The 57,671-nt window shown below is 67.3% G+C and carries 45 protein-coding genes (2 of these 45 cut by a window edge); 16 read left to right on the top strand and 29 right to left on the bottom strand.

Going from position 1 to position 57,671, the window contains the following annotated elements; translation table 11 throughout:
- Positions 1–163 carry the start of a glycosyltransferase family 2 protein gene (locus AC1DNG_RS11760; RefSeq protein ID WP_476887397.1) on the bottom strand. 593 nt of this gene lie to the left of the window's left edge, so 163 of the gene's 756 nt are visible here — the first part of the coding sequence; its start codon is at positions 161–163; the stop codon falls past the left edge of the window.
- Between the two features lie 95 nt (positions 164–258).
- Here AC1DNG_RS11760 and AC1DNG_RS11755 point away from each other — a divergent pair, with 95 nt between their 5' ends.
- The 7 genes from AC1DNG_RS11755 to AC1DNG_RS11725 all read left to right on the top strand — a co-directional run bounded on the left by AC1DNG_RS11755 (position 259) and on the right by AC1DNG_RS11725 (position 7,536).
- The gene (locus AC1DNG_RS11755; RefSeq protein WP_476887396.1) at positions 259–1,509 is read left to right on the top strand and encodes a polysaccharide biosynthesis protein; all 1,251 of its coding nucleotides are present in this window, start codon (positions 259–261) and stop codon (positions 1,507–1,509) included.
- Between the two features lie 123 nt (positions 1,510–1,632).
- On the top strand, positions 1,633–2,385 hold the full coding sequence (locus AC1DNG_RS11750; RefSeq protein WP_476887395.1) for a glycosyltransferase family 2 protein: 753 nt from the start codon (positions 1,633–1,635) through the stop codon (positions 2,383–2,385).
- Complete coding sequence (locus AC1DNG_RS11745; protein ID WP_476887394.1) at positions 2,385–2,759, top strand: DUF2304 domain-containing protein; 375 nt, start codon at positions 2,385–2,387, stop codon at positions 2,757–2,759. The genes AC1DNG_RS11750 and AC1DNG_RS11745 overlap by 1 nt, the downstream gene beginning before the upstream one ends.
- 9 nt (positions 2,760–2,768) lie before the next feature.
- Positions 2,769–3,656, top strand: a complete 888-nt coding sequence (locus tag AC1DNG_RS11740) for a glycosyltransferase (protein WP_476887393.1) — start codon at positions 2,769–2,771, stop codon at positions 3,654–3,656.
- Positions 3,653–4,597, top strand: a complete 945-nt coding sequence (locus tag AC1DNG_RS11735; protein WP_476887392.1) for a glycosyltransferase — start codon at positions 3,653–3,655, stop codon at positions 4,595–4,597. Before AC1DNG_RS11740 ends, AC1DNG_RS11735 begins: the two co-directional genes overlap by 4 nt.
- A gap of 74 nt (positions 4,598–4,671) precedes the next feature.
- Positions 4,672–5,535, top strand: coding sequence for a glucose-1-phosphate thymidylyltransferase RfbA (gene rfbA / locus AC1DNG_RS11730; RefSeq protein ID WP_476887391.1), 864 nt, complete (start codon positions 4,672–4,674; stop codon positions 5,533–5,535).
- A 12-nt stretch (positions 5,536–5,547) separates the two neighbouring features.
- Positions 5,548–7,536: a DUF6541 family protein gene (locus tag AC1DNG_RS11725; protein WP_476887390.1), complete on the top strand. Its 1,989-nt coding sequence runs from the start codon at positions 5,548–5,550 to the stop codon at positions 7,534–7,536.
- A 73-nt stretch (positions 7,537–7,609) separates the two neighbouring features.
- On the opposite strand, the gene AC1DNG_RS11720 is transcribed toward AC1DNG_RS11725, so the two are convergent.
- The 5 genes from AC1DNG_RS11720 to glf form a co-directional block, all read right to left on the bottom strand.
- Positions 7,610–9,814 (bottom strand): acyltransferase family protein, encoded by a 2,205-nt coding sequence (locus AC1DNG_RS11720; protein ID WP_476887389.1) that lies wholly within the window; start codon positions 9,812–9,814, stop codon positions 7,610–7,612.
- 100 nt (positions 9,815–9,914) lie between these two features.
- Positions 9,915–10,640 carry an ABC transporter ATP-binding protein gene (locus AC1DNG_RS11715; protein ID WP_243181203.1) on the bottom strand — a complete coding sequence of 242 codons (726 nt, stop codon included), beginning with the start codon at positions 10,638–10,640 and terminating at the stop codon, positions 9,915–9,917.
- A complete protein-coding gene (locus AC1DNG_RS11710) occupies positions 10,641–11,522 on the bottom strand; it encodes an ABC transporter permease (protein ID WP_476848794.1) in 882 nt (293 codons plus the stop codon).
- A gap of 1 nt (position 11,523) precedes the next feature.
- Positions 11,524–13,521 (bottom strand): glycosyltransferase, encoded by a 1,998-nt coding sequence (locus AC1DNG_RS11705; RefSeq protein ID WP_476848793.1) that lies wholly within the window; start codon positions 13,519–13,521, stop codon positions 11,524–11,526.
- Entirely contained in the window at positions 13,518–14,705 is a 1,188-nt protein-coding gene (glf, locus tag AC1DNG_RS11700; RefSeq protein WP_223916143.1) for a UDP-galactopyranose mutase, read from the bottom strand. The genes AC1DNG_RS11705 and glf overlap by 4 nt, the downstream gene beginning before the upstream one ends.
- Positions 14,706–14,994: 289 nt before the next feature.
- On the opposite strand from glf, the gene AC1DNG_RS11695 reads away from it, so the two are divergent.
- Entirely contained in the window at positions 14,995–19,416 is a 4,422-nt protein-coding gene (locus AC1DNG_RS11695) for an FtsK/SpoIIIE domain-containing protein (RefSeq protein ID WP_476887388.1), read from the top strand.
- Here AC1DNG_RS11695 and AC1DNG_RS11690 read toward each other — a convergent pair.
- On the bottom strand, positions 19,384–19,743 hold the full coding sequence (locus AC1DNG_RS11690) for a hypothetical protein (RefSeq protein ID WP_476856692.1): 360 nt from the start codon (positions 19,741–19,743) through the stop codon (positions 19,384–19,386). The two genes, AC1DNG_RS11695 and AC1DNG_RS11690, sit on opposite strands and share 33 nt — an antisense overlap.
- Before the next feature lie 440 nt (positions 19,744–20,183).
- On the opposite strand from AC1DNG_RS11690, the gene AC1DNG_RS11685 reads away from it, so the two are divergent.
- Positions 20,184–20,432 (top strand): WhiB family transcriptional regulator, encoded by a 249-nt coding sequence (locus tag AC1DNG_RS11685; RefSeq protein ID WP_003804966.1) that lies wholly within the window; start codon positions 20,184–20,186, stop codon positions 20,430–20,432.
- Positions 20,433–20,585: 153 nt separating this feature from the next.
- On the opposite strand, the gene AC1DNG_RS11680 is transcribed toward AC1DNG_RS11685, so the two are convergent.
- The 4 genes from AC1DNG_RS11680 to AC1DNG_RS11665 are packed head-to-tail and all read right to left on the bottom strand — an operon-like array spanning position 20,586 to position 28,975.
- The gene (locus tag AC1DNG_RS11680) at positions 20,586–22,055 is read right to left on the bottom strand and encodes a sensor histidine kinase (protein WP_223916150.1); all 1,470 of its coding nucleotides are present in this window, start codon (positions 22,053–22,055) and stop codon (positions 20,586–20,588) included.
- Positions 22,056–22,091: 36 nt separating this feature from the next.
- Positions 22,092–26,957, bottom strand: a complete 4,866-nt coding sequence (locus AC1DNG_RS11675; protein WP_476848790.1) for an NAD-glutamate dehydrogenase — start codon at positions 26,955–26,957, stop codon at positions 22,092–22,094.
- Between the two features lie 57 nt (positions 26,958–27,014).
- A complete protein-coding gene (locus AC1DNG_RS11670) occupies positions 27,015–28,334 on the bottom strand; it encodes a CpaE/TadZ family protein (protein ID WP_476887428.1) in 1,320 nt (439 codons plus the stop codon).
- Positions 28,331–28,975 carry a CpaB family protein gene (locus AC1DNG_RS11665; protein ID WP_230008166.1) on the bottom strand — a complete coding sequence of 215 codons (645 nt, stop codon included), beginning with the start codon at positions 28,973–28,975 and terminating at the stop codon, positions 28,331–28,333. The genes AC1DNG_RS11670 and AC1DNG_RS11665 overlap by 4 nt, the downstream gene beginning before the upstream one ends.
- 151 nt (positions 28,976–29,126) lie before the next feature.
- On the opposite strand from AC1DNG_RS11665, the gene AC1DNG_RS11660 reads away from it, so the two are divergent.
- On the top strand, positions 29,127–29,348 hold the full coding sequence (locus AC1DNG_RS11660) for a helix-turn-helix domain-containing protein (RefSeq protein ID WP_018775212.1): 222 nt from the start codon (positions 29,127–29,129) through the stop codon (positions 29,346–29,348).
- A gap of 14 nt (positions 29,349–29,362) precedes the next feature.
- Here AC1DNG_RS11660 and AC1DNG_RS11655 read toward each other — a convergent pair whose 3' ends face one another.
- Positions 29,363–29,932, bottom strand: coding sequence for a hypothetical protein (locus AC1DNG_RS11655; RefSeq protein ID WP_476887387.1), 570 nt, complete (start codon positions 29,930–29,932; stop codon positions 29,363–29,365).
- A gap of 129 nt (positions 29,933–30,061) precedes the next feature.
- Here AC1DNG_RS11655 and AC1DNG_RS11650 point away from each other — a divergent pair, with 129 nt between their 5' ends.
- Positions 30,062–30,922: a LysM peptidoglycan-binding domain-containing protein gene (locus AC1DNG_RS11650; protein WP_476887386.1), complete on the top strand. Its 861-nt coding sequence runs from the start codon at positions 30,062–30,064 to the stop codon at positions 30,920–30,922.
- Positions 30,923–31,080: 158 nt separating this feature from the next.
- Entirely contained in the window at positions 31,081–31,566 is a 486-nt protein-coding gene (locus AC1DNG_RS11645) for an Rv3235 family protein (protein WP_230008799.1), read from the top strand.
- 233 nt (positions 31,567–31,799) lie between these two features.
- Here the strand turns inward: AC1DNG_RS11645 and secA are convergent, their stop codons facing one another.
- The 7 genes from secA to mtrA all read right to left on the bottom strand — a co-directional run bounded on the left by secA (position 31,800) and on the right by mtrA (position 42,360).
- Positions 31,800–34,538: a preprotein translocase subunit SecA gene (gene secA, locus AC1DNG_RS11640; RefSeq protein ID WP_028276005.1), complete on the bottom strand. Its 2,739-nt coding sequence runs from the start codon at positions 34,536–34,538 to the stop codon at positions 31,800–31,802.
- A 103-nt stretch (positions 34,539–34,641) separates the two neighbouring features.
- Positions 34,642–35,859, bottom strand: a complete 1,218-nt coding sequence (locus tag AC1DNG_RS11635) for a winged helix-turn-helix domain-containing protein (RefSeq protein WP_476887385.1) — start codon at positions 35,857–35,859, stop codon at positions 34,642–34,644.
- A gap of 33 nt (positions 35,860–35,892) precedes the next feature.
- Positions 35,893–36,618 (bottom strand): ribosome hibernation-promoting factor, HPF/YfiA family, encoded by a 726-nt coding sequence (gene hpf, locus AC1DNG_RS11630; RefSeq protein ID WP_476856684.1) that lies wholly within the window; start codon positions 36,616–36,618, stop codon positions 35,893–35,895.
- Positions 36,619–36,789: 171 nt separating this feature from the next.
- Positions 36,790–37,740, bottom strand: coding sequence for a ComF family protein (locus AC1DNG_RS11625; RefSeq protein ID WP_476887384.1), 951 nt, complete (start codon positions 37,738–37,740; stop codon positions 36,790–36,792).
- Positions 37,741–37,914: 174 nt separating this feature from the next.
- A complete protein-coding gene (locus AC1DNG_RS11620) occupies positions 37,915–39,633 on the bottom strand; it encodes an LpqB family beta-propeller domain-containing protein (RefSeq protein WP_476873212.1) in 1,719 nt (572 codons plus the stop codon).
- The gene (gene mtrB / locus AC1DNG_RS11615; protein WP_476873213.1) at positions 39,630–41,552 is read right to left on the bottom strand and encodes an MtrAB system histidine kinase MtrB; all 1,923 of its coding nucleotides are present in this window, start codon (positions 41,550–41,552) and stop codon (positions 39,630–39,632) included. Before mtrB ends, AC1DNG_RS11620 begins: the two co-directional genes overlap by 4 nt.
- Positions 41,553–41,685: 133 nt before the next feature.
- Positions 41,686–42,360, bottom strand: a complete 675-nt coding sequence (gene mtrA / locus AC1DNG_RS11610) for an MtrAB system response regulator MtrA (protein ID WP_026538469.1) — start codon at positions 42,358–42,360, stop codon at positions 41,686–41,688.
- Positions 42,361–42,551: 191 nt separating this feature from the next.
- Between mtrA and AC1DNG_RS11605 the strand changes: the two genes are divergently transcribed.
- Positions 42,552–43,274 carry a DUF4166 domain-containing protein gene (locus AC1DNG_RS11605; RefSeq protein WP_476858883.1) on the top strand — a complete coding sequence of 241 codons (723 nt, stop codon included), beginning with the start codon at positions 42,552–42,554 and terminating at the stop codon, positions 43,272–43,274.
- 76 nt (positions 43,275–43,350) lie between these two features.
- Here the strand turns inward: AC1DNG_RS11605 and AC1DNG_RS11600 are convergent, their stop codons facing one another.
- The 7 genes from AC1DNG_RS11600 to mnmA all read right to left on the bottom strand — a co-directional run bounded on the left by AC1DNG_RS11600 (position 43,351) and on the right by mnmA (position 52,009).
- The gene (locus tag AC1DNG_RS11600; protein ID WP_476887383.1) at positions 43,351–44,394 is read right to left on the bottom strand and encodes a uroporphyrinogen decarboxylase/cobalamine-independent methonine synthase family protein; all 1,044 of its coding nucleotides are present in this window, start codon (positions 44,392–44,394) and stop codon (positions 43,351–43,353) included.
- A gap of 2 nt (positions 44,395–44,396) precedes the next feature.
- A complete protein-coding gene (locus AC1DNG_RS11595; RefSeq protein WP_230011813.1) occupies positions 44,397–44,813 on the bottom strand; it encodes a chorismate mutase in 417 nt (138 codons plus the stop codon).
- A 193-nt stretch (positions 44,814–45,006) separates the two neighbouring features.
- Positions 45,007–46,710 (bottom strand): ABC transporter ATP-binding protein, encoded by a 1,704-nt coding sequence (locus AC1DNG_RS11590; protein ID WP_476887382.1) that lies wholly within the window; start codon positions 46,708–46,710, stop codon positions 45,007–45,009.
- On the bottom strand, positions 46,707–47,720 hold the full coding sequence (locus AC1DNG_RS11585) for an ABC transporter permease (RefSeq protein WP_476848779.1): 1,014 nt from the start codon (positions 47,718–47,720) through the stop codon (positions 46,707–46,709). The genes AC1DNG_RS11590 and AC1DNG_RS11585 overlap by 4 nt, the downstream gene beginning before the upstream one ends.
- 2 nt (positions 47,721–47,722) lie before the next feature.
- On the bottom strand, positions 47,723–48,814 hold the full coding sequence (locus tag AC1DNG_RS11580) for an ABC transporter permease (RefSeq protein ID WP_476858887.1): 1,092 nt from the start codon (positions 48,812–48,814) through the stop codon (positions 47,723–47,725).
- Positions 48,815–48,948: 134 nt separating this feature from the next.
- Positions 48,949–50,577 carry an ABC transporter substrate-binding protein gene (locus AC1DNG_RS11575; protein WP_476856679.1) on the bottom strand — a complete coding sequence of 543 codons (1,629 nt, stop codon included), beginning with the start codon at positions 50,575–50,577 and terminating at the stop codon, positions 48,949–48,951.
- A gap of 319 nt (positions 50,578–50,896) precedes the next feature.
- On the bottom strand, positions 50,897–52,009 hold the full coding sequence (gene mnmA / locus AC1DNG_RS11570) for a tRNA 2-thiouridine(34) synthase MnmA (protein ID WP_476848777.1): 1,113 nt from the start codon (positions 52,007–52,009) through the stop codon (positions 50,897–50,899).
- A 281-nt stretch (positions 52,010–52,290) separates the two neighbouring features.
- Between mnmA and AC1DNG_RS11565 the strand changes: the two genes are divergently transcribed.
- A complete protein-coding gene (locus AC1DNG_RS11565; RefSeq protein WP_476887381.1) occupies positions 52,291–53,529 on the top strand; it encodes an NAD(P)/FAD-dependent oxidoreductase in 1,239 nt (412 codons plus the stop codon).
- Positions 53,530–53,549: 20 nt separating this feature from the next.
- Here AC1DNG_RS11565 and AC1DNG_RS11560 read toward each other — a convergent pair whose 3' ends face one another.
- Positions 53,550–54,791, bottom strand: a complete 1,242-nt coding sequence (locus tag AC1DNG_RS11560) for a cysteine desulfurase family protein (protein WP_476887380.1) — start codon at positions 54,789–54,791, stop codon at positions 53,550–53,552.
- Positions 54,792–54,978: 187 nt separating this feature from the next.
- On the opposite strand from AC1DNG_RS11560, the gene AC1DNG_RS11555 reads away from it, so the two are divergent.
- The gene (locus AC1DNG_RS11555; protein ID WP_476887379.1) at positions 54,979–55,980 is read left to right on the top strand and encodes a DMT family transporter; all 1,002 of its coding nucleotides are present in this window, start codon (positions 54,979–54,981) and stop codon (positions 55,978–55,980) included.
- Here AC1DNG_RS11555 and AC1DNG_RS11550 read toward each other — a convergent pair.
- Complete coding sequence (locus tag AC1DNG_RS11550; protein ID WP_476887378.1) at positions 55,922–56,692, bottom strand: helix-turn-helix transcriptional regulator; 771 nt, start codon at positions 56,690–56,692, stop codon at positions 55,922–55,924. The genes AC1DNG_RS11555 and AC1DNG_RS11550 overlap by 59 nt on opposite strands.
- A gap of 92 nt (positions 56,693–56,784) precedes the next feature.
- Here AC1DNG_RS11550 and AC1DNG_RS11545 point away from each other — a divergent pair, with 92 nt between their 5' ends.
- Complete coding sequence (locus tag AC1DNG_RS11545; RefSeq protein ID WP_476887377.1) at positions 56,785–57,213, top strand: hypothetical protein; 429 nt, start codon at positions 56,785–56,787, stop codon at positions 57,211–57,213.
- A gap of 61 nt (positions 57,214–57,274) precedes the next feature.
- Here the strand turns inward: AC1DNG_RS11545 and AC1DNG_RS11540 are convergent, their stop codons facing one another.
- Positions 57,275–57,671 carry the 3' end of a diacylglycerol/lipid kinase family protein gene (locus AC1DNG_RS11540; RefSeq protein WP_476887376.1) on the bottom strand. The gene runs 521 nt beyond the window's last position, so only the last 397 of its 918 coding nucleotides appear in the window; its start codon lies off the right edge, out of view — the gene reads right to left on this strand; the stop codon is at positions 57,275–57,277.

The following is a 57,671-nucleotide window of genomic DNA, read 5'->3' as shown; positions in this document are numbered from 1 at the left end:
TCTCGTCGGGGGACGCATCATCGACCACGACGAGCTCGTCGTCGGGACCCAACTCGGCGAGGATGGACGCTATCTGCTCCCGGACAAAGGCCGCACCCTTGTAGGTGGCCATGCACACGCTGGCCCTGACCTTCGGCACATCGGGGCCATTCTCGTCGTTCATGCGAACCACTCTAGGCGACTCCCGGGCCAGGGGCCGGTGCGGGGCAATCGCGTATCATCGTTAGGTCAAGCCCCCCAGCACGAGGACCGTACCGCATGAGACCCGTTCTGTTCAGGCTTGCAGGCTTCACCCTGTTGCCCCTGCTGGCGCTGGTCCTGCCGTTCCTGCTCCTCCCGGTCGTTTCGCGCGTCGTGGGGGCCGCCGGCTGGTCCAGCATCACCTCCGGCCAGGCCATTGGCATCTTTGCGTCGACCATCATTCTCTGGAGCTGGAACATCTCCGGCCCGGTCGAGATTGCCCGTGCCGGCGCCTTCCCGCTGCGCGCGGCACTTTATTCCAGGAGCGTCCGTTCGCGGATCCTGCTCGCGGTCGTCGTGCTGCCAGTCATGAGCGTGATCGTCGCGCTCGTGGCCCGGGAGGGTTTCCGCCTCGATGCCATCACCATGGCCTGGGCCACGGCGCTGACCGGTTTCTCGCCCGCGTGGTACGGCATCGGCACCGGCCAGCCCCGGATCCTCGCCGTCTACGACACTCTCCCCCGCTTCTTCGCGGCCACCATCAGCGCCCCGGTCATCCTGCTCACCGGACAAGTCTGGACCTACGGGCTGGTCTCGGTCCTTACGACGCTCGTGGCTTTGATCGCATTCCACCGCCGGTTCGGCGAACCCCGGACCTGGCTGCCCCGGAGCCCGCGGAACGTCGTGCGGGAGATCGTGCCCACCGCGGGTACAGCCGGCATCAACTTCACGGGAAGCGCCTACGGCTCGTCGCCGGTTCCGATCGCCACCGCTACGGTGCCGTCGGCCGCTGCCACGGCCGGTTTCGCCTCGGCGGACGCCATCTACCGCCTGGGGCTCTTCACGATCGTGGCGCTCGGCAACACATTCCAGGGCTGGACCCTGGAGCACGATGCCGCCGACCCGCGCCGCCGCCACTTCGCGGCCATGGCTGCCCACGCGGCCCTGGGGCTCGCGGGCGGGATCTTCCTCACACTGTTCGGCCCGTGGGTCTCCGGCGTGATGTTCGGCGAAGCTGTCCGCGCGGACACCCTGACCTGTCTGTTCTACGGGGTGTCCTTCTTCTTCATCTCCTCATCGACGCCCCTGATCCGGAATGTGCTGATCCCCGCCCAGCGCCAGAAGTCGGTGCTGATGTGGACCGCGGTTTCCGCCGTCGTCGGCGTGCTGCTCATGGTGGCGGCCGGGCTGGCGGCCAACGTCCCCGCCATCGCCCTGGGCATGGCAGTGAGCGAGGCCCTCCTGTTCCTGGGCCTGCTGCGCCCTTCCCTCCGGATCCTGCCAGCGGGCGCCCGCGGCCGGGGCCGGAAGGTAGGATCAGCAGCGTGATCGCCAGATGCCCGCGGCCGGTCGCCGCCGTCAGCACCGCATGCCCCCGGGTGATCACGAATCCCGAGCCGGACGCCGCCCACTCCGTCAGCCGCCTCCGGGCCGTTGATATATTGGAGAACTATGAAAATTCTTGACTCGACCCGTGTGCTGGTCATAATGCCGGCGTGGAACGAAGCCGAGTCCGTGGGGAATACCGTCCGGGAAGTGCTCAGCGTCGGCCGGCCCTACGATGTCCTGGTGGTCAATGATGGCTCTGCGGATGCCACCGCGACGGTCGCGAAAAACGCTGGCGCCACCGTCCTGACGCTGCCGTTCAACCTGGGCGTCGGCGGTGCCATGAGGGCCGGTTTCAAGTACGCCCAGCGCCTCGGTTACCAGCGCGTGATCCAGGTGGACGCCGACGGACAGCACGATCCCCGCAATATCCACGAGGTCCTTGCAGGCCTGGAGCACGCGGACATCTCCATCGGTGCCCGCTTTGCCGACCGCGGCGACTATTCGGTCAGCGGGCCCCGCAAGTGGGCCATGCAGCTCCTCGCCAAGGTCATCTCAGCACTGGCCAAGACCCGGCTCACGGACGTGACCAGCGGCTTCCGGGCCGCGAACGGGCGCGCCATCAACCAGTACCTGGACCACTACCCTGCGGAGTATCTGGGTGACACCATCGACTCCCTGGTGGTGGCGATCCGCTCCGGCTGCCGGGTGACCCAGGTCCCCGTGGAAATGCGCCCGCGCCAAGGCGGGACTCCCAGCCACAACCCCGTCAAGTCCGCCGTCTACCTCGGCCGGTCCGTCTTCGCCCTCATGTTCGCGCTGACCCGCAAGCGGTCCACCATTTCCGACCCCGCGACCGCCGCCAAAGGAGCCGTCTAATGGGCAACTGGCCCGCCTTTTTCCTTGCCCTGGCGATCGTCGGCGTCGTCTTCGAGATGCTCCGCCGGAAGAAGCTTCGCGAGAAATACGCAGCACTCTGGCTCTTCGTGGGCATCGGCACGCTGGTTCTGGCCGCGTTTCCGAGCCTGCTGACGATCGTGGCCGAACGCGTCGGCGTCCAGCTGCCGTCCAATCTGCTGTTCATCATCAGCATCCTGCTGCTGCTCGGTGTCTGCCTGCACTTGTCCTGGGAGCTGTCCGTGGTCGAGGACGAGACCCGCACCCTCGCGGAGGAAGTGGCCATCCTCCGGACCATGGTCGAGGACATGTCCTCCCGGGACGGCGACGCTACGGCGACGCCGACCACGAAGTAGGAGGCCCCGGTGGCACTGGACATCTTTATCCCCTACTGGGGCGACGTTAACTACATGAAACTGGCCGTCGACAGCGTCCTGGCCCAGACCAGCCCGGACTGGCGCCTGACGGTGGTTGACGACGCCTACCCGGGCGACGACGTCAGACGCTACGTCGAGGCCGCGGACGATTCCCGGATCACGTATGTCCGCAAGGATAAGAACGAGGGCATCACCGAGAACTTCAGGACCTGCGTCTCGCTGGCCAGCCAGGACGTACTGGTGGTCATGGGATGCGACGACCTTCTGCTGCCGAACTTCGTGGACGTCGTGCTGCGCGCCCACGCCGAATTCCCCGACGCCTGGATTATCCAGCCCGGCGTCCAGATCATCGACGAGGACGGCAAACCCTCCGTTCCCCTGGTGGACATCGTCAAGCAGCGGCTGGTCAAACCGCGCGGAACCGGGTCCCGGCTCGTGGGCGGCGAGCGGCTGGCGGTCAGCCTCCTGCACGGCGACTGGCTCTACTGGCCTTCCCTGGCCTTCCGCCGCGACCGGATTCGGGACTACGACTTCCGTGACGGTTTCCCCGTCATCCAGGATCTCGCCCTCGTCATGGACATGGTACTTGGCGGGGCTGAGCTTCTGATCGTCCCGGATATCTGCTTCGAATACCGTCGGCACACTCACAGCGCGTCCTCCGCGAAACTCGTCGACGGGTCCCGGTTCGTCGGTGAGCGTGACTTCTTCGACCTGGCCGCGGCGCTGTGCACGGCGAAGGGCTGGCGCAAGGCGGCCCGCGCCGCCCGGCTGCGGCTCACGTCCCGGGCGCACGCACTCCTGATCCTCGCCGGCACGCTCCGGCAAAGTGCCTCCGGGACGCTCGGCATCCTCCTGCGGCATTCCTTCGGAAGGTGAGCGAACCCCACGTGACCGGCGAGTCCCCCGTCCCTGCCACGGGCGCCACGGGCGCCACCGGCGTCACCGGCGTCGTCACCGCGTTCCGGCCGACGGCGGCGCTGATCGGCAACGTCGAATCGCTGCGGGAGCAGGTGGACGCCGTCGTGGTGGTTGACGACGGCGGCGGCCCCGGCTTCGAACCGGTCTTCGCCGCGCTGGCCGCCGCCGGCGCAGAAGTGGTGCGCCTCCCGGAGAACGCCGGCATCGGCGCCGCCTTGAACGCCGGCATCCGCGCGGCACGCCGGCACGGCAACCCGGACTTCATCCTGACCGTGGACCAGGACTCCCTGCTGCCCGCGGGTTATGTGCAGGCGCTGCGCCGCGCCGCCGCGGACGCGCGGGCCGCCGGCGTCGAGCCCGGCCTCATCTCCCCGTCCAGGATCCACGGAAACCCGGTGCTGCGCGCCGGGACCCGGAACGGCGTCGCCCTGGGCCGGGAGCCGATCCAGTCGGGCCTCCTGATCCCGGCCGGCACGCTGGACGCCCTTGGCGGGTTCTGGGAAGAGCTCTTCATCGACCTGGTCGACACCGAGTACTATTACCGCGCACTCGCCGCGGGCCTGCCCACCGTCCTCGCGGCGGCGGAGTTCGACCACTCCCTGGGAACGATGGTGGAGGCCAAGGTGTTTGGCCGGCCCGTACCGGCGGGCGGCCGTCCGCTGCAGGTGCGCACCGCCGCGACCTGGCGCTACTACTACATCTTCAGGAACCGCCTGGTCACGGGCCGCCGGTATGCGGTCCGGTATCCCGCCTGGGTGGCCGGCGGGATGTGGGGCGATCTGCGGCACCTGCTGATCGTGACCCTGTTGGCGCCCGGCCGCACCGCCCGGCTCGGCTCGGCACTCCGCGGCATGGCCGACGGCCTCCGCGGTCGCACCGGGCGCCGTCATTCGGCCTGACACCACCGGGCACGCGGGCCAGCAGGGCCTCACGGGTTTGGCCGAGTGCAGACCCGTAGGAGAGGATGTATACCATGCGCGGAATAATTCTTGCCGGCGGGACCGGCTCTCGTCTCCATCCCATCACCCACGGCATCAGCAAGCAGCTCGTCCCGGTATACGACAAGCCGATGATTTACTACCCACTGTCGACGCTGATCCTGGCCGGCATCCGGGACATCCTGATCATCACCACCCCGCATGACGCCGAGCAGTTCAAGCGCCTCCTCGGCGACGGTTCGCAGTTCGGCATCAACCTCAGCTATGTACAGCAGGCCTCCCCCGACGGACTGGCCCAGGCCTTCATCCTCGGCGAAGAGCACATCGGCAACCAGACTGTTGCCCTGGTGCTGGGTGACAACATCTTCTACGGCCAGGGGATGGGAACCCAGCTGCGCAAGCATGAAGACATCGACGGCGGTGCTGTTTTCGGCTACTGGGTCAAGAACCCCAAGGCCTACGGTGTCGTCGAGTTCGATGACACCGGCCAGGCCGTCTCGCTGGAGGAAAAGCCGGAGCGGCCCAAGTCCCACTACGCCGTGCCCGGACTGTACTTCTACGACAACGACGTCGTCGGGATCGCCAAGGACCTGAAGCCCTCGCCCCGCGGCGAGCTGGAAATCACCGACGTCAACCGGACCTACCTCGAGATGGGCAAGCTCCGCGTCGAAATCCTGCCCCGCGGCACGGCCTGGCTGGACACCGGAACCTTCGATGACCTCAACGACGCGTCGAACTTCATCCGGACGGTCGAGAACCGTCAGGGCCTGAAGATCGGCGCCCCGGAGGAGATCGCCTGGCGCCAGGGCTTCCTGAACGACGATGAACTCCGCCAGCGCGCCGAGCCGCTGGTCAAGAGCGGGTACGGTGCCTACCTCCTCGGACTCCTGGAGCCGTAATCCTTCATGTGGATGTCTGTCTTACCGCAGGTCCTGATCGCCTGCGCTGTCCTGGTCCTGCCCGGGCTGATCATCTCCGTTGCCCTGCGATTCAGGGGATTCAGCGCCTTGGCGCTGGCCCCCGCGTTGACCGTGGGTGTTGTGGTCATCACGTCCACGTTGGCCCCGTTCCTGAAGGTGAGGTTCGGGCTGCTCCCCGTGGCAGTGGTGGCGGCGGCTCTGTCCCTGCTCGGTTTGTGGGCGGCGCGGTTCCGTCCCTCCGGCCCGGCCGCAACCGGCCTGAATCCGTTGAGGGTGCCGGACGTCCGCGGCGACCTCGCGGCGCTGGCCGGAGCCGTCATCGCCGGCGGGCTCCTCGCTGTCCACACCGTCCATCTCATCGGCAGCCCGCAGGCCATTTCCCAGACGTATGACGCCGTCTTCCACCTGAATTCGGTCAGGTTTGCCCTGGATACCGGCCAGGCGTCGTCGTTGACCCTGGGTGCGATGACCGGCGGCGGCGCCTACCCGGCCGGCTGGAACGCTGTAGCCACCCTCGTCGCCATGGCAACGGGCGCGAGCGTCCCGCTCGCCGTCAATATCACCAGCATCGTCCTTGCGGCCGTGTTCTGGCCGTTGGGATGTCTTCTGTTGGCGCGTTCCGTGGTGGGGGGACGCCCCGCCGCGCTGGTCGCCGCAGGCATTGCGGCGGCGTCGCTGGGTGCCTTCCCGCTGCTCATGATGGACTTTGGGGTCCTGTATCCCAACCTGCTGGCCATTAGCGTGTTGCCCTCCAGCGTCGCCCTGGCGGCGGCGTGTGCCGGGTTGACGCCCGGACTTGTCCGCCGCGATCTCGCCTCGATACTTGCCCTGCTGCTGGCGCTCACCGGCCTGATTGTCGCCCATCCCACGACGTTCATGGCCTGGCTGACGTGGACACTGCCCATGGTGGTGACGCTGGTGTGGCGCTCTGCGGCTGCCCTTCGTCGGAAGCAGGCCCGCGCCCGCTCGTACGTCTTGAGGCTGGCGTTGCCGGTCGCCGGGTACGCCGTCGCGTTCGACCTGCTGTGGACCAATCTGCGCCCGCCCTTGGAGGCTTCGTTCTGGGGCCCGTACCAGAGCATTCCGAAGGCCATTGGCGAAGCCGTCACCATCTCCCCCGATGGCCTGGCACTGGCCTGGCTCGTGGCCCCGCTGGTATTCCTCGGCCTCTGGGCGTGCTTCCAGGACCGCTGGCAGCGGGTGTGGATAGCCGCCGTCTTCGCACTGTTCACCTACCTGTTCGTTGTGGTCTCCGGTTTTACCAAGTCAGACACCCGGGACTTCCTGACCGGCGTCTGGTACAACGACAGCTACCGGATTGCCGCCTTGCTGCCGCTGGTCGCGGTGCTGCTGGTCGCCGTCGGCGTTGACTGGGCAGGGCGCCGCATCCTGGCGATGCGCGGCCGGTCCAAGGCCCTCGAGCTGGCTCTGGACGGCTCTCCGCGCTGGGGGCGCGCCGGAACCGTGGCCTACCGGACCGTGGCCGTCGCCGTCGTCGTGCTGGCCGCCACCGCCCTGGGACAACAGGGCGGCCTGGAGCTGGAGGTCGAACAGGGCTCGAGAAACTACAGGCTCGCCGCCGATTCCCCGCTGGTCTCCACCGACGAGCTCCAGCTCATGGAGCGCCTGCCCCAGACTGTTCCCGAAAATGCCCTGTTGATCGACAACCCCTACACCGGCGCGGCGCTGTCCTACGCGCTGGGCGAGCGCAAGTCCGCCCAGCTGCATGTCATGAGCTACGTCTCCCCGGATGTTCAGCGGATCTACGATTCGATGGGCAACGTGACGACGGACGCCAGCGTGTGCCAGGCAGTCCGGGCGGCGAATGCCTACTACATCCTGGACTTCGGCCCGGTCGAAGTGCACGGCGGCAACCACACCCCCGCGGGCCTGCGCAACCTCGCAGCGAACCCCGGCGTGAAGCTCGTTGACAGCCAGGGCGAGGCCAAGCTCTACAAGGTCACCGCCTGCGGGAACTGAACCCCGGCGCTTCGTCAGGCTCCGGAGCCTGACGCGGAGCCTGCTCCGCAGCCACTCCAGCCCCGGCCGCAGCCTAGAAGCTGAGCTGCCGGGCCAGCACCGGTGCCAACGTCTTTGCAAAGGTGTTGGTCATGTGGTTGTCCCTGTACACGAGCACATTGCCGATGACGGCCGGGCAGATCCCCTGCCGGCAAAAGTAGGCGGACACATCGAGAACCTCGACGCCAGGCACGCGTGCTCCGGCCAGCTGCAGGGGGTCTGCGGTGCCGGCGTCGGACGTCGTGAACTGGCACTTGGGCGAATCGGGTCCATTGACCTGCACGCAGTCCGGCGCCGAGAAGTCCGGATACGGCATGTCGGGCACAACAGCCACGCGAATCCCGGCTTCACGGAGTGGCTTCAAGAGCTGGACATAGCCGTTGACGAGTTCTTCCGGGCTGCCCCACGTCCAATTGAGGGCTTCGCGGTAGCCGGCCGGTGCCATTCCCGATACCACCACCAACCGTGGCCGCAGCTGCAGGATGCGCTTCAGAGTGGCCTTGTTCTGTTCGGAACAACTGCGGTACACCGTGGTGCCACTCGCGGCCGGCGCTGCCGTGAAGGGGCACCCGTTCCGGACCATGGCCTGCACCTTCCAGCCCCCGGCTGCGCCGGCAATCACGAGCGGATCCACGTACTGCGCTGCGTGTGAGTCCCCGACGACGACCACCGTTTGGGTGGCGTCCGGCGCGCCGAAAACGCATTGGTCAGCCCCGGTGACGGCCGGGTTGAATTTTCCGCAGGTTTCCGTCCAGGTCAGTGGCACATCCTTCATGGCGACGGCGGGATCGGGCCGGACGGGCACGCCGTCGGGGACGGCGGCGGGCCGGACGGGATCAAACGCCGTCGCGCCAGGATAGTCGCGCAGATTCAAGGCCGCGTTCAGCTGCTGCGACTTGGCCTCGACGACGCCCCACGGCACCGCAGCTGCCACGATCGATGCCACGATCAGTCCTGCTGCCAGGACGAAGGCGTTCCGGCGCAGGGATCCCTTTCGTCCCGGCAGCGGCGACGGTCCCTGGGCAGCTGGAGTTCCGTGGCGGAACTTCTGTTCGACGAGGTGGTAGGAGGCCACGGCCAGCGCCAGGCTGATGGCCACCATGGCGGTTCCCTGAATGATTCCCGGAGCCCGCCCGAGGTGGAAGACATAGAACACGACGACGGGCCAATGCCACAGGTACAAGGAGTACGAAAGATCGCCGACGTAGGTCACCGGCCGCAGGCTCAGGACCCGGCTTGCCGAGTAACCGACCGTGCTGCCCGGGGCGTTCTGCGTAGCCGGTCCGGCCGCCGGCGAACCCACTGTGAGCAGCAGCAATGTCCCTACGACGGGCAGGAGCGCGATGCTGCCCGGGAAGTCCATCGCAACGGAGAGGGCCATCGCGGAAAAGACAATCACGCCCAGGCCGATCCAGCCCGAAAGCAAGGCCAAGACCGGGCGCAGGCGCAATTTGGGAATCAGCAGGGCGCCGATGCCCCCGGCGCCGAGCTCCCAGATGCGCGTGGTGGTCGCAAAGTACGCCATGTCATGCTGCGAGGACGAGAAGGTGACACTGTGGACGAAGGACGCCAGAGACACCAACGCCAGGACCCACAAGGATACGGTTTCGATCCGGACGCGCCGCTTCACAGTGACGGCCACTCCCGCCAGCAGGATGACGGGGATGATGAGGTAGAACTGCTCTTCCACCGCCAGGGACCAGAAGTGCTGCACCGGGGAGACCAGGGCGGTCGCCGCGGCGTAACTGTCCACGCTGAAGGCCTGATTCCAGTTCTGCACCTGCAGGGCGGACATGATCACGTCCAGGGAAATGGACTGCCAACGGTTCTGCGGCAGCAGGACCACGGCGCCCAGCATGGTCGCCAGCAGAACCGTGGTGGCAGCCGGCAGCAGGCGCCTGATCCGTTTCGCGTAGAAGCTGGCGAGCCGGATGCGTCCGGTACGCGCCAGTTCCTGGACGAGCGATCCCACGATCAGGAAGCCGGAGATGACGAAAAAGACGTCGACCCCGACAAAACCGCCGGGGAGAATACCGGGCCAGACGTGGTAGATGATCACCATGCCCACCGCCAGGGTGCGGAGCCCCTGAATGTCCAGTCGCCGGCTGTTCCTTCCCGCGCTGGAGGCGCCCGCATGGCTGGCGGGTCTGGCTTGCTCGGGGTAACCCTGGGGCTGGGGCAGAACAGCCGCCGACGGCAAACAGGTCACGGTTCTCTTTCTGTTTTCAAACAACGTCATCGTTATTGTGCGCTGGGTGCGCTTGCCGGGAACCTGAAGGGACCATGTCCACTGGACATGGTCCCAACAGGTGCCCTGCCGTTACCGGCTCGGGTACTGCCTAGGCCCGCAGGCGGGCAACGGCCTCATGAATAGGTCCGTCGAATAATACGTTGCCGTGCTCGAGATAGACACCCCGGGAACAAATGCGCGAGACCAGGTCAAGATCGTGGCTGACAACCACCAGAGTCTTGCCCTGCTGGGCCAGTTCCTGAATCTTGGCTATGCACTTGCGCTGGAACGGCTCATCTCCGACGGCGAGGATTTCGTCGATCAGGAAGACCTCGGGGTCGGTGTGGACTGCCACGGAAAACGCCAGGCGCAGGTACATGCCGGACGAATAGAACTTGACTTCCGTGTCGATGAATTCGCCGATCTCGGAGAATTCGATTATCGCGTCGAAGCGTTCGTTGATCTGCTTCTCTGTCATCCCCAGGATCGCTCCATTGAGGTACACGTTGTCGCGGCCGGACAGGTCAGGATGGAAACCCGCCCCGACCTCGATCAGCCCGGCCACGCGGCCGCGTGTATAGACACTGCCGGAATCCGGGAGCATCACGCCGGAGATGTGCTTGAGCAGCGTGGACTTGCCGGAGCCGTTGAGGCCGAGCAGCGCCACGGTCTCCCCCGTTTCCACCATCAGGGAGACGTCCTTCAGGGCGTGGAACTTCTTGGAAAGATCCCCCTTGCGGCCCTTCACGAGCCAGACAACCGCCTCTTTGATGGAACGGGTGTGGCGGAGCACGAACTCCTTGCTGACATTGGAAACTTCAATCGCGTTTGCCATCTAGAGCTCCTGGGCAAAGCGGCCTTCAAGCCGCCGAAAAGTTAGCTGTCCCAGTGCCAGGACCACCAGCGAAATGATCATGCCGACCGGCAGCCACAGGCTGAACAGGTTCGGCGGCATCGCGGCAGAACCGTCAGTTGTGGGGTACCAGAAGGCATAGTGGAACAACTCGACGCCGACCGTGATGGGGTTTGCCTGGTAGAGGGCGAAGAGCCCGGGTCCCAGCTTTGATTCCACCATGGTCCAGGAGTACATGACGGGCGATGCCCAGGTCGCCACCATCAGGAGCATGTCAACGAGGTTTTCCGAATCACGGAAATACACGTTGGCGGCCCCGAACAACAGCCCGAGCCCGGTGGCCAGGAAGCCCACAATGGCGAATCCGCCTACCGCCGCCAGGAGCTGGAACGCGTCCGGGTGCCACCCGGCGACGACGCATCCGATTACCAGGACAACGAGTTGGGGGAAGAAATGCACGGCCGATACCCAGACCGACGCCACCGGGAACAGCTCCCGGGGAAGATAGATCTTCTTAATCAGGTTGCCGTTGTTCACGATCGATCGCGCGGAGTTCCCGAGGGCTTCGGAGAAGAAGTTGATCAGCACGATTCCGGAGAAGAGATACACGGCATAGTTCGAGAGGCCGTCCGGGTTCCGTGCACTGCGTTCCAGGCCCAGGAAGACGCCCAGGGCCACATAGAACACGAGAAACTGCACAGCGGGCTTCACATAGGACCAAAGGAGACCCAGAACGGAGCCGCGGTAGCGGACTTTCAGTTCCTTGCGGACCAGCAGTTTCAGCAGAAAACTGGACTGGCGAAGATCCCGAAATCCACCACCGAGACCCGGGCGGGTCAATTCCCCGGAAATCGTGGTTGTCACGCTATTTCACTTCGCTCTGGGTGTGTTCTTCGAAGATTTTTTTCCAGGAATCCAGGGACGTAAGTTCCGGCATCGCCGCCTTGTACTGCTTGCTCAGCGACTGCCAGTCCTTGAGCAGGGCAGCGTGCAGGCGGCTGCTCTCGGTGAGCATTTCCCGCACGCGCTTGGGGTCCCGCTTGTACCAGGAAGCGCCGGTTCCTTCAGCGTTGGAGACGATGGCGCTGTCGAACTGCGCGATCCGCCACCAGCGGTTGTCCTGGTGCGCAATGTTGGTCTGCGGACGTTCCGCACTCGTCTTGGTGACCGGGCGGAACAACTGGCGTGCGACCGTCTTGGCAGCCCAGGGAAGGAGGGTGACCCTGGACGGCTGCGACACGCCGTGCCCGCGGCGCGGCGGCTTGTCCATCTTCGGCGTCGGGAAATCGTCCGCGTCGGCCTGGAAAATCGAGTCCGAGTAGCCGGCCATCATCTTCCGGATCTCGGGCAGCTTCGAGGGCAGCAGGTCCGGCAGGTCGGTCGGGCCCTTGAGAACATCCTCAAGCGCCCAGCCACGGCCGTGCGCGGTCGCATACTGCATCGACACGAGGTGCTTGATGTCCGCATACTGCGATTCGCGCACCACGCGGCCGCCGTGCTCGTAGGGGCTGTGGAGCAGCGCCGCCACGATCCGGTTGCGGGCGTGGAAGTAGGCCTGCCAGCCCACGAGGTCGTCTTTGTCGATCCAGGACACATGCCATACGGCCGAACCCGGCAGGGAAACTGTCGGGAAGCCGTGCGCCTTGGCGCGCAGCCCGTATTCCGAGTCGTCCCACTTGATGAAGAGCGGAAGCGAGAGGCCGATTTCCCGGATAACCGAGGTCGGGATCAGACACATCCACCAGCCGTTGTAGTCCACATCGCAGCGGCGATGCAGCCAGGAGGTCTGGCGCAGGTTCGAGGACAGGAAATCATGTCCAAGGACCATGTCCTCGCTCGGCAATGACGGCTGGAAGCGGTAGGGGTTGACCACCTCGCCGAACGTGTGGAGAACCGTCCGGTTGTAGAGGTCGAACATGTGGCCGCCGACGATCGTCGGCGTCTTGCAGCGGTCCGCGAACGTGAGCAGGCGGATGATGCTTTCAGGCTCAACCACGATGTCGTCGTCCATGAGCAGGACGTAGTCACTGCCGTTTTCGACGGCCTCGAACATGCCCCGGGCAAAGCCGCCAGAGCCGCCGAGGTTCGACTGGTTGATGATCCGCAGCTTGCCGCCAAGAGATTCACGGACTTCGGCGAAGCCGTCCGCGTCCTCGACCTTCTGCGTGCCCTGGTCAACCAGCAGGATCTCCTGGACATGCTTGAGGGCATCCGGGTTCTCGGCCAGCAGCCGAAGATTGTTGAGGCAGAAGTCCGTCTTATTCAGCGTCGTGATCTGCAGAGTGACAGACCCGGGCGTGCTCTCAACAGCGGGGCCCTGCCATTCGGCGTCGACCATCACAAGCGGTTCGGAGCCCGCCACGAGGTCGAACCAGTACCAGCCGCCGTCGCCGAAGGGCGCAAGGGACAGCTCAAAGGTGTTCTCCGCCGAACCCTCGACGCGCCGCGTGTCGACGCGCTGCAGGGATCCGCGGGCGTTGGACTTGTAGACGATGACGGATCCGGCGCCCTGGGTGCGGACCTGAAGCCGGACCTTGTCCACCGATGTCCAGCGCCGCCAGTAGCTCGCCGGGAAGGCGTTGAAGTAGCTGCCGAACGATACCCGCTCCCCCGAACGGACCTTGGTGGAGCTGCGGGACAGGAAGTCTTCAACGTGGGCTTCCTTGGTGGAGCTGCTGAAGGACTGTGCCCGGGCCTTCTTGCCGTCGCCGCTGCCGACCGTAGGAAGCTGGATGCCGGTCGCGGTACCCATGTCCATGTACAGGGGAACCGTGTCCATCTGGCTGGCGTTGGGCAGGATGACCCGCTGCAGGGTGTCCCACTGCTGGGCGGAATCTACCTGGGTGTCGGTTGCGGCGCTCATGCGTCCACTCCTCCGCTTTCAATCTTTGCGCCGCCTTCGAAGTGCGGGCGGATCTTGTTGTCGAACATGGTCAGGGCCGAGCCGATCGCCATGTGCATGTCCAGGTACTTATAGGTACCGAGGCGGCCGCCGAAGAGGACATCCTGCTCGGCCGCGGCCAGGTCGCGGTACTTCAGGAGCCGGTCGCGGTCCGTGGGCGTGTTGATCGGGTAGTAGGGCTCGTCGCCCTTCTCCGCGGCACGGGAGAACTCGCGCATAACGACCGTCTTCTCCGTCTGGTAGTCGCGCTCCGGGTGGAAGTGGCGCGGCTCGATAATGCGGGTGTACGCAACGTCTTCGTCGTTGTAGTTCACTACCGACGTGCCCTGGAAGTCCCCGACGTCGAGCACTTCTTCTTCGAAGTCGATGGTGCGCCAGGACAGATCGCCTTCGGCGTAGTCGAAGTAGCGGTCAACAGGTCCGGTGTAGACGACCGGGATGTTGCCGACCACCTTGCCCTTGCTGTACTCGTGGGACTCATCGAAGAAGTCCGTGTTGAGCCGCACCTCGATGTTGGGGTGTTCGGCCATCTTCTCGATCCAGGCCGTGTAGCCGTTGGTCGGAAGGCCCTCGTACTTGTCGTTGAAGTACCGGTTGTCGTAGTTGTAGCGCACCGGAAGGCGGGAGATGATGCCCGCGGGCAGGTCCTTCGGATCCGTCTGCCACTGCTTGCCGGTGTAGTGCTTGATGAACGCCTCGTAGAGCGGGCGGCCGATCAGCTGGATGCCCTTGTCGTTCAGGTTCTGCGGATCGGTGCCGGCCAGTTCGCCGGCCTGCTCCTTGATCAGTTCCTGGGCCTGCCCGGGGGTGAGGTTGGCCCGGAAGAACTGGTTGATCGTGGCCAGGTTGATGGGCAGGGAGTAGACCTCGCCCTTGTGCACGCCGTAGACCTTGTGGACGTAGTTCGTGAACGTCGTGAAGCGGTTTACGTACTCCCACACGCGGTCGTTGGACGTGTGGAAGAGGTGGGCACCGTAGCGGTGCACCTCAATGCCGGTCTGCTCTTCCTTTTCGCTGTAGGCGTTGCCGCCAATGTGGTGCCGGCGGTCGATGACGACTACCTTCAAGCCCAGCTCAGTGGCGGCCTGTTCTGCGATTGTCAGGCCGAAAAAGCCCGACCCTACGATGACGAGGTCAGCGGTCACAAACTCTCCTGGTTCGAATGCGGGCAGCGCAATGTTGTGCATTGTCTGCTGGTCTAGCCTACCTGAGACCCTGCGGGTACCGGCGAATCGCGGCTGGCCCCGCGATCAGATGCCACCCCCGTCACGGGTCCGGGAGCCTCGCATGGCGGGGGCAGCGGCGCCGCTCCGAAGCGTTTTCCACATGGATCATTTTCCCCGGCGCTGCCGGGCCGGAGCCTCCCTACTCTGGAACCGGACCCGGGGAACAGGACCCGTGGAACAGGACGGCCGCTCGGAAAGGATGCCGCGGATGATTTACCACTGCACTCTCGCGCCCAGCAGCCTGATGCAGAGCGCCCCCGCAGCAGGTACGACGCCGGACGGGCAGCTCATTGAGCTGTCCGTCGAGGTCCCCGACCCGTGCCCGGGCGCGGACCTGGAGGCTGCCGTCGCCCGGTGCTACGGGACCGGTGAGCTGTCGGTCCGCGGAGCGCCGGTCGCCGCCATGACCGTTGGCATGCCTCCCCTGGTCCAGGGTGCTGTGCTGGTTGAGGGTGCTGTGCCGGTTGAGGGTGCTGTGCTGGTTGAGGGTGCTGGGCTCGTGCCGGGATCGGGGGCGGGATTCAGCTCCGGGCCGGGCCGACGGCACACTGCCACGTTGCTGCTCGCCGTGGACAGCGGTCCCGGCGCGGGCACGCTGGTCGCCCTGCGGCGGGGAAGCTTCCGGATCGGACGCGGGGGCACCGAGGTCGTGATCCCTGATGCCGCGCTCTCCCGGGAGCACGCGCGCCTGGACGTCGGGGACTCGGACGTCACGATCATGGACCTCGGCAGTGCGAACGGCACCAGCGTCGATGGCCGGAGCGTGCGAACGGCCCCGGTGACCACGGCGTCCTCGATCCGATGCGGCGATTCCACTATCTCGCTCCGGCTCGGGCCATCGGGCGTGCCCCGTGCTGCCCCGGACGCCGTGACGGTGCTGGCAGGCTCCAGCGTTGCCGCGCCGCTGGTTGTCCGCGGCACCGCCGCCCAAGGCCACCGGGCCGCCATGGCGCTGGCCGCGGTGCTGCCGCTCCTGGTCGGCGTCGGCATGGCATTTCTCACCGGCATGTGGATGTTCCTGGCCTTCACCGCAGTCTCTGGCGTGTCCGTCCTGGTCCCGTTCCTCTCGGGCCGCCGCCAGCGTCGCGAGTTCCAGGCCGCTGTGGCGGAGGCCGCCCTGCAGGACAGGGAACGACGCCGGCACGCCGCACCTTCCGCGGCTGACCTGACCATTGGTTGCGCGGCTGCGGTGCCCCCGGCAGCCCGTGCGCCTGGCGGGGAGCCGCCGGACATCTGCCTGCGGCTCGGGCTGGCGGAACAGAGCGCGAATATCCGGCCCGAACCACCCGACGCCGGCTTTCGGCCACCGTCGCTCGGCCAGGTGCCCCTGACCTTGGACCCGGTCCCGGCGGTGGTGACCGTCCACGGCCCCGCGCCCGCGACGGCCGGACTGATGCGCTCGTTCATCCTGCAATTGGCCGCCTATCCCCTGGCGGACAGCACCCGACTGCTGCTGCATGGCCCTGCGGACACGGTGCCGTTGCCGGCGCGCTTCCTGCCCGGCGTCACACTGTCCGCGAATGACGCCACCACTGCGGCCGTGCTGGCCGCCGGTTCCGCCGCTCCCGACGGTCCAGGCGCTCCCGACGGTCCAGGCGGTCCAGGCGGTCCAGGCGGTCCCGGCCGCCCCGGCGGCCCCGGCGATCCCGGCGGTCCCGGCGGTCCTCCGGGTCATGGCGGGGGATTTGACCGCGGCGTCCTCATTCTTTGGGACACTCCGGCGCAGTCAGGCGCCGCGCCCGGTCCCGGCGCTGCTGGCGCCGGCCCGGCATTCAGGGCAATGGCGGCGGCGCATGGGTGGAGGGTGATCGAGTGCTCGCCGGAGCCCGGTCCCGGCGTACACCCCGGCATTGTCCTCGGCCGGCGCGGCGCCCTGATCAGGGTTGGGTCCCCGCCCGTGGACTTCGTGCCGGATCTGGTCCCGGCCGAGGTCTTTGACCGCTTTTGCCGTGGGTTCAGCGCCGCACGGCGTACGCCGCCGGCTCCCCCGCCGGCTATCCCCCGGCATTGCAGCCTGGCCGACGTCCTTCCCCTCGCGGCAGAGGACATCTCCCGGCGCTGGTCCCGGAGCGGCGCGGAGGCCGGGCTGGGTACGCCCGTCGGCGTGGCGGCCCGGGGTGCCGTGCGGATCGACCTGAAGGCTGACGGTCCGCACTTCCTGGTCGCGGGGACCACGGGTTCCGGAAAGTCGGAGTTGTTGCGGACTCTTGCTGCCGGCCTCGCGGCCAGCCATCCGCCGGACCGGGTCAACTTGCTCTTCATAGATTTCAAGGGCGGCTCCGGCTTGGGTCCGCTCACCGGCCTCCCACACTGCGTCGGCATGCTGACCGATCTGGGCGCTGCGCAGGTGGAGCGCACATTGGTTTCCCTGCGGGCCGAGGTCCGCCGGAGGGAGGAACTGCTCGCCCGGGCCAATGCCCCGGATCTCGCGGCCTACGAGGCGTCACCGGCCGCCGGACCGCCCGTCCCCTCTCTGGTCATCATCGTTGACGAGTTCAGGATCCTGGTGGACGAAGCGCCCGGCGCCCTCACCGAACTTATGAGGATTGCCGCCATCGGCCGGTCACTGGGGATCCACCTCATCATGGCCACCCAGCGCCCGCAGGGAGCCCTGAACGCCGACATCAGGGCCAATGTCACCACCTGCATCGCGCTCCGGGTCCAGTCCGGCCCCGAATCCTTCGACGTTATGGGCTCCGGGCTCGCGGCCGCGATTCCCATCGCACGCCCCGGGCGGGCGTTCCTGGTCCGCGGTGCACAAGCTCCGGAGAAATTCCAGACAGCCACCCTGACGCCCCGGGCCGACCCGCGGTCAGACGGGACGGTCGCGGTTCGCACGGCCACGGACGAGCTGACCCGGCCACCGGCAGCCGCCGGTTTCCGGGCCGACGGCTCCGCCGGACGCGAAGCAGACGACGGCGCGGCCCTGGCACCGGTTCCGGCTCCGGCGCTGGCTCCGGCCTTGACTCCGGCGCAGGGGGCGGCGGCGTTGATCGACGCCGCTGCGGCCGTGTGGCAGGGTCTCGGCACACGAAGGCCCCGCCGGCCGGTGGCAGATCCGCTGCCGGCCCCGCTGCCGCACCCAGGTTCCGGGCACGCCGGGCGGGACATGGTCCGGCTGGGGCGGGTGGACCTGCCGGAGCTCCAACGCGTCACGGAGCTGGGCTGGAGTCCCTCCGGGCATGGGCATCTGGGCCTTGTCGGCGCTGAAGCAGGTGCCGGGGACCGAGTATTGGCCCTCGCGGTTGATCAGCTTCTGGCCGGCAGGGTGGAGTCGCACCTGTACATACTTGACGCCGCCGGCGCTTTCAGCGGCGCCGCAGCGGAATCCCGGGTCGGCGCCGTAGCCGGCCTGCACGAAGTGCGCCGGGCTGCCAGGGTGCTGCGGCGGATTGCCGAAGAAGCCACGTCACGGCTCGGTGCGCCTGCGGGCCGGCCGCGGCCCGGGCTGGTCCTGGTGGTCAGCGGCTGGGGCGCCTGGGTTTCGGCATTCCGGTCCGGGCCGCTGGCCTGGGCAGAAGACCTCGTTCATGACATCGTGCGGGACGGTTCCCGGGCAGGGATCACTGTCCTCGTCTCCGGCGGGCGTGAGCTCGTGACCGCGAGGTTCTTCGCTGGCCTGCCCAACCGGATTTTCTTCCCTTTAGGCTCTACCGACGAAGGCCGCCTTGCATGGCCGCGGCTTCCCGCGCTGGAGCCTCTCCCCGGCCGCGTGGCCGTGTTCGGCGCTTTTGTTCCCGCGCCTGTGGCGACCGGGCATGCGGCCCAGCTGTTCGAACCAGCGGCCGCGGACGGGCTGCGTCCCACGAGTGGGGCCGTCTCGACGAGGCCCTTCCGGGTGGACGCGCTGCCCGGGTCGGTGACCGTGGACGAGGTGCTGGCCCGGTGCGGCTCCGGTCCAGGGCAGAGGATTCCGGCGCCTGCTGCCGCGCCCGGCGCCATGCCCGGCCCGGCTGATGTCCCAGTCCCGGCGGTTGCTTTGGTCCTCGGGGTCGGCGGCGACGAACTGCGCCCGCAGGGGATCCAGTTGCCCTCCGGCGGCGTTCTCGCGGTCCTCGGCGGCCCCGGCTCGGGCAAAAGCACGCTGCTGGCTGCGCTGCCGGGGATGAACCCTGCTTGCGCCTGGCTCGCGCCGCGGCCGGGAACCGCTTCCGGCCAGTACTGGTCCGGGCTCCACGCCAGCGCGCTCGCGGGCACCTTGGACCGGACAGCGATTGCGCTCGCAGATGACGCCGATCTGCTCTCACCCGAGGCCAACAGGGCCTTGGCGTCCCTGAACAGCCTGGGCTGGAGGGTGATCCTCACCGCGGGATTTGGCCCGGGCTTTGGGCAACGGGTGGATCTCGCTGCCATCGCGCGCGGCCAGGGGCGGGCGGTCCTGATACGTCCGCGCGGGCTCATGGACAGTGAGCCGTTCGGGGTCCGGTTCGAACCGGAGCACAGTCCTCCGCCGGGACGCGCCGTCGTCATTTCCGACGGCCGCGCGACGCCCGTCCAGCTGGCTGCGCTCCGCCCGGCCGGCCGGGCGGCACTCCTCCGCGCCGCCGGCGGCCCGGACCACATCTCCCCCGGGCGGCACGCCGCACGGGACGGACCTCTACAGGGCGGGAGGGGCTCCGGCAGCCCGTGAGGCGAACGCTATGACCCGCTTGTCGAACAGAAGCACGATCGCCGTCACAGCGGGGATCAGCATGGCCAGTCCGGCCAACGGATAGCCGCCGGTCAGGGTGGGGAAGCCAATGGTCAGCACAAAGATTTGGGCCACCAGGGCACCGGCCCGCGGCCAGCGGAACCCCCGCAGCAGGAAGCGTGCGACGGCAAAGAGCCACACGGAGAAGGCCAGCAGCAGGCAGAGCGTAAAGACGGCACCCCAAAAAGAGAGTACCGGCGCCCCGGTCAGAAGCTGGGTCCCGTACCAGACGGCAGCCACGAGCAGCGCCGTGGCTTCCAGTGCCACGACCACAGCGATGACAACAATTCCCCGAGGCCGCACAAGGCCACTGCCAGGGGCTTCGCCCGGATTCGGCAGTGAATTTGCTTCGGGAGGCCCGCCGGCATTTTCAGGGAGACTCTCACCGGGGTTTTCGCGGGGATTCTCACCGGGGTTTTCGCCGGCATTTTCACGGGGATCTTCAGGGTTCACAGGGGGCCTTGACACACTGGCACACTACCGGACATAGTCGTCTAGATGTGAGGACGCCGCCACTGAATGTGATGCATCGCTCACGGTCTCGAGGCATCTTGGCCTCTATTACCCCTTGTTTACACAGCGTTAACATGACACGCTTAATCCAGATGACCGAGGGGGCCCCAATGGGCCCTTTTCTTATGAAGCCTCTAGTGAATAATTTCACAAAGGCATTTAACGAGTTCCCAGGAATGGAGTGACTGATCAGCATGGATTGGCGTAACCGCGCAGCCTGCCTTGACAAGGACCCGGAGCTGTTCTTCCCCGTAGGAAACACCGGCCCTGCCCTCCTGCAGATCGAGGAAGCGAAAAGTGTTTGCCGGCGCTGCCCGGTCGTGGACACCTGCCTGCAGTGGGCATTGGAGTCCGGCCAGGATGCCGGAGTGTGGGGCGGGATGAGCGAGGACGAGCGCCGCGCCCTCAAGCGCCGCGCAGCACGGGCACGGCGCGCCTCCTAATTCTGCTGCCCAAGCACCGATAGCTACGGTGCCGGCAACGATCGCACGACCCTGCAGCAATGGCCGCGGACCCACAGGTCCGCGGCCATTGTCCGTTTAAGCCGGTGCGCCCGGAGCCGGCGGTGCGCCCGGCATCAGTGCGGCGTCAGGCTGTCAGCGCGGCGTCAGGCTCAGGACAATCTGGACTGCGGTTCCCCCGCCGTCCCTTCCCTGCCAGTGGATAGTGCCACCGAGTTCACTCATGACCAGCGTGCGGACAATCTGCAGGCCCAGGCCCTCGACGTACGGCGTGTCCGGCAGTCCGACGCCGTCGTCCTCCACCGTCACGGTGAGAAGTTCATCCCCGTCCTCGCTCTCCGACCGGTCGGCGATGAGCCAGACAGTACCGGTGCGCCCCTCCAGCCCGTGCTCGACCGCGTTCGTGACCAGCTCGTTGATGACCAGGGCCAACGGGGTGGCGAAGTCGCTCGGCAGGTCGCCGAAGAGCCCGGAACGCTGTGTCTTGACCTGCTGCGAGGGCGAGGCGACCTCGGCAGAGAGCCGGAACTGGCGGCCGATGAGCTCGTCAAAATCAACGCTCTGGGTCAGGCCCTGCGAGAGCGTCTCATGCACGAGGGCAATGGTCGCCACCCGCCGCATGGCCTGCTCGAGCCCCTGTTTGGCCTCGTCGCTGACCATGCGCCGCGACTGCATCCGCAAGAGGGCGGCGACAGTCTGCAGGTTGTTTTTCACCCGGTGGTGGATCTCGCGGATCGTGGCGTCCTTGGTGACCAGCTCCATCTCCCGGCGGCGCAGCTCCGAGACGTCCCGGCACAGGACCAGGGCGCCGAACCGCTGCTGCTCGTCGCGCAGCGGGATCGCGCGCAGCGAAAGACTCACGCCGCGTGACTCGATTTCGCTGCGCCACGGCATCCGGCCCGTGACGACGAGCGGCAGGGTTTCATCGACCATGCGCCGGTCCCGCAGAAGCCCGGCAGTGACCTCGGCGAGGGACCGGCCCTCGAGGGACTCGCCGTCGCCGAGGCGGCGGAACGCGGAGACCCCGTTGGGGCTGGCATACTGCACGATCCCCTCGGCGTCGAGCCTGATCAGACCGTCCCCCACACGCGGCGCGCCGCGGCGCGAGCCTGTGGGCGACGCGAAGTCCGGCCACAGGCCCAGGGTTCCCATGCGCAGCAAATCGTAGGCGCATTGCCGGTACGTTAGCTCGAGCCGCGAGGGCATCCGCGAACTCGACAGGTCCATATGGGAGGTCACGATCGCCAGGGTGCGGCCGTTGCGGACCATCGGAACCGCCTCGACCCGCAGGGCCATGTCGCTGCTCCAGTTGGTCTCGTTGGAGCGTTCGATCGCGCGGCTCTCCCACGCCTTGTCGACCAGCGGCTGCAGGTCCGACCGGATCCCCTCCCCCACGAAGTCGGCGTGGAACACCGTGTGCGTGGTGGAGGGGCGGACGTGGGCCAGTGCCACATAACCGAACTCCGGGTGCGGAAACCACAGGGCCAGGTCGGCGAATGCGAGGTCGGCGACCATCTGCCAGTCGCCGACCAGGAGATGCAGCCATTCGGCATCCCCCGGGCCAAAATCAGCATGTTCCCTGATTGGGTCCGTAAAGATTGCCACAGCACCTCCATTTGCGACGCCAGGGACGGCAGCCCCTTAGCGTCGGACGATTGACCTCAAGAGCCTCAATGCTACCGACAGTGAGGCCATGTCATCGGCCTCGAGCGCATTGACCTCATCAAACATTGACTTCGCCCGGCCCAGCTGCTCCGCGTTCTGGCCCTCCCAGACCGCAAGACGCTCCTCGGCGGGAGTCCCGGCCGGCGTGCACTCGAGCACCGCCGTCGTCATGTCCGAGACGGTGGAGTAGAGGTCATCACGCAGGGCTGCGCGGGCCAGGGCCTGCCAGCGGTCCTCCCTCGGCAGCTTGGTGATGCGTTCGAGCAGGGAATCTGCATGGAAGCGGTTGAAGACCGTGTAGTACACGTGGGCAATATCGGCCACGGATTCCTTGCTGCCGTGGACGATCTTGGCGATGTCCAGGAGCACGAAGCTCTCGAACAGTTCCGCCCAGCGGTGTGCCAGGTCTTCCGGAAGGTCCCAGCTGCGCGCCTTCTCCAGCCATTCGGCCACGCGGGCGCGGTCGTCACCCCGGAGGTAGTCGAGCAGCCGGGCCCGCATGGGATCCATCAGCGGTTTGAATTCGGCCACGATCTCGGCGATCGGACGGGACGCCGACCCCTGGCCGAGGAGCCACCGGACGGCGCGGTCCAGCAGCCGCCGGATGTCCAGGTGGACGGTGCTCCAGTGTTCGGTCGGGAACGACGCCGGCAGTTCGTTGAGTTCCTTGACCATGATGTCGAGCTCGTAGACCTCGCGGAGGGCCACGAACGCCTTGGCGACGGCGGCCTCCGTGGCCGAGGTTTCCTCGATGGCACGGAACGCGAAGGTGATGCCGCCGAGGTTGATCATGTCGTTGGCAACCACGGTCGCGATGATCTCCCGGCGCAGCGGGTGGGTGTCCAGTTCGGCGTCGAACCTCTCCCGCAGCTGCTCCGGGAAGTAGGCCCGCAGCGTCATGCGGAACCACGGGTCATCGGCGAGGTCGCTGTCGCGCAAAGCGGTGGCAAGTTCGATCTTGGCGTAGGCGGCCAGGACCGACAGCTCCGGGGAGGTCAGCCCCTGGCCCTGTTCCAGGCGCTCGCGCAGCGTGTCCGTGGTGGGCAGGGCCTCGAGGTCCCGCTTGAGGTCCGCCGACTTTTCCAGCCAGTCCATCAGCCGTTCGTAGCTCGGGCTCCATTCGGAAACCCGCATCCGGTCGTTGAGGAGCAGGATGTTCTGGTCGATGTTGTCCTCGAGCACCAGCCGGCCGACCTCGTCGGTCATCGAGGCCAGGAAGTCCGCACGCTCGGCGGGCTCAAGCTTGCCTGCCGCCACCATCCGGTCCACGAAGATCTTGATGTTGACCTCGTGGTCCGAGCAGTCGACGCCGGCCGAGTTGTCGATCGCGTCCGTGTTGAGGATGACGCCCTGCAGCGCGGCCTCGATGCGTCCGCGCTGGGTCATCCCCAGGTTTCCGCCTTCCCCAACCACCTTGACCCGCAGTTCGCGGCCGTCAACGCGGATGGCGTCATTGGCCTTGTCGCCGACCTCGGCATTCGTTTCGGTGCTGGCCTTGACGTAGGTGCCGATGCCGCCGTTGTAGAGCAGGTCGGCCGGGGCGAGGAGGATGGCGCGCAGGAGCTCCGGCGGGCTGAGTTCCGTGGTGCCCTCCGGGAGGCCGAGGGCGGTCCGGATCTGCGCGGACACGGGGATCGACTTGGCCTGCCGGGCAAAGACGCCGCCGCCTTCGCTGATGAGCGATTTATCGTAGTCATCCCAGGAGGACCGGGGCAGTTCGAAGAGCCGCTGGCGTTCCGCGTAGGACGTTGCCTCGTTAGGGGTGGGGTCGAGGAAAATGTGCCGGTGGTCGAAGGCAGCCAGCAGGCGGATGTGCTTGGAGAGCAGCATGCCGTTGCCGAACACGTCGCCGGACATGTCGCCGACGCCCACCACGGTGAAGGGCTCGGCCTGGGTGTCGAGGTCCAGTTCGCTGAAGTGGCGCTTGACCGACTCCCACGCGCCGCGGGCGGTGATGCCCATGGCCTTGTGGTCGTAGCCGACGGAGCCGCCGGAGGCGAAGGCGTCGCCGAGCCAGAAGCCGTATTCGCCGGCCAGTCCGTTGGCGATGTCGGAGAATGACGCCGTACCCTTGTCGGCCGCGACCACAAGGTAGGAATCGTCGTCGTCATGGCGCACGACGTCGGCCGGGGGCCGGACGGTTTCGCCTTCGGGCGTCACGATCAGGTTGTCCGTGATGTCCAGGAGTCCGCGGATGAACGTTTTGTAGCTCTCAACACCTTCGGCCATCCAGGCGCTGCGGTCTGCGGCGGGGTCCGGGAGCTGCTTGGCGTAGAAGCCGCCCTTGGCGCCCGTCGGAACAATGACGGCGTTCTTGACGGTCTGCGCCTTCACCAGGCCCAGGATTTCAGTGCGGAAGTCCTCGCGCCGGTCCGACCAGCGCAGGCCGCCGCGGGCCACCTTGCCGAAGCGCAGGTGCACGCCCTCGACCCGGGGCGAGTAGACCCAGATCTCGAACATCGGCCGCGGGAAGGGCAGGCCCTCGATCAGGGACGGATCCAGTTTGAAGCTCAGGTGGGGCTTGTTCTGGAAATAGTTCGTGCGGAGCGTGGCCTGGATCAGGTTCTTGAACGTGCGCAGCAGGCGGTCGGCATCGAGGGTCGCGACCTGCTCGATCGCTGCATCCAGTCCGGCGAGGACCTCTACCTCCCTGAGCACGCGGTCGGAGTCGCTGAGCGCCGGGTCGAACCGCGCTGTGAACAGGGCGCTGAGTCCCCGGGTGACGTCCGGGTTCGCCAGCAGGGTGTCAGCCAGGAATCCGAACGAGTTGGTGTTGCCCATTTGCCGCATGTACTTGGCGTAAGCGCGCAGTACGACAACCTGGCGCCAGTGCATGCCCTCCCGCAGTACCAGCCGGTCGAAGCTGTCGGATTCCACGGCGCCGGTCACGGCGGCGCCGAAGAACTCGCCCAGCAGCTGGCCGGTGGCCTGGGGATCCACGCCGGCGGGGTACTTGAGGCCGAGGTCGTAGAGGAAGAAGTCCCGGTGATCCGCGGTCTCGATCTCGAACGGGCGTTCGTCCAGGACCTCGAGGCCGAGGTTGTGGAAGTACGGCAGGATCTGGCTCAGGCTCTTCGGCTCCAGCATGTAGAGCTTGACCCGGGCGTCCTCTTCCAGTGTGGCTCCGGCGCCGTCGGGGAGGTACACGTGGACGCCCGGGTGCTCCTTAACGGCTTCGCCGGCCCGTTCGGCCGCGGCACCGTACTTTTCGAAGCGGTCGATGTCTTGCAGCGCGTCTTCGATCTCGTAGTCCACCCGGTATCCGGCCGGGAACGCCTCGGCCCAGACCGCTGCCAGTTCCTTGGCGCCGTCCTCCTTGGTGCCGCCGTCGCCGCGGGCGCGCAGAACTTCGGAAATGCCTTCGCCCCAGGAACGGGCGGCCCGGACCAGCCGCTTCTCCAGTTCGTCGCTGTTGACGTTGCTGACGTCGGCGTCCTTGGGCAGCCGGATCCGGAAGAAGAGGCGGGCCAGAGCGGACTCTGTCATGCGCGCCTCATAGTCGATGGAGACGGCGTTGAAGGTCTCCCGCAGTTCCTGCTCAATGCGCAGGCGGACGTTGGTGGTGTAGCGGTCGCGGGGCAGGTAGACGACGGCGGACATGAAGCGGCCGTAGATGTCGGGGCGGAGGAAGAGCCGCGTCCGGCGGCGTTCCTGCAGCCGCTGGATGCCGGTGGCGATGGCGGCGAGGTCCGGGATTTCGATCTGGAAGAGCTCATCGCGCGGATAGGTTTCAAGGATGCCGAGGAGGTCCTTGCCCGAGTGCGAGTCCGGCGGGAAGCCGGCGTCGCTGAGAACAGCAGCGACTTTCTCCCGGACTACGGGGATATCGCGGACGGAACCGGCGTAGGCGGTTGTGGCGAACAGGCCGATGAAGCGGCGTTCGCCGTTGACGTTGCCGGCCGCGTCGAAGCTTTTAACGCCGATGTAGTCCAGGTACGCCGGGCGGTGCACGGTGGAGCGGGAGTTCGCCTTCGTGATCACGAGTGCGCGCTTCTCGCGGGCCTTCTTCCGGCCGGCCTCGGTGAGGTGCTGGACCTGGCGGGTGTCCGCGCCGGCGCGGAGCAGGCCGAGGCCGCTTTCCTCGCGCAGTTCCAGGACATCCTCGCCGGATTCGTTCACGAGGTCGTATTCGCGGTAGCCGAGGAAGGTGAAGTTCCCGTCATCGAGCCAGCGGAGCAGGTCCTGGGCCTGGCGCAGCTCGGCAATCTGCGCCCGGTTGGCCACCCGGTCCAGATCCGCGGAAATTTCAAGGGCTTTCGTGCGCATCTTCGGCCAGTCTTCGACGGCGGCGCGGACGTCGCCAAGCACGCGGGAGATTCCCTTGACCAGCTCCGCGCGCTTCTCCTCGCCGACGAGGTCGATCTCGACGGCGATCCAGGATTCCATGTGCGAGGCGTTGTCGCCCTCGGCGATCAGGTGGGAGAGGTTCGGCATGGCCGCCGTGTCACCGCTGGAGATGCCCAGGTGGGAGGGGACGCGGGCCACCTTGACGAGGTTGCCCGTCTCCCGGTTGCGGGTCACCACGAAAAGCGGGTGCAGCACGAGGTGGATGGGCGCGTTCTGGCGGACCAGCTCGGCGTTGACGGAGTCCACGAGGAAGGGCATATCGTCGGTGACGATGTACAGGACGCTGCAGTCTGCCTCGTCACGAAGGTCGATGTTCGCGATGCCCGGCTTCCGCGTCGCCGCGATCTGGCGGTGGGTTTCGGTCCTTGCCGTCAGGACTTCCTGGGGATAGGCCCGGAAATCCTCCTCCGCGAGGTGCTCGTAGTAATCCCCGAGGTAGCTTTCGCTGCTACCGATCGAAACGGGCTGATCCTCCACGCTGGACCCAGACGACATCGAAACGCCTCCATAAAAGAAGTTCACAGCCGCCTCTTTGCGGCCCTTACGTTGACCCTAACCCTTTGCCCGGCGTCGTGCTGTGGAAGAAAAGACAAAGGATTTCTTATTTCGCTGGGCAGGTGCACAAACCAAAATGGCGATCGCGTGCCTCAACTCGGATTCAGGGGCGGATTCGAGCAAAAGTGCCCCGGACAGGAGGGCGGCGTCGCTCGCCGCGGGGTCGGACGGCAGGAACGCCGACAACGGCGCCGAGGGGCCGTACCGCTCCCAGGCGGCCCGCAGCTGGCGTTCGGGCGAGCGCCCAACGGCGGAGGTCCTGACTTTGTTCAGGACCACTTGCGGCGCCGCCTGCGGGACGGCCGCCCGAAGCTCGGCGAGGCCGCGGACGAGCCTCGGCACCCCGATGGAGTCCGCCGCCCCGACGGCAAAGACCGTGTCGGCCAGCTCCAGGCTTCGCAGGGTCGCGGCGTTGCGGCGCGGCGCGCCACTGTCAAAGCCAATCTCGTCATCGGCTTCGAGGCAGAAGCCGGTGTCCACCACAGTGACATCCGCAATCTCCCGGGCCCGCTCCAGCACCAGTGTGAGGGCCGCGGCGCGCAGTTCCGTCCAGCGGTCCGCCCGCGTAATCCCGGTGAGCACCCGCAGCGCGCCGGCCTTGGTCGGCACGGTCGTGGCGATCCTGAGCAGGGCATCGGCGTCAAGCAGGCCCTGGTCTGCCAGCCGGCAGGCCTGGGCCAGCCCGGCGGCCTCGTCAAGCAGACCCAGGAGGGCGGCCACGCTGGCACCGTAGCTGTCGGCGTCGACCAGCAGCACGGAATGGCCTTCCGCGGCCAGCTCCCCCGCGATGTTGGCGGCCACCAGGGTCCGGCCCGGCGCGCCGGCCGGACCCCAGACCGCAATGATCCGACCCTTCGCGCCTGGGCTTGCGGTGACGGTGTGCGCCCCGGAAGACCGCGGCACCTGCCCTGCGGCGGCGACGGGCGCGGCGCCGTCACCCGCGGCCGGTCCCGGGCCCTCTCCGGTGCCACTGAGCTGCGCCACCGCTGCGGAAATCCGGGCCGCCAGGGCCGCGGCGTCAACGGCCCGGGCTTCCGCTGCCACGCCAATGGTCCGCAGGCGGACAGTTTCCTCCGGATTGTCGGTCAAGGCGATGACGACGACGCCGACGGCGGACAGCCGGTCCACCAGCGAGGCCGTCAGCTCTTCGCTGCCGGCCGCTACGACGGCGGCGCGGGCCAACCCGCTCTGGCAGGCGGCCAGCAGTTCCGCCAGCTCGCTGCACCGCCGGACAACGGACACGGGCCCGTGCAGCCGCTCCAGTCCGCCGACCAGGTCATCGCGGGAGTCCCCCACAGTCACCACGGGAATGCTCATCGCGAGGTACCGCCCGGGTTCCACACGACCGCGATCTTTGCTTTGTTGGCCTGGGCCCCCAGCAACTTGGGCATCTGGGCGTCGGGAACGAGCACCATGACCACCGTGGAACGTGAGGAGCCCAGGGCCGTGCTGCCCGGGGTGATCTGGGCAATTTCGGCGCCGGAGAGGAGCAGGGAGGGCTCGCTGAAGCCGTTGCGGGTATCCGGCAACGCCACCCAGACATCCACGCGCGAGCCCGCCACGGCTTGGGCGGGAAGGGTCTCCTCGACGGTGACGGCCACGGGCTTGCGGTCCAGCCCGTCGAGCTGCCCGACACTCTCACGCGGCAGCAGTTGGTCCTTGCCGATCCGCTGCACGGCCACAAGTCCGGCATCCAGGCCGGCCTCCGGGGTCAGGTAGTGCTGTTCCACTTCGCCGAGCCGCACCTTGACCCGGTGCAGCTTGTCGGTTGTCAGCGTCTCGCCGACGGCGATCGGCTCCCGCGCCGCGTACGCTTCCGTGGTCTGGTCCGCGGCGCCGACCAGCGAGACCACGCCAACGACGGATGCCAGGACCAGCAGGATTCCGACGAGGAGCCGGGGGTCTTTCCAGGACGGCCTTTTCAAACGAGCCCCTTCGGCTGCCGCGCTTCCACTCATGCGTCCGCTCCCCCTGTCGTCGCCGTCCATTCCCGGATGCCGGGCACCCCTATTGTTGCGCCCGGGCCGCCCGGGTGGAAGATCCGGGGCCAAACAGGCGCAAACTGTGGATAACGGCACCAGTAGGCCTCAACGGTGGCAAAATGGGTTCATGCCCCGATTCCTGACTCTCGCTGACGTTGCCGAGCAGCTCCAGATCAACTCTCCGGCCGCCTACGCGCTCGTTCGCAGCGGCGAGCTGAAGGCAATCCAGGTGGGCGGACGCGGCCAGTGGCGCGTCGAGGAGAAGATGCTCGAGCAGTACATCCAGGAGCGCTATGCCGAGGCCAGCCGCATGATCGAAGAGGCCAAGGCGAAGTCCGCCGGAAGTTGAACCCGGCGGGCTGACTAGCCGCCCGCGGTACCTACGGACCTGATGCCCGCGAGGGCGCCGAAGGGGATGGCAATCACCTTCCGGGCGTTCGCCGGAGGCCGTTCCCCGCCGTCCCGTGTCACGGCCAGGTCCAGGAAGTCCCTGCCGACCGTGTCGATGATGCCGTGGAGCCCCGCATCTGCCCTCCCGTGACCGGCAAAGATCGTCACCCGTGCACGGTTCCAGGCGAGTCCCCGGAGGGCGCTGCCCAAACCGAGCCGCCGGCGGACGATTGACGGTTCGGAGACCGCCACCCGCGACAGGCCCCCATAGTGCGCGGCCGCGGCGTAGGGAATGAGCACTTGGTGTTGGGGCTCATCAAGGACCAGGGCCTCGCTGCCCGCGTGGCTCAGCACTCCCTCGAACACCCGCCCCAAGGACAAATGCACGCGGATACTGAGCCCGAGGGACCCGCGGAGCCGGTCCGCGAGCTGCACTCCCGCAGAGTCCACGAGTGCACGCTCGGCTATTTCAGCCTCTAATTCCAGCCGCTGGCGCGCGGCCAGCTGTGCCTCCATGTCCTCAAACAAGGCGTCCCACCGCATGGCGCCAGCGTAGGCGGCCCTCCCGCACTGGTCAATCCGAGGCCTCCACTATCCACAGACTCGGACTGCGTCTAGACAAACGGAGCACAACAGGATCAGACTCAATTAAACAGGCTTAAAAGTTATCAAATGGCATTAAACACCATCAAACGGTACACATTTCGACTGGAGGAACAGCCCATGGACCGGACAGTGACGCCGCAACCCGCGGACCGGCCCCTGCCCGTCCCCATGCCCAGACAAACAGTCCGGGCCGACGCCGCCATGGCCGCCGCCATCCTGTTGCTCGGGATCTTCCTCGCAGCTACGGGAAGTTTCCTGATTCAGCGCTGGCAGTCCGGCTCGGCACGCCGGCAGTCGCTGTCCTTCGAGGACCAGCTCGGGATCGTGGCAAATACGGCCGGGCTGATTGTCATCACCTGGTGGGTGATGTCGCTCGCTTTCGCCGTCGCGGCGGCACTGCTGGACCGCCTCGGCCGGACCCACGCGGCGGCCGCCACGGGCCGGTTCAGCCCGGCGTTCATGCGGCGGCTGGTGCTCGCCGCCGTCGGACTGCAGCTGCTGACGGCGCCGCTGGCCAGCGCGGCCACTGCGCCTGGCGGGCCCGGACCGGAAAGACCCGGTCCGGCAGCGGTATCGGCATCCTGGACTCCGTCACCCGGGGAGGCCTTGGCACCGGAGCCACAAGGGCCGGGAGCCGGTTCCGCGCTGGATCCGCGGTGGAAGCCGCTGAGCCCGATCGTGGATGCCGGACCGCTGGCTGCACGCCATGTGCGCACACAGGACTTCCCCGGCGCCCGCAGGGAGGTCACGGTCCGGTCCGGCGATTCGCTGTGGAGCATCGCCGCGGCCGCTCTGGGGCCGTTGGCTTCCGACGCCGACATCGCCAGAGAGTGGCCCCGGCTCTATGCGGGCAACCGCGACGCTATCGGAGCCGACCCGCACTTCCTGCGGCCCGGACAGGTCCTGGTCCTCCCGCCGCCGCGCTAGGGGCCGCCGCACCATAGGCCGGGCCGCAGCGCCGGCCCCGGCCTATGGTCCCGGCCCACCGAAGACCACAGGGACAAGCCGGTCGGAAGATTCGCCCGGTTCCAGCCACCCGCACCAGCCGCAAGCCACCCGCACCAGCCATCAGCAAAGGAACCGTCATGAACGCAGTCACCGGGATCCGCTCAGCCGCGGCGACCCCCGTCCCGCATGCCCCCGCCCTCCGGGTTGTGTCCGGCACGGCTACACCACCGGCCAACCACGCCACTGCGGCCCCGCCGCCGCTGCGCGTTGTTGACGAGGCCCGCGAGATTTGTGCGATTTCCCGGAGCACCGTGCAGGCGGCGATCGAGGTGCTGGCCGGGACGCGGCCCGCACAGCAGCTCTCCCGGCGCCTGGACCCGCGCTGTCTGGCGGCCCTGCAGCACCGAGCCGCATTGACCCGCCGGGTTGCCTCCGGCAGCTCGCCGACGGCGGGCAGGCTGCACCGCAACCCGTCCGTCAGGTCCGTCCGGGCCTGCCGCGTGTCGGATGACGTCTACGAGGCCAGCGCCGTGGTGGTCGAGGAATCACGGGTTCGCGCGGTCGCGCTGCGGCTGGAGCGCGGCACGGCGGCCTGGCGCGTCACAGTGCTGGAGATCGGCTGAACGGCAGGGCCGGAGGCACAAAACAGGCAGAGAGTCCGCAGAAAACAGGCAGAAAGCCGGCAACAGACAGGCAGAGAACCGGCAGAAGCCAGTCGCCGCCGAGGGCAGCGACGGGCACGAACCTGCGGAACCGGGCCCGGTCTGCAAGGGAATGCCCGGCATGTGAGGGAAAGGAGGCGCAAACACGGAAGGACCGGAGCAAATGCTCCGGTCCTTCCGTGTTTGCGTCGTGCCTAGCGCCGCTTCTTCTTCGCAGCGCGGCGGCCGATGTCCTGCGCCGCGGCCTTGGCCGGGTTTCCCGAACGTCCGGAGACCTTCGCCTCGATCCGGGTCTGGGCGGCACCGTCCTCGCCAGGTGCGGTGTACTGCAGCTGCGCGGGTTTCTCCGGGGCTTCGAGCCCGGCGGCATGGATCTGCGGCTCGTGGTGTTCGGTGTGCTGGCCCTCGGCGTCCGCCACCACAACGTCTTCGGCCGGCGTCACTTCGACGTCGAGGTTGAACAGGAAGCCGACGCTCTCTTCGCGGATGGCCTCCATCATGGCCTGGAACATGATGAAGCCCTCGCGCTGGTACTCCACCAGGGGGTCACGCTGGGCCATGGCGCGCAGCCCGATGCCCTCCTTGAGATAGTCCATCTCGTAGAGGTGTTCCTGCCACTTGCGCCCGATAACGGAAAGGACCACCCGGCGCTCCAGTTCGCGCATGCTCTCGGAGCCAATCGCCTGCTCCCTGGCCTGGTAGACCAGACGGGCATCGGAAAGGATCTCTTCCCGGAGGAACTCGGTCGTGATCCGGGACTTGCCGCCGGCCTCGTCAATGACGTCGCGCGGGGTGAAGCTCACGGGGTACAGGGTCTTGAGGTTGGACCACAGGAGGTTGAAGTCCCAGTCGTCGCCGGTGCCCTCGGCTGTGGCTTCGTCGATGAAAGCGTTGATGGTGTCTTCCAGGAAGTACTGGACCTTCTCGTGGAGGTCATCGCCTTCGAGGATGCGGCGCCGGTCGCCGTAGATTGCCTCGCGCTGGCGGTTCAGGACGTCGTCGTACTTCAGCACGTTCTTGCGCTGTTCGGCGTTGCGGCCTTCCACCTGGCCCTGGGCCGAGGCGATGGCGCGCGAGACGAGCTTGGATTCGAGTGCGACGTCGTCGGGCACCGAGCTGTTCATGAGCCGTTCGGCTGCGCCGGAGTTGAACAGGCGCATCAGGTCATCGGTCAGCGAGAGGTAGAACCGGGACTCGCCGGGGTCGCCCTGGCGTCCGGAACGGCCGCGGAGCTGGTTGTCGATGCGGCGGGACTCGTGCCGTTCGGTGCCGAGCACGTAGAGTCCGCCCAGGTTCAGGACTTCCTCGTGTTCGTCCTTGACGGACTGCTTGGCGGATTCGAACACCTCGGGCCACGCGGCCTCGTATTCCTCGGAGTTCTCCTCCGGGTCCAGGCCGCGCTTGGCCATTTCGGCGACGGCGGTGAATTCCGCGTTGCCGCCGAGCATGATGTCGGTACCGCGGCCGGCCATGTTGGTCGCGACTGTGACGGCGGCCTTGCGGCCGGCCTGGGCCACGATGGACGCTTCACGGGCATGGTTCTTGGCGTTCAGGACCTCGTGCCGGACGCCTTCCTTGGCCAGCAGCCGGGAGAGGTATTCGCTCTTCTCGACGCTGGTGGTGCCGACGAGGACAGGCTGGCCGTTTTCGTGGCGTTCGGCGATGTCCTTGACGACTGCGTCGAATTTGACGGTCTCGTTCTTGTAGACAAGGTCGGCCTGGTCGATCCGCGTCATGTCGCGGTTGGTCGGGATGGCAACGACGCCGAGCTTGTAGGTGCTCATGAACTCGGCGGCCTCGGTCTCGGCCGTGCCGGTCATGCCCGCGAGCTTGTCGTACATGCGGAAGTAGTTCTGCAGCGTCACGGTGGCGAGCGTCTGGTTCTCGGCCTTGATCTCGACGCCTTCCTTGGCTTCGATGGCCTGGTGCATGCCTTCGTTGTAGCGGCGGCCGGCGAGAATGCGGCCGGTGTGCTCATCGACGATCAGCACCTCGCCGTCGAGGATGACGTAGTCCTTGTCGCGCTTGAACAGCTCCTTGGCCTTGATGGCGTTGTTCAGGAAGCCGATCAGGGGCGTGTTGGCGGACTCGTAGAGGTTGTGGATGCCGAGGTAGTCCTCGACCTTTTCAATGCCGGCCTCGAGGACACCGACGGTACGCTTCTTCTCATCGACCTCGTAGTCAGTCTCGGCCTGCAGGCGTGTGACCACCTTGGCGAATTCGCTGTACCAGCGGTTAGTGTCCCCCTGGGCCGGACCGGAGATGATGAGCGGGGTGCGGGCCTCGTCGATGAGGATCGAGTCCACTTCGTCGACGATGGCGAAATGGTGGCCGCGCTGGACGAGTTCCGAGCTGTCCCACGCCATGTTGTCGCGCAGGTAGTCGAAGCCGAATTCGTTGTTCGTTCCGTACGTGATGTCCGCGGCGTACTGCTCGCGGCGCAGCGCAGGGTCCTGGTTGGAGAGGATGCAGCCGCTGGTCAGGCCGAGGAAGCGGTACACGCGGCCCATGAGGTCTGACTGGTATTCGGCGAGGTAGTCGTTCACGGTGACGACGTGGACGCCCTTGCCGGTGAGGGCGTTGAGGTAGGCCGGAGCGGTGGCCACCAGGGTCTTGCCTTCACCGGTCTTCATTTCCGCGATGTTGCCCAGGTGCAGGGCGGCGCCGCCCATGAGCTGGACATCGAAGTGGCGCATGCCGAGGGTACGGGACGATGCCTCGCGTACGGCCGCGAACGCTTCGGGCAGCAGATCGTCGAGCTTCTCGCCGGCCTGGTGGCGTTCGCGCAGCCGGTCAGTTTCTTCACGGAGCTCGGCGTCCGTGAAGGTCTGGAAGGAGCTCTCCAGGGCATTGATGGAATCGGCATAGTTCCGCAGTTGCCGCAGGGTTTTTTTGTCACCCGTGCGGAGAAGTTTTTCGATAAGTGATGCCACGTGAAGTTGCTCCCAGTCTCAAGCTGCCGAATTCTGGCGTGTTTAGTCTACGGGAGAGACGCAAGGCCGGTGGCGCCTGTTCCCTCACAGCGGATAGTGCGGTTTACCGGGCAGCCACGGCTTCGGCGAGCGCCGGCGCAAGGTTCCCCATTGGCGAGACAACTACGTCGTCCAGTCCCAGCCACTCTGCCATGAGCTGCAGTTCCGCGGCGAGTTCGACGGCGGTGTCCTCCGGCGCGCCGGGTTCGGCGTGGGCGGCCCTGGCCAGGAGCCGCCCGCCGGCCCGGTCCGCTTTGAGGTCGACCCGTGCGACGATCGCGTCGCGGAGCAGGAACGGCAGGACGTAGTAGCCGTACTTCCGCTTCGGCTCGGGCGTGTAGATCTCGATCCGGTAGTGGAATCCGAAGAGCTCCTCGAGCCGCCGGCGTTCGAACACGAGGGAGTCGAAGGGGCTCAGGAGCGCCCGGCCGGTGGCCGAGCGCGGCAGTTTCGCCTCCACGTGGCGGTACAGGGGCCGGTCCCAGCCGGATACCGTGACCGGCTGCAGCCGGCCGCTGTCCACGAGGTTCCGGACGGCGACGGCGGCGTCCTTCTGCGGTGTCCGGAAGTAGTCGGCGAAGCATCGCACCGTCCCTATACCGTGGGCCTGGGCCGCGGCGTCGATCAGCCGGTCCATGGCCGCGGCCGCATCCGGTTCGGGTGCCACCGCTTCCTTGCCCGGTCCGGGGAGCACCCGGGCGGTGAGGGTGTAGCGCCGTTCGAAGGAGTCGGTCCGCGAGGATGCGGAGACAAGGCCCTCTTCGAAGAGATGTTCCAGCACCCTTTTGACGGCGTTCCAGTTCCAGCCCCAGTTGTCCCGCTGCTGGTCTTCCACGTGGCCGAGCCGGGCTGTCAGTTCGGCGGCGGTCAGCGGCTTCCCGACGGCCAGGGTTTCCAGGACCTTGGCCGCCACCCCGTTGCGCAGTTCGGGGTCCATCGCGTGCGCGCCCACCCATTTGCGGCTCTGCCACTGCACGAGATCGTGGAAATGGTCCGGGCGGATGAAGCAGGCTTCGTGGGCCCAGTACTCCATCATCCGGCGCGGGTGGGTCCCCGCCATGCGCGACAGGATGGTGCGGTCGTAGTTGCCGAGCCGCGAGAAGAAGGGCAGGAAGTGGCTGCGGGACACCACATTGACGGAGTCGATCTGAACCAGGTGCAGCCGGGCAAAGATACGGCCCACCGCCCGTGCACTCACGGGTCCGGTGGGCCGTTCCTTCTCCAGTCCCTGGGCTGCCAACGCGATCCGCCGTGCCTGTGCCAGGCTCAGCGATGCTTGCACGTTAGTCCCTTCGTCGGAAAAGTCTGCACCAGCTTATGCGCTGGCGGGCTCATCCTCTGAACGGTAGGCCAGGATTTTGTCTTCCAGACTCGAATGTCCGGGCTCGCACGTCTGGTCCAGGGAGATGACCCCGTAGGTCCAGCCGTCACGGCGGTAGACGACCGACGGCGCCTTGGTCTCCTTGTCCACGAAAAGATAGAAGTCGTGACCCACAAGTTCCATGTTGTCGACGGCGTCATCGAGGGTGAGCTGGGACGCGGCGAACACCTTCCGGCGGATCAGTACAGGCGAGTCGCCGGCCGGAATATCGTTCTCGACCTCATACGGCGACTTCTCTGCCGCCATCGCCTGGGTCTCCTGCTGCTGCGCCGCCTCCACATAGAGGGGTTCGCTGGGGCTGGCCGGCTCCAGGGCTGCCGTCGCCTCGGTGACTGACTTCGGGGTATGCCGGCCGTGGTGGACCTTTCTGCGGTCCCTGGCCCTGCGCAGGCGTTCAAGAAGCTTGTTGTAAGCGAGATCGAACGCAGCGAACTTGTCGGCGGCACTCGCTTCTGCGCGGATTACTGGGCCGCGTCCCAGGACTGTCAGCTCAACCGTGAGCGATTCGGCGGTCTGGCGGGCTTTGGTCTCTTTGGTGACCTTCGCGTCTACCCTCTGGACCTTGTCTCCCAACGACGCGATCTTTGAGATCTTGTCGTCGGCATATTCGCGGAACCGGTCTGAGACCGTCAAGTTGCGTCCGCTGATCATGAACTCCATGGTGCCCTCCAAATGACTTCGGTGACACGACGGCGGTACTTCCCGGGGGCCGATCTGACTGACAGTCGAGCCCCTTTCCGAGCCGCTATCGACAGGTACATCTGTTCTTGGTACCCATCTTCGACGTTAGTTCATAGACACCTGTTATTCATCCTTTTACGGTTTATTTTTTTAGCTCCCACCGATCATCCGCGCCGCCGCGGGGATGGCGGCGCCGACATCGGCGGCGGCCGGCGGGCGTGTCGCGGCCAGCACGACGGCGCCGCTGACAATGGCCCCCGCGGCCCGGAGCGCACGGGCCGCCTCCGCCAGGGTGGCGCCGGTGGTCAGCACGTCATCGACGATGATGCAGACACGTCCTTCGACTCGCGCAGGCCACGGACCGGACCTGGCCCGCATGGAACCGCGCACGCGCCGGGCGCGCTCACCCCGGCCCAATCCCTTCTGTCCGCCGGACAGGGAGCCGGCCCCTGTGGGGCCGTCCCGCAACCGGCCCCACAGGGGCAAAGCCGGCGGTTTCGTGTTCCGCGCGGGCGGCACGGATTTCCGCAGCGCGTCCGCGACGGTGAACCCTGGGATTTCGTCCCCGCGGACGAGCCGGCGGAGCAGGATATGGACGGGGCTGAAGCCCCGCCTGCGGTAAGCGGCGGCGCTCGTGGGCACGGGGACGAGGACGAGTCCCTGCCCGGGCCCGGACGCGGCGTGGAGGGCGCGCGCCAGTCCCCGGGCCAGCTCGGCGCCCAGCCGGGCCTGCCCGTGGCTTTTGAAGGACAGCAGGCACTGCGCCAGCTCGGCCCGGTATGGCCCGGCCGCCACCACGGGCAGCAGCACGGAGCCGTCCATGTCCATCAGGGCCGGAGCCTGGGCCTCTGCCCGGAACGGCCGGAGCGTCAGCAGGCGCAGCTTACGGGAGCACGCGCCGCAGAGTGCCGAGTCCTCCGCCCCGCAGCAGACGCAGTCCACTGGAATGGCCAGGGCGAGCACCTCAGCCGCCGCTTCGGCTGTCCGGTCGCCCAGCCTCGCCAGCGGACGCGCGTAGCTCCCGCGGTGTCGCGCCGCCCTGGCCGCGGCCGGGGCAAGATCAGGGTCCGCTGCCGGGACCCGGGTGGTGTGGCTGCCCATCCTCCGATCCTGGACCGGGTGCGCCCCCCGTAGTAGCCCGGCGGGCCGCTATGTGGACAACACCCCGGCCGGAACCTTCGCGGAACCTTCACCGGATCCGGGTGACGGCGGCACCGCCGTCGTCGTCGCCGTCGTCCGAGGGCGCCGGTCAGCCGGGGAAAGAGGGGACGCCGGTCAGCCGGGGAACGAGGGGTCGATGGGGCCCTTGAGCTGCGGTGACCAGCCGTTGCCCAGCCGCTGGAAGATCCCTTCCGCGGACTGGCCGTAGATCTCGGCCGGTCCGTTGCCCGCGCTGAGGGCCGTCAGCCCGGGCCACGGCGCCAGCTGCTGCGGCTGTGCCGAGGTCAGCGACAACAGCTCGGGGGTGACGGCATCGCTGGCGGAGGCCTTCATGACCGCGACTGTGGTGTCATCCACCCAGACCCCTTGGTCCGGATCCCGGGGGGTCAGGAGCGTCAGGGGCACGGTCAGGTCCCTCGGGGTGCCGTCCGCGTTCCGGATGATCCCGGTGATCTGGACCTTGCTCTTGCCGTTCTGCTGCGAAATGACGAGGGCCCGCGTGCCGTCCCGGGAAATCCGGAATTCCTTCACCGTCCGGCCCGCGAGCCATCCCGGCGACAGGGTCACGGTGGGTACGCTGGCGTTCTCCGCCACACCGACCGGCCGGTAGGCCACTACCTCGGTGGCGCCGCCGGCACCCGGCCCGGCAGTCCAGACCCAGTCATAGCGGCCGAACGAAGGCCGGGACAGCGCGGCCCGCGTGGTCAGCGCCCTGGCGGGCTGGCCCGGAACGATCGAGTACAGCGTGGTGCGGGCGGCGTTGAGGAACGCGGCCGCCTGCGACTCGGTGGACTCCGCAGGCGCCCGGGGTGAGAGGGCTGAAACGGACCGGACGTCCGGGAGCGGTGAAATCCTGTTGTTTTCGTACCGGACCAGGTCATTGTTGCTGACGGCGATCTGGTAAGCGGGGACGCTTTCGTCCTGGACTGGAGGCAGGACCGTGCCGTTGTCCTCGACGCGCACCAGGTCCTGGTTGGCCCGGAGCTCAACGTTGATCACATCCGGTTGGCTGCGGAACGTCAGGGCAAGCTGCGTCTGCATCCGCAGCCGGTCCTCGTTGGAGGCCTCGACCAGGTCCTTGGCGGTGAGATCCACCTGCGCGGCGCCGGATACCACGGGCACTGATTCGCGGGCCAGCTTGATGCCTGAAGGGAACGCGCTGACGACGGCGCCCTTGAGGTAGGGGGCGGGTCCGCCCAGGAGCGCGCTCGTCATGGCTTTGACGGTCTTCTTGCGGATGAACCACCGGACGTCGGGCACTGCGTAGGTGAACGTGGGGTCGTAGAAGTAGATCGGGAACGCGCCGTAAATGACCTTGAAGGTTTCTTCCGGAATGGCCGTGCCGTCAGGAAGATCGGAGATTCGCCATTCGCCGTCCACCTGGGTCACGGTGACGGGTATGTTTTCGGTGGTGCCCTCGGGAAGCTGCGTGGCCACGCCGTCGGCGTCCACCGAATAGGCGAGGTCGAGCTGGTAGTTGAAGACATTTTCGACGCCGGTGGCCACCACCGTGGCCTTGCGGAACACGAGCGCCCGCTGGTCCGGCTTCCACGTCACCGACGAACCCTGGGTGAGGTACTGCCGGGCCACGGCGTAGTCGTCCTCGTAGCCGCTGCCGGCGAGGTAGAAGTCTTCGATCACCGCTTCGGGTCCGGCGCCGGGACGCGGCGCGGCCGGAAAGAAGACCGGGGCGTTAGGGTTTCCCGCACTCTCGTCCGTGCTCTTGCCCACCGGCCCCGAGCGCGGAATCTGGGCGCACGAGGTCAACAGAAGCAGGATGAGCGCCAGCAGCGCAGCCCCCACGCGGGTAAACCTGCCCGAAACCCCACTCATGCCCTGCCCTCCGTCCCGGTCCCCCGGGGGCCGGCCGGGCCGCCGTCCGGGATAGCCCCGCCGGCGGCACCGCTGCCGCCGTCGTCAGAAAAGTCGTCATCGAAGCCGTCTGCGAATCCGTCCGAGGAACCCTCAACACCGGTCCCGCGGCCCGCGGTCCGGAGCGGGTCCAGCAACACCACGGTGCGCTGGCGGCCTGCCTCGGGGAGCCCGACGTTGACCGGTTCGAGCTGGAGCGGGGACCTGGTGATCGGCTCGTCGCGGCGCAGGGGAAGGGTCAGGCGGAAGTTCGACCCTTCTCCCTTGCTCCCCCAGGCCTGCAGCCAGCCGTCGTGGAGCTTGGTGTCCTCGGCGGCAATGGACAGTCCCAGCCCGCTGCCGCCCGTGGTGCGGGCCCGGGCCGGATCGGCGCGCCAGAAGCGGTCGAAGACGCGCGCCGCCTCAGCCGGGGTCATGCCGATTCCGTGATCCCGTACGGCCACGGCCACGGCGGTGCCGCTGGCGGCCACGGAAACGTTGACCGGCCGGCCCTCGCCGTGTTCGAGGGCGTTCAGGATCAGGTTGCGCAGGATCCGGTCGATCCTGCGGTCGTCCATGTCGACAATGACGCTGCCGGCCGGGGCGTTGAGGGTGACGGCGGACCCGTATTCGGCGGCGACGGGCGCCACCCCCTCGATGACATGCGCGACAAGCTGGACGATGTCGGTGGGCTCGGCGTCCAGGGTGGCGGCGCCGGCGTCAAAGCGGGAGATTTCCAGCAGGTCCGCCAGGAGCGACTGGAAGCGTTCCACCTGGTTGTACAGCAGCTCCGCGGAGCGCTTGTTGATGGGGTCGAAGTCCTCGCGGGCGTCATAAAGGACTTCGGCTGCCATGCGCACCGTGGTGAGCGGGGTGCGGAGCTCGTGGGAGACATCGGAGACGAACCGCTGCTGCATCTGGGACAGCGTGGCCAGCTGGGTGATTTGTTCCTGGAGGCTTGCGGCCATGTGGTTGAACGACGCGCCGAGGCGGGCAACCTCGTCCTCGCCTTTGACCACCATGCGCTCCTGCAGCTGGCCGGCGGCGAGCTTCTCGGAGACGACGGCGGCATGGCTGACCGGGCTGACCACGTTGCGGGTCACATACCAGGCGACGCCGCCGATCATGAGCACCAGCAGCGCGCCGCCGGCCAGCAGGACATTCTGGATCTCGTCGAGGGTCTTCTGCGCCGTGTTGAGGTCATAGATGAGGTAGAGCTCGTAGACGGTGCCGTTGAAGGTCACCTTGTTGCCGACGGCGATGCCGGGCCGGTCTTCGGTCCCTACAGGGAACTGGGTGGACGCCCAGTACTGGTCCTTGCCCGAGTCCTGCACAGCCTTGCGCAGGTCCGGGGGGATGACGCCGATGGTGAGTTGGTCCGAGGCCCGGGATTCAACCCAACGGTTGCGCGGCTTGGTCTGCTCCGGCATGGCCTCGAAGACGTAGCGCCGCTGGATCACGGATCCGCGGCCTTCGACCGCGTTCAGGGTGTCATAGACCAGGGTGATGACGCTGGACTGGTCGGTGACCTGGGCGCCGTCGAACGTGTCCTGGACCTGCTTGACGTTGTAGCGCGTCTCCGATTCGGCCTGGGCGAGCCGTTCCTGGAACAGGTTGTTGGCGATCTGGTTGGACAGGTAGGCGCCCACCACCGCGAACGAGCCCATGGCCAGCATCAGCGTGGTCAGGACCGTCCGGAACTGCAGCGAACGCCGCCACTTCCGCTGTACCGCCCGGAGCAGGTACAGGATGCCGGGCCACAGGCGCTGCATCCCGGTGCGGACGAGCCGCGCGACCCGGACGCCAACGATCCTCGCGCGTTTGGCCCACAAGCGGGTCCGGAAGGCCAGACGCCGCCACGGGCCCGGGCCGCCGCGGGGCGTTTCGGGCGCGCGGGGCATGGACGTCTCCGGCGATGAGGCCGCCGATGACTCTGCCGGCGGCGCGGATAACTCGGCCGACGGCGGCGCGGACGACTCGGCCGGCGCCGCCGTATCCGTTGCTATGGACTGCCGGACACTGCGGTCCGCAGGCTCAGGAACCTGCTTTATAGCCGACACCACGGACCGTCAATACAACTTCGGGGGCTTCCGGGTCGCGTTCGATCTTGGACCTCAACCGCTGGACATGGACATTGACCAGCCGGGTGTCGGCGGCGTGCCGGTAGCCCCAGACCTGCTCCAGGAGCAGTTCGCGCGTGAACACCTGCCACGGCTTGCGGGCCAGGGCGACGAGGAGGTCGAATTCCAGCGGCGTCAAGGAGATCCGGTCGTTGCCGCGGCTGACCAGGTGGCCGGCCACGTCGATCGTGACATCGGCGATCCGCAGGGTTTCCGGTGCCTTCTGGTCACCAGGGCGGAGCCTGGCCCGGACCCGGGCGACGAGCTCGGCGGGCTTGAACGGCTTGGGCACATAGTCATCGGCACCGGACTCAAGGCCGCGGACCACATCCGAGGTATCCGCCTTGGCCGTGAGCATCACGATCGGGACGTCGGACTCGGCACGGACCTGGCGGCAGACTTCAATGCCGTCCATCCCCGGCAGCATGAGGTCGAGCAGGACCAGGTCCGGCTTGGAGGAGCGGAACACGTCCAGCGCCTGTGCGCCGTCCGCGCAGAAGACGGGTTCGAAGCCGTCATTGCGCAGCACAATACCGATCATCTCGGCCAGAGCCTCGTCATCATCCACTACCAGAATGCGTGCCTTCATAGTTATATATTCCCCCATTGAATTGGCTTTGTCGTATCGGGCGGCCCGCCGGCATGGTGCAACCGGGCCTGCCACGCCCGCCGGAACCGGCCCAGAACCGCGCCGATGCACGGGACGCTGTGACAATTGCCGCGTTGTCCTGCATGCTGTGGAAAGGCCCAGTGAACCGGCCCGGACCGCAGGAGGAACCCGTGAACACCCCGATCTACCAGCGAGCCCTGGGCAGCGACTTTGCCCGACTGCAGCCGGAGCTTCAAGAATACTTTGCTTTGGCACCGGGATCCGGCCACTACGGCGTCGGCGAGGGGGTGTTCGACGTCGTCGGCTGCCGGCAGGCCTGGCTGCGTCCCCTGCTGCGGCTCACCACCGGCGAGCAGGCCTTCTTCCCCGAGTACGGCGAGGGCGTCCGCTTCCGGATCGAGAACCACGCCCACCTGGACCCGTTCGGCAGGTCCAGCCTGACGGCCCGCCGGGAAATCTTCTTCCCGGGCACCACCCGGCTGTTCCAGGACACGACCAGCTTTGATGACGGCGGGCGCGATAACGGCGGGCTCGGGCCCGGGCTCGTGGACTACGTGGGCCGGTACCGGCGGCTCGTCACCGACCTCAATCTCAGCGTCACGCCGGAGGGCCGGCTGCGCGGCGTGTCCGAGGCGTCGCGGCTGTTCGTGGGACCGCTCCGGATTCCGCTGCCGGCGGCCCTCGACGCCAAGGCCTACGCCGAGCAGTGGTGGGAGCCGCAGGACGGCGGCAGGCACCGGATCCAGGTCAAGGTGATCCAGCCCCAGCTCGGGCTGGTGCTGGTCTACGCCGGCCATTTCGACTACCGGCTCGAGCCCTACCCCGGCGGTATTGCGGCGCCGGGCTACCTGCCAGGGCACGCCCGACCGGACGCCTGGGAAAGCAGGGTCTGACCAGGGCCAGCAGGGCACAGCGGAGGCACCGCGGGCACGGTTGCGCCCCGGGCCGCCGGCGGCCGAAGGTGCCGCGCTAGCCGAGGGCGAGCTGGTTGAGCCCGTCCGCCACCTGGGTCAGCCGGGTCAGGACCGCCGCCGCAGTGGCGGGTGAGTGCCGCGCCAGGCCCTCCGACGGCGTGACCCGGAGCGCACCCAGCGTGGACGCGGGCAGACCCAGCTGCCGCCATGGGCGCCATACGTTTTCCACGACGTCGCGGACCCGTGGCAGTGACGCGGCAGGATCAGCCACGTCCAGCGCGCCGGCCCAGAGCCGCTTGCCGGCCTCCACCGCGCCCGCGAGTTGTTCCCACTGGCGCGAGGTCAGGGCCCGAAGCGGCACAGCGATTCCATCCGCGCCTGCCGCCAGGATCCGCTCGAACGGCGCCTCTACCTCGGAGACGGCCACAACGGTTTCGACGGCGCCCGCGGCCCGGAGCGCGTCGATCACCAATTGCCAGGACTCGGTCACTTCCCGGCCCGGCACCGAACGCAGGGTCCGGTAACCGCTGGCGGTGGGAATGGTGCCGGCCAGCACCGACGCAATTTCAGGTTCGTCGATCTGGACGACGATCCGGGCACCGGGGGCAGCCGCCGCCACCCGCTTGAGGTAGCCTTCCACGCCCGCTGCGAGCGAGTCCGCGATGTCCCGGCGGGCACCGTAGTCGATCAGGGCCCGCTCGCCGTTGTGCAGGTGCAGCCCGGCGGCAAGGCTGAGCGGCCCGCGCAGCTGGATCTTGATATCGTCCGACGGCACTTCCTCGACGCCGATCACGTCCGCCATGATGTTGATGTCGGTGGACAGGGCCGACTTGGCCCGCTGCAGGTCCTTGCCGGGCCGGTCCACGAACCGCCATCCATGCGGCTGGACGTCGACGGCGAGTTCCACGAGCAAAGAGGCGGTCCGACCCAGGGCATCGGAGCCGACGCCGCGATCGGGAAGCTCGGCGAGGAACGGCAGGTGCGGGCTGCCCAGTTCACCGCGGATGACGCGGGCGGCCTCGGCCGGGTCCTCGCCCGGCCAGGGGCCAAGGGCGGTCGCGGTCACTTGGCCCGGTGCGGGCGCGTCTGGTACTGCCATGGCTAGGCGTCTGCGGCGCGGGCGGCGTCCGCGGAGCCGGAGGCCTGGGCGGCCTGGTGGTCCTCGGCGATGGCCTCGTGGTGGCGGATGACCTCGCCGATGATGAAGTTCAGGAATTTCTCCGCGAAGGCCGGGTCCAGGTGGGCTTCGGCGGCGAGGTGCCGCAGCCGGGCGATCTGCGCCGTTTCACGGCCCGGGTCCCCGGCGGGAAGTTGGTGCGCGGCCTTGAGGAAGCCGACCTTCTGGGTGGCTTTGAAGCGTTCGGCGAGGAGGAAGACCAGGGTGGCATCGATGTTGTCGATGCTGGAGCGGATCGACAGCAGCTCCGCCATGACCGCGGGATCCACGGAACCGGCCAGGGAGCTTGCCGCCGGGTCGTAGGAGTCGGTTTCGGGAAGAGTGGGGTTCTGCTCGGTCATTGACCCAGTCTAGGGGTTCGGCGGCCAATGCCTCCCGCTGTTAAGTACCGTTGCAGGCGCCTGCGGAGACACCAAGGGGCATGCCCACCGTTCGTGGCGAACGGTGGGCATGCCCCTTGGCTGTGGCCCTGCCGGAGCCTGGCCGGCGCAGGATCGGGCCGCGCCGGATCGGGCAGGTGCCCGGTTCCGGCAGTTAGCTGTGGAGCACGGCCTTGAACGCCTCGCGGCGCCTGGCCTGTTCGTCGGGGTCCGGAACAGGCAGGGAGGCGATGAGTTTCTTCGTGTAGTCGTGCTGCGGGTTGCCCATCACCTGGTTGCCGAGGCCCTGCTCCACCATCTTGCCCTTGTAGAGCACGCCGACCCAGTGGGCGAGCATGTCCACCACGGCGAGGTCGTGGCTGATGAACAGGCACGCGAAGCCGAACTCCTGCTGGATCTCCTTGAACAGCTCCAGCACGACGGCCTGCACGGACACGTCCAGGGCCGAGGTCGGCTCGTCGGCGATGAGCAGCTTCGGGTTCAGGATGAGCGCCCGCGCCAGGGAGGCGCGCTGGCGCTGCCCGCCGGAGAGTTCGTGCGGGAACCGGTCAGCGTACGACGCCGGCAGCTGCACGGACTCGAGCAGCTCCCCGACCTTCTTGCGTGCCTCGGCCGCGGTCGGGTTGGAGTGGATGATCAGCGGTTCCGCCACGCAATCGCCGATGGTCAGCTGCGGGTTGAACGAGGCCGCCGGGTCCTGGAAAACGAAGCCGATCTCCTTGCGGAGCGGCTTGAAGGTGCGCTCCTTGAAGTTCAGCATCTCGTAGCCCAGCACATTCAGGCTGCCGCCCGTGGTCCGGTTGAGTCCGGCGATTGCCCGGCCGATGGTGGTTTTGCCGGAGCCGGACTCCCCCACGAGGCCGAAGACTTCGCCTTCGGACACGGTGAAGCTGACGCCGTCGACGGCCTTGAACGCCGGGCTGCCGAGCCGCCCCGGGTACTCGATGGTCAGGTTCTTGGCCTCGACCAGCACTTTGCCGCCCTGGTGGGCGCGTTCGACCATGCCTTCCGAGGCGGAGTTGCGGCCCAGGTGCGGGACGGCGGCGAGGAGCTTCTTGGTGTAGTCCTCCCTGGGCTGGGCGAAGAGCACCCGTGAGGATGCCTCCTCCACAACGTCGCCCTGGTACATGACCACGACGCGGTCGGCGAGGTCGGCGACAACGCCCATATTGTGCGTAATCAGCACGATGGACGTTCCGTAGTTGTCGCGCAGGTCCCGCAGCAGTTCAAGGATCTCGGCCTGCACGGTGACGTCCAGGGCAGTCGTCGGCTCGTCCGCCACGATGAGGCCAGGGTTCAGGGCCAGCGCTGCGGCAATCACGACGCGCTGTTTCTGGCCGCCCGAGAACTGGTGCGGGTAGTAGTTGACCCGCGTTTCCGGGTCCGGGATGCCCACTTTGCGGAGGGCTTCAATTGCCCGCGCTTTGGCTTCCTTGGCCGAGACCTTGCTGCGGCCGCGAGAGCCGGCGTGTGCGCGGATTCCTTCGGCGATCTGCCAGCCCACGGTGAAGACCGGGTTAAGTGCGGTGGATGGTTCCTGGAACACCATGGCCACATCGCGGCCCCGGATCTCCCGCAGTTTCGCCTCGCTGACGCTGATGACGTTGTTGCCGTTGATCAGGACCGCGCCCTGGCTGATGGCCGTCTCCGGCAGCAGTCCCAGGATGGTCTTGGCCGTCACAGTCTTGCCGGATCCCGATTCGCCAACGATGGCCACGACCTCGCCGGGGTTGACAGTGAGGCTGACGTCCTTGACGGCATACACATCCCCGGCGTCGGTGGCGAAGGTGACTTTGAGCCGGTCGATGTCAAGGACCGGGCCTGTGCCTGCGCCGGGTTTGTCGATGTTGATGGTCATAGAACTCTCGATTCTGCTTCGAGTGCAGCCTGGGTGCCGGCGGTTGAGTCCGGTCCACCCTTGCCTGCCACAGCCTTCTTGCGGCCCCGCAGGCGGGGATCGTTGAGGTCGTTGATGCTCTCACCGACGAGGGTCAGCCCAAGCACGGTCAGGACGATCGCTGTACCGGGGTAGACACCGGTCCACCAGATGCCCGAGGAGGCATCTGCAATGGCCTTGTTCAGGTCATAGCCCCACTCGGCGGCGGAGGTCGGTTCGATGCCGAAGCCCAGGAAGCCGAGGCCCGCCAGGGTCAGGATGGCCTCGGACGCGTTCAGCGTGAAAATCAAGGGCAGCGTGCGGGTTGCGTTCTTGAAGATGTGCCGGCCCATGATGCGGATGCTGGAGGCACCCACCACCTTGGCCGATTCGACGTACGGCTCCGCCTTTAGCCGGATGGTCTCGGCCCGGATGACGCGGAAGTACTGCGGGACGAACACCACCGAGATGGAGATGGAGCAGGCAACAATGCCTCCCCAGAAACTGGACTGGCCGTGGCTGATGACGATTGACATCACGATGGCCAGGAGCAGGGACGGGAAAGCGTAGATCGCATCGGCGATCACCACGAACACCCGGTCCAGCCAGCCGCCGAAGTAGCCGCTGACGAGGCCGAGGGCTACGCCGAGGAAGATCGACATCGCGACGGCCACGATGATCACCACGGCGGCCGTCTGGGCACCCCAGAGCACCCGGGAATAGACGTCATAGCCACCAACCGTGGTGCCCCAGATGTGGGCCGGGCTGGGGGGCTGCTGTGTCGGGAAGGGACCGGCGGCGTCGCTGAGCTGGGCAAACCCGTAGGGCGCGATCCACGGCGCAAACACGGCGACGAGCAGGAAGACGGCGGCCAGCACCATGCCCGTGACGAGCATGCCGCGTTGCAGCCCGACGCTCGAGCGGAAATGCGAGATCACCGGCAGCCGGTAGATGAGGGGCTGCTTGCGCCCGCTTACTTTGGTTGCATTCATGGCTAGTACCTCACTCGCGGGTCGATCAGGGCTGCGACGACGTCCACGATGAAGTTCGTGACGGCAACGATGACCGCCAGCATCACGACGATTCCCTGGACGGCGACGAAGTCGCGGGCGTTCAGGTATTGCACCAGCTGGTAGCCGAGGCCCTTCCACTCGAAGGTGGACTCCGTGAGGACGGCGCCGCCGAGCAGGAGGGCAATCTGGAGCCCCATGACAGTGATGATCGGGATGAGGGCAGGCTTGTAGGCATGCTTGGTCACGAGCCGGTAATTACTGACGCCACGGGACCTGCCGGCCTCGACGTAATCCTTGCCGAGCGTGCCGATGACGTTGGTGCGGACCAGCCGCAGGAAGACCCCTGCCGTCAAGAGCCCCAGGGTGAGTGCGGGGAGGACTGAATGGGCCGCGACATCGCCGAACGCGGCCATGTTGCCGCTGCGCAAGGCATCCAGCCAGTAGATCCCGGTCGGTGCGGCCAGGCTTCCCATGGCCAGCTCGGTCCTGGTGGAGGCCCGTCCTGCGACGGGCAGCCAGCCCAGCCAGACGGAGAAGGCCAGCTTCATCAGCAGGCCGGCGAAGAACACCGGGGTCGCGTAGCAGAGGATGGCGAAGAACCGCAGGAAGGCGTCCGGGGCCTTGTCGCGCCGGTAGGCGGCGATCAGGCCGAGCGGGATGCCGACCACCAGCGCCACGATGAGGGCATTGATGGCCAGTTCCAGGGTTGCCGTGCCAAACGTGATGATCATTTCGACCACAGGGCGGCGGTCGGTGATGGTGGTGCCGAAGTTGCCGGTCGCCACCTGGCCAACGTATTCGAGGTACTGCACGAGGATCGGGCGGTCGTAGCCGGCGTCGTGGATGCGCTGCGCGAGCGCCTCCGGCGGAAGCCTGCCGCCCTGGGCTGCGGTGATGGGGTCGCCGATGACCCGCATCAGGAAGAAGACCAAAGTCACCAGAATGAAAATGGTCGGAATGATCAGGAAGAACCGGATCAGGATGTAGGTCCCCAAGCCCCCACCCGAGGATTTTTTCTTGGACGGAAGAAGTCCGTCGGCGTCGTTTAGCGGCGCCTCAGTCAATGTTGTCATTGGTACCTAAGATTGTGCTGTCGCGGCCTTGGGCGGGCCGGCGTGAACTGCAGGATGCGGCAATGACCAGCAAAGGCGGGGCGCCTCGAGGGCGCCCCGCCTCGCAGGCTGGTCAGGACAGCAGGGCTGCAGCCTTACTTGGAAAGAGTTCCCAAACGGAACTTGAAGGAGGCATCGAGGGTGGAATCGACACCCTTGACACCGCTGCCGGAAATGGCAACCTGCGCGCCCTGGAGCAACGGAAGCGTGGAGATGTCCTTGGCGAGGGCATTCTGCGCATCCTTGATCGTGGACTCGCGTTCAGTCTTATCGACGGTGGTGAGCTGCTTGCTGATCAGGTCGTTGACGGTGGGGTTGTTGTAGTGGTTCTTCAGGAAGCCGCCCTCCGGGAAGAACGGGGTCAGGTAGTTGTCGGCGTCACTGAAGTCGGGGAACCAGCCAAACTGGAACAGCGGGTATTCGTCGGCGCGGCTGGCCTTGCTGTAGGTGACCCATTCCGTGGACTGCAGGTTGACCTTGAACAAACCGGACTTCTCCAGCTGGTCCTTGATCATGGCGTACTCATCGCCGGAGGACTTGCCGTAGTGGTCCGGGTTGTACTGAAGGTTCATCGAGACGGGGGTCGTCACACCGGCGTCGGCGAGGACCTTCTTGGCCTTGTCCAGGCTCGGCTTGCCGGCGTCGCCGTAGGCGTCCTTGAACGATTCGTTGGCGCCCAGGAAGCCGTTGGGAACGTTGGAGTACAGCGGCAGGTAGGTGCCCTTGTAGACCTGGTCCGCGATGGACTGGCGGTCAACGAGGTTCGCGATGGCCTGGCGGACGGCGAGCGCCTTGGCCGGATCGGCGTCGGCAGCCTTGGCACCGAACGGCATCGTGTCGAAGTTGAACGTGATGTAGCGGATTTCGCCGCCGGGGCCAACGTTGACCTTGACCTTGGAGTCCTTCTTGAGGTCATCGACGTCGGTGGCGCTCAGGCTGCGGTTCGCGACGTCGATGTTGCCCTGCTGGATGTCCAGCTTCATGTTGGTGGGGTCGGCGTAGTACTTGATCGTGGCGGCGTCGTTGGCCGGCTTGCCGAGGACCCCCTGGTAGTCCGGGAATGCCTTGAAGCTGACCAGCTCGTTCTTCTTGTACGTGTCGATCACGTACTGGCCGTAGAACGCCTTGGCCTTGACGATCGAGTCGTCGTCAAGCAGTTTGTCGGCCGGGAAGACTTCATCGTCTACGATCGGCGCGGCGGGGCTGCTGAGGATCTGGGCGAAGGTCTGGTCGTTCGCCTGCTTCAGCTTGAAGACCACGGTGTTGGCATCGGGGGCGGTGATGCTTTCGATGTTGGTCAGCAGGCTTGCGGGACCGGCGGGATCGTTGATCTTGGTCTGCCGGTCGAAGGAGAACTTGACGTCCTTGGAGTCGAGCGTGTGGCCGTTGGCCCACTTGAGGCCCGGCTTGAGCTTGACCGTGTACTCGTTCGGCGAGGTGAAGGACGCGGACTCTGCCAGGTCGGGCACGGGATCTGCGCTGCCGGGCTTCGAGTTGAGGAGGAAGGAGTAGATCTGGTTCATCACCATGAACGAACCGTTGTCATACGCTCCCGCCGGATCCAAGGCAGTGACCTTGTCCGTGGTGCCGTAGGCGATCGGACCGCTTGCTGCGGCTGATGACCCGCCAGCGCCCCCGGTCGGCCCTGTGCAGGCCGTCAGTGCAAAGGCGGAAACCCCGGCCAGCGCGATGACGCTGTGCCAGGCCTTTTTGTTCATTGCCATCTGTGAACTTTCTGTTCGATGCGTTCTAGCGCAGCCCGAAGTGAAACGACTGCCTCGTCGGGCGGCACGCTTTGCTGATTCCTAGATTCAACCAGACGATCATTCGGTGAAACGTTGCATTTTGTGAGTTGAGACACAAAATTTACACGATTCGAAGGTTTCTCTCATTTTCTTCAGGATTCCGCCCGGATCTTCGGCAGGGTCCCTGCGCATCCGGGCGCCTTGGACGGCCGGGTAGTCGGACGACGACGGAGGGTACAGACGACGAAGGGCCCCGCCAACTGGCGGGACCCTTCGCTGGAGTCGGTGGGGCGGGCAGCTAGAGCGCGGCCCGCTGCAGCGAGCGCGCGGCATCGATCGTGGCCTGGCCGAGCACGCGGCTGCCCTGGTAGAGCACCACCGTCTGGCCGGGGGCCACGCCGCGCAGCGGCTCGGTGAGCGTGACCACAAGCTCGTCGTCCGCCATATGCGCGCGGGCAGGGACGGGGTCGCCGTGGGCGCGGACCTGGGCGTAGCAGTCAAACTCTTCGCGGCTCGCCACCTCGGCGATGGGCAGCCCCGCCCAGGAGACCTTGATGCCTCGGATTTCGTCGATGGCGAGCAGGGCCTCCGGGCCCACCACCACCTTGTTCTCCTTGGGCCGGATCTCCAGCACGAACCTCGGCTTGCCGTCCGCGGCCGGGGTGCCGAGCTTCAGCCCGCGGCGCTGGCCCACGGTGAAAGCGTTGGCGCCCGGGTGCTCGCCGACCTTGGCGCCGGATTCGTCCACGATGTCCCCCGTGGTCATTTCAATCTTCTCGGCGAGCCAGCCGGCGGTGTCGCCGTCGGGAATGAAACAGATGTCGTGGCTGTCCGGCTTGTTCGCCACGGAGAGGCCGCGGCGCTCCGCCTCCGCGCGGACCTCGGCCTTGGACGGCGTCTCGGCCAGCGGGAACATCGAGTGCTTGAGCTGTTCGTGGGTCAGCACCCCCAGCACATAGCTCTGGTCCTTGGCCCAGTCCGCAGCGCGGTGCAGTTCGGGGTTGCCGTCGGCGTCCGTGATGACCTTCGCGTAGTGGCCGGTGCATACGGCATCGAAGCCCAGGGCGATGGCCTTCTCCAGCAGGGCGGCGAATTTGATCCGCTCGTTGCAGCGCATGCAGGGATTGGGGGTGCGGCCTGCGGCGTACTCATCGATGAAGTCCTGGACGACATCTTCCTTGAACCGTTCGGAAAAGTCCCAGACGTAGTAAGGGATCCCGAGGATGTCGCACGCACGCCAGGCGTCGCGGGAGTCCTCGATGGTGCAGCAGCCGCGGCTGCCGGTTCGCAGGGTGCCCGGCATCCGGGACAGCGCGAGGTGGACGCCGACGACGTCGTGCCCCGCCTCGACGGCGCGGGCGGCGGCAACGGCGGAATCGACGCCGCCACTCATGGCTGCAAGAACTCGCATACTGGCTTTCTCTAGGGTTCGGGGGGTCACAGGCTCCGGGGCTGCTGTTCGCAGCTGCGGTGCTGCTGGGCTTTTAGTGCTGGGCTACTGCCGGGCTTTCACTGCTGGGTTGAACCGCAGTGCTACTGCTGGCCCCCGGAAATAGCACAATGCCTGCCCCGCCATTCTATCGCCACGCCGAATCCTCCCCAAAAGGCCTTGACGGGATCGCCTCCCCCTTCTAGCGTCAGGACAAGCGGTTTTAGAAAACGGAAGCGCGCCGACGCGGGAATCGAGCGGACATGGCTGTCGGGAACATCGTGATCGTGGGCGGCGGGCTGGCCGGCGCCACCGCCGCCAAAACATTGCGGGCGGAGGGCTTCAGCGGTCCGGTGGTGCTGGTGGCCGCCGAGTCCCACCAGCCGTACCTGCGCCCGCCGCTGTCCAAGGAGTACCTGCTGGGCAAGGCCGGCGACGACGCCCTGCCTGTGGTGCCCGAGGACTGGTACGACGCGAACGACGTCGACCTCCGGCTCGGCGTCCAGGTCACGGCGCTGGACCCGGCTGCCCGGGCTGTGGTTCTGGATGACGGGCGGCGGCTGGAGTACGGCTCGCTCCTGCTTGCCACGGGAGCGCGGCCCAGGACCATCCCGCTGCCCGGCAGCGGTCTCGAGGGCGTCAGCACGTTCCGGACGGTCGAGGACAGCCGGCGCCTGCACGCCCGCCTTGCCGGCGGCGGTTTGCACGTGGTCATGGTCGGGTCCGGCTGGATCGGGATGGAACTGGCCGCTGCCGCCAGCACCTTTGGAAACACCGTCACCCTGATGGGGCTGGAGGACGTGCCGCTGGGCGCGGCGATTGGCCCGGACCTGGGCGGTTTCTTCCGCGGGCTGCACGAGGCCCACGGGGTACGGTTCAGGCTTCCGGCGTCCGCTGCCGAGATTCAGGGGTGGTTTGGTCGGGCGACGGCAGTGGTCACCGACTCGGGCGAAGTCCTGCCCGCCGACCTCGTGGTCATCGCCGTCGGCGTTGTGCCGGAGGTCGGGTTGGCCGAGGCGGCCGGGCTCGGGATCCGCAACGGCATCCTCACCGACGCGTCGCTGCGGACCTCGGCGCCCGGGATCTTCGCCGCAGGCGACGTCGCCAACGCCCTGCACCCGTTCACCGGGGAACACCACCGCAGCGAGCACTGGTCCAATGCCCTGAATGGCGGCAAGGTGGCAGCCAAGGCGATGCTCGGCCTCGACGCCAAGCTGGAGACCATCCCGTACTTCTACACGGACCAGTACGACGTCAGCATGGAGTACTCGGGCTTCCCGACGCTCGTTGCCGGGCCGCCGGTCATCCGCGGCTCGCTTGCGGACAAGGAGTTCATTGCCTTCTGGCAGCGCGAGGGCCAGGTGATCGCCGGAATGAATGTCAACTGGCCCCGCGCCGCCAAGCCGCAGAAGGCGATCAAGGCGCTCATCAACGCCCGCACCGCCGTGAGCCCGGACCTGCTTGCCGACTCCTCGGTACCCCTGGATCAGCTCCTGGATTAGCTCCTGGATCAGCTCCTGGATTAGCTCCCTGCGGGGGCTCGACGGGCGGCCTCGCGCGCGACCGTTCCGGCGGTCTGGATGCTGGACTCATGCCCGGCCATGCCGGCCTGGCGGCCCCGCGCGTAGGCGCCCGGCAACGCCGCGAGCAGGGCATCGACGTCGGCGTCGGTTGAGGAATGCCCGAGCGTAAATCGCTGCGCCCCCCTCGCCGTGTCCTCGTCCAGGCCCATCGCCAGCAGCACATGGGAGGGCCTCGGAACACCGGCGGTGCAGGCGGAGCCAGTGGAGGATTCGACGCCGGCGAGGTCCAGCAGGAACAGCAGCGAGTCCCCTTCGCAGCCGGGGAACGTGAAATGCGCATTGCCCGGCAACCGCCCGGGGCCCGGGGCGCCCCGCAGGACGGCTTCGGGGACGGCCGCACGGACCCCCTCAATCAGCCGGTCCCGAAGGGCCGCGATCCTGGCGGCTTCCTCGGGGAGTTTCGCGGCAACGGCTTCGGCGGCCGCGGCAAACGCGGCGATCGAGGCGGTGTCCAGCGTCCCGGAGCGGACGTCGCGTTCCTGCCCGCCGCCGTGCTGGACCGGGGTCAGCTTCACCGCCCGGCCCAGGATCAGCGCGCCCACGCCGACCGGTCCGCCGATCTTGTGCCCGGAGACGGACATGGCGTCCAGGCCCGTCCCGCGGAAGTCAACGGGCAGGGAGCCGAAGGCCTGGACGGCGTCGGAGTGGACGGGTACGCCGGCGGCGTGTGCCAGTTCCACAACCCGGGCGACGGGCTGGATGGTGCCGACCTCGTTGTTGGCCCACATGACGCTCACCAGTGCGATCGAGCCCGGATCCCGGGACAGCTCGGCTTCGAGCACGGCCAGGTCCACGACGCCCGCCTCATCCACGGGGAGCCAGCACACGTCAGCGCCTTCATGCCGTTCGAGCCATTCGACGGTGTCCAGCACCGCGTGGTGTTCGACGGCGGAACAGAGGATGCGGGTCCGCGCCGGGTCCTCGGCCCGGCGGGCCCAGTACAGGCCCTTGACCGCCAGGTTGTCCGCCTCGGTCCCGCCGGAGGTGAAGATGACCTCCGAGGGATGGGCGCCGGCGGCCGCCGCGAGTACTTCCCGCGCGTCCTCCACGGAGCGCCGGGCACGGCGGCCCGATCCATGCAGCGAGGACGGGTTGCCGGTCCGGGCCAGTTCGCGCGTCAGCGCGGCCAGCGCTTCCGGGGCGAGGGTGGTGGTGGCGGCGTGATCGAGGTAGACAGGCACAGCCCAATTCTACCTGCGCGCGCCCGGGCTGCCGCGGTGCCAGGGCGAAGGCACAGTCTCAGGGCAGAGGCACAGTGTCAGGGCGAAGGCACCGGCCTGAGGCACAGTGAAGGGCACAGTGAAGGGCACAGTGAAGGGCACAGTGAAGGGCACAGTGAAGCACCCGGGGCTGGTGTACATTCAAGCGGTGAAAGCGCCACTCTGCCTAGTGCTGGCCACCTTGTTCTGGTCCGGCAATTTCGTCGTCGGACAGGCCGCCAGAGCCTCAATGACACCGCTGGACCTGACCTTCTGGCGCTGGAGCCTGGCCGCCGTGCCGCTGCTGATCCTGGCCCACCTCATTGAACGGCCCGACTGGGGCGCGGTGCTGCGCCGCTGGCCCGTGCTTCTGCTGCTGAGTGTCCTGGGCATGAGCGGCTACACACTGCTGCTCTACGGCGCGCTCGGATTCACGTCCGCGATGAACGCCTCGCTGGTGACGGCCGCAAACCCGGCCCTCATTGTGGTCATGGCGATCGTCCTGCTCGGTGAGAAGACCACACGGCTGGGCTGGCTCGGCATCTGCCTTGGCCTGCTGGGTGTGCTGCTGGTCCTGACCCAGGGCGAGCTGGCCCGCGTGGTCGGCCTCGCCATCAACACCGGTGAGCTCATGATGATTGGCGCGATCATCGTCTGGGGCTTCTACACCATCGTTGCCCGCCGGCTGGATGTGCCGCCCGTCGCGGCCACAGCGGTGCAGGTGGTGATCGCAACCGTGACGCTGGCGCCGTTTGCTCTCGCCATGAACGTGCGGTTTCCCGATACCGCGGCCGAAGGCTGGTCGATGGCGTATATCGCCCTGTTCCCGTCCCTTGGTTCCTATCTCCTCTGGAACCTGGCGCTGAAAACCACCCCGTCCGGGACCGCCGGAAACTACCTCAATCTGATGGTGGTCTTCACCGCGATCATCACCGTGCTGTTCGGGACCCCGCTCACCCTCGTGCAGATCGTAGGCGGCCTCCTGGTGATCGCCGGCGTGCTGCTGACCGGAATCAAGGGCCAGGCCCGCAACGCCGGCCACCCCAGCGGCAGGGCCCAAGCCGGGCCGCCCGCCGCCGCTTCAGGCAGGCAGGCTCACGCAGGCAGTCCGGTCACGATGGAAGAATACGGGCACAGCACTGCCCGGGCCGCGCGCCGCCCTGCTCCCTGAGATCTTCGATGGCGAGCGCTTCGATCCGGCCCGGTTCGATCCCCAGGGCCATTGAGGCCCCGCCGAGAAAGGCTCCGTTCATGGCACACACCACGTCTGCGTGCCCGGCGGCGAGGCGATGGAACGGGCAGTTCAGCAGCACCAGTCCCCCGCCGCCGTCGTCCGCCGGGCAATAGCCCTGCCCCGCCAGGAAGTCCTCGAACGGGCCGGCGCCATCGGGGCTGCCGGCGGAGTCCGCAGGCCCCGCCCCGGTGGCCCCCGCCGGCTCGCGGCCGGCTGCGCGGGCTGCCGACTCACCCGCCGACTGCCCCCTCGCGCGGGCAGCCCGAAGCAGGGCCTCCCGCGGCGAACCGCCGCCGCTGGTTGCGTCCTCGATCGCGGACACCAGCAGCTCGGCGGCGAGATCATAGTGGCGATCGGGCACCGAGGCCGCGACCTCATCCACGGCGGCCCGGTACAGCTTGGCGGGCCGGCCGGACCCCGGGCCCTCCCGCCCTCCGAGCTTGCGGAACTCCACGGCCAGCAGCCCGTCTTTCACGAGCCGGTCCAGATGGAACGAGGCAGTGCTCCGCGCCAGGCCCACGGCCTGCGCGGCATCGTCCCGGCCAACGGCATCTGCCGCTGAGGCAACGAAGTCAAACAGCCTCCTGCGGCTCTCGTCTCCGAGCGACGCGACCGCCGCCAGCCTGTGGTTCCACGGAAGCTTGGTCATGACACCAGAATATCTCTAAAAACAAGAATCATTGCTTAATTGCTGCGGGGCCCTCTAAAATCAAGGTATCTATTTTTAGAAGGAGCAATGCCATGAAAGTTTCCCCAGCCCTCGCCAATCCCGCACAGCAGCTCACGGCGGACCGTCAGGCCTTCCTGCTGCTGCGGACCGTCTTTACGGTTGCGCCGATCCTGTTCGGCCTGGACAAGTTCACGAACCTCTTGACCGACTGGACGATGTACCTGGCGCCCGTGGTGACCCAGGTGGTCCCGCTGCCGGCCCAGACGATCATGTACGTCGTTGGCGTGGTGGAAATCGTCGCCGGCGTGGCGGTGGCGCTGCGCCCGCGCTTCGGATCGGTGCTCGTGGCCGCCTGGCTGCTGGGCATCATCATCAACCTGATCGTCCTCGGCGGCTTCTACGATGTCGCTCTGCGTGACTTCGGGCTGCTCGTGGGTGCCCTGGCGCTGAACAGGCTGTCCCCGCGCAAGGCCGTGCCGGCCGCGACGCCAGGCAGCTAGGCCAGACGGCGGGTCCCGGCAACTGGTCCCGGCAGCTGGGCGAAGACGCCGGGCCACGCCACTACGCCAGGACGCAGACGGCCCGCGGAACGACCTCAATGGTCATCGGGAGCGCCCCGATCCGCTCGCCGTCGGCGTAGGCCACGATATTGCCGGCAGACAGTTCCACGGTGCGGACCCGGCGAAGCTGCACGGCGGGGTGGCCCACGTGCTTGCCGGCAAAGACCTTGGGAAACACGGCCAGCAGCCGGGTCCGGGACAGCCGGTTGACAATGAAGAGGTCCAGGTAGCCGTCATCAAGGGCGGCTCCCGGGACGATCCTCATCCCGCCGCCGATCGACTGGCCGTTGGCGACGGAAATCAGCATGGCGCCCTGCTGCCACTTCTCGCCGTCGGCAGTCACCGTGTAATCGATGGCCCGGAACGACGCCAGTTCCCGCAGCATGGCGAGCTGGTAG

It is taken from the genome of Arthrobacter sp. 01T425, assembly GCF_056398725.1.
Note: the sequence above shows the minus strand (reverse complement) of the source record. Positions and strands in the feature narration are given on the sequence as shown.

Bases quoted from the DNA above. Each gene is read 5' to 3' on its own strand.
- AC1DNG_RS11755 (WP_476887396.1), top strand. From the start codon at position 259: ATGAGACCCGTTCTGTTCAGGCTTGCAGGCTTCACCCTGTTGCCCCTG.
- AC1DNG_RS11750 (WP_476887395.1), top strand. From the start codon at position 1,633: ATGAAAATTCTTGACTCGACCCGTGTGCTGGTCATAATGCCGGCGTGG.
- AC1DNG_RS11745 (WP_476887394.1), top strand. From the start codon at position 2,385: ATGGGCAACTGGCCCGCCTTTTTCCTTGCCCTGGCGATCGTCGGCGTC.
- rfbA (WP_476887391.1), top strand. From the start codon at position 4,672: ATGCGCGGAATAATTCTTGCCGGCGGGACCGGCTCTCGTCTCCATCCC.
- AC1DNG_RS11725 (WP_476887390.1), top strand. From the start codon at position 5,548: ATGTCTGTCTTACCGCAGGTCCTGATCGCCTGCGCTGTCCTGGTCCTG.
- AC1DNG_RS11720 (WP_476887389.1), bottom strand. From the start codon at position 9,814: ATGACGTTGTTTGAAAACAGAAAGAGAACCGTGACCTGTTTGCCGTCG.
- AC1DNG_RS11715 (WP_243181203.1), bottom strand. From the start codon at position 10,640: ATGGCAAACGCGATTGAAGTTTCCAATGTCAGCAAGGAGTTCGTGCTC.
- AC1DNG_RS11705 (WP_476848793.1), bottom strand. From the start codon at position 13,521: ATGAGCGCCGCAACCGACACCCAGGTAGATTCCGCCCAGCAGTGGGAC.
- AC1DNG_RS11695 (WP_476887388.1), top strand. From the start codon at position 14,995: ATGATTTACCACTGCACTCTCGCGCCCAGCAGCCTGATGCAGAGCGCC.
- AC1DNG_RS11685 (WP_003804966.1), top strand. From the start codon at position 20,184: ATGGATTGGCGTAACCGCGCAGCCTGCCTTGACAAGGACCCGGAGCTG.
- AC1DNG_RS11675 (WP_476848790.1), bottom strand. From the start codon at position 26,957: ATGTCGTCTGGGTCCAGCGTGGAGGATCAGCCCGTTTCGATCGGTAGC.
- AC1DNG_RS11670 (WP_476887428.1), bottom strand. From the start codon at position 28,334: ATGAGCATTCCCGTGGTGACTGTGGGGGACTCCCGCGATGACCTGGTC.
- AC1DNG_RS11665 (WP_230008166.1), bottom strand. From the start codon at position 28,975: ATGAGTGGAAGCGCGGCAGCCGAAGGGGCTCGTTTGAAAAGGCCGTCC.
- AC1DNG_RS11660 (WP_018775212.1), top strand. From the start codon at position 29,127: ATGCCCCGATTCCTGACTCTCGCTGACGTTGCCGAGCAGCTCCAGATC.
- AC1DNG_RS11655 (WP_476887387.1), bottom strand. From the start codon at position 29,932: ATGCGGTGGGACGCCTTGTTTGAGGACATGGAGGCACAGCTGGCCGCG.
- AC1DNG_RS11650 (WP_476887386.1), top strand. From the start codon at position 30,062: ATGGCATTAAACACCATCAAACGGTACACATTTCGACTGGAGGAACAG.
- AC1DNG_RS11645 (WP_230008799.1), top strand. From the start codon at position 31,081: ATGAACGCAGTCACCGGGATCCGCTCAGCCGCGGCGACCCCCGTCCCG.
- hpf (WP_476856684.1), bottom strand. From the start codon at position 36,618: ATGGAGTTCATGATCAGCGGACGCAACTTGACGGTCTCAGACCGGTTC.
- AC1DNG_RS11625 (WP_476887384.1), bottom strand. From the start codon at position 37,740: ATGGGCAGCCACACCACCCGGGTCCCGGCAGCGGACCCTGATCTTGCC.
- AC1DNG_RS11620 (WP_476873212.1), bottom strand. From the start codon at position 39,633: ATGAGTGGGGTTTCGGGCAGGTTTACCCGCGTGGGGGCTGCGCTGCTG.
- mtrB (WP_476873213.1), bottom strand. From the start codon at position 41,552: ATGCCCCGCGCGCCCGAAACGCCCCGCGGCGGCCCGGGCCCGTGGCGG.
- mtrA (WP_026538469.1), bottom strand. From the start codon at position 42,360: ATGAAGGCACGCATTCTGGTAGTGGATGATGACGAGGCTCTGGCCGAG.
- AC1DNG_RS11600 (WP_476887383.1), bottom strand. From the start codon at position 44,394: ATGGCAGTACCAGACGCGCCCGCACCGGGCCAAGTGACCGCGACCGCC.
- AC1DNG_RS11595 (WP_230011813.1), bottom strand. From the start codon at position 44,813: ATGACCGAGCAGAACCCCACTCTTCCCGAAACCGACTCCTACGACCCG.
- AC1DNG_RS11590 (WP_476887382.1), bottom strand. From the start codon at position 46,710: ATGACCATCAACATCGACAAACCCGGCGCAGGCACAGGCCCGGTCCTT.
- AC1DNG_RS11585 (WP_476848779.1), bottom strand. From the start codon at position 47,720: ATGAATGCAACCAAAGTAAGCGGGCGCAAGCAGCCCCTCATCTACCGG.
- AC1DNG_RS11580 (WP_476858887.1), bottom strand. From the start codon at position 48,814: ATGACAACATTGACTGAGGCGCCGCTAAACGACGCCGACGGACTTCTT.
- AC1DNG_RS11575 (WP_476856679.1), bottom strand. From the start codon at position 50,577: ATGGCAATGAACAAAAAGGCCTGGCACAGCGTCATCGCGCTGGCCGGG.
- mnmA (WP_476848777.1), bottom strand. From the start codon at position 52,009: ATGCGAGTTCTTGCAGCCATGAGTGGCGGCGTCGATTCCGCCGTTGCC.
- AC1DNG_RS11565 (WP_476887381.1), top strand. From the start codon at position 52,291: ATGGCTGTCGGGAACATCGTGATCGTGGGCGGCGGGCTGGCCGGCGCC.
- AC1DNG_RS11550 (WP_476887378.1), bottom strand. From the start codon at position 56,692: ATGACCAAGCTTCCGTGGAACCACAGGCTGGCGGCGGTCGCGTCGCTC.
- AC1DNG_RS11545 (WP_476887377.1), top strand. From the start codon at position 56,785: ATGAAAGTTTCCCCAGCCCTCGCCAATCCCGCACAGCAGCTCACGGCG.